This is a genomic window from Okeania sp. SIO2B3 (genome assembly GCF_010672525.1).
Classification (GTDB): Bacteria; Cyanobacteriota; Cyanobacteriia; order Cyanobacteriales; family Microcoleaceae; genus Okeania.
Genome location: NZ_JAAHGH010000002.1, coordinates 595,294 through 646,227 on the forward strand (window position 1 = coordinate 595,294; position 50,934 = coordinate 646,227).

Here is a 50,934-nt window from a genome sequence, read left to right on the forward strand (position 1 = left end):
ACCTAAGACTGAGACTTCTAATATAGTATTTTTCTATAATTCCCATTATATATAAGGGATGTATCTGTGCCCCTAGGAATTTTTTATGAATTCTTCTATTAATCACTCCTACAACACAAATAATTCTACAACACCGAACCAGGCCCACCTTAGTGAGCTAGCTATTCATGAAGTAGAAGGTAAGGAAAGCCTCTCTATACCAATTCATGGTCAAGTTGATGAGGGCTTTGTAAAATCAACTAATAAATCTTCAGGTAAAGAGATGGCCAAAGAAAATGATAGAAATATTGATACTTTAACTGTGACAGATAATCAGCCGTTAAATTCTTCAGAATCTAAAGATTTAGATCGAAATGAAATTGATACTCCTAATCAAGATAATACCATTGTGCGACAACATCCAATTGCTCCCCCAAGCGAACCAAAACAGTATCGAGCTATAGGTTTAGTTCGAGGTCGTTATCAACCTTCTACAGAACAATTTACACGGGGCAATTTACAAACTCCAGATGGTTCAGAAATAGATGCTGTATTGTTAGGTCGGGTAATGAGTCTATTAAAAAATCATCTAGACCTAGAGGAAGAACATCTGTGGGTTGTTTATCCTCGTACTAGACAAGAAAATGATGACCTACATATTCAAATTATGGGGGTATGGGAACCAGAAACCCTCAGAAAAATCAAAAATACTGAATCAAAAGATGAAAAACAAGATAATGTTATTTCTTCTTTGACTATTTCTCCCACTGCTGAAGATAATCAAAGTGAAGAAATACCACAAACATCAGAAGATATAGATAATTATCAACAAACTACTATTGTTACTGATGATGGAACTCAAACAGATAGTTTATTAAGCTTAAATGATGGTTATTTTTCCATACGAGGAGAAGTAATTTATCAATCTCAAGAAGAAGAATATATAATAGTTAGAGTTAAACAATCTCCTCGCAAAGATGAAGATACTCCCAGATTTTTCAAACTGAAACTAAAGGGGAATTTAGGCGATCGCCCATTGAATCGTTTCTGGGATTTACATATTAAAAGGCAGGATACATTTCTTGTCATTCAATATGCTAATGATATAGGTAGTCTATTTGTTAATAATCGTCGTAAGCCTCCATTTAAAGGTCGTAAAACATTTAATGATAATAGAAGAAGTAATTATTCTCGCAGACCTACTTCCCAGAGTTATAATTCGGCAAATTCAGCTCCAACTAGAAAAGAACCTATTCCTAAACCTACTAAAAAAAATAAAAATGCAGATGAGTAGGATAATTTATTTTTGTTTTGTTTAGAGTTTTGAACGACAAAGTTGTGAGATTTTTATCATCATTAGCATACTTGAAAAACAAGAAAGAAAGGAGCATCTAATAAATTATCAATATCTTTAATATTAAGTATAGCGCTGTGGGCAGGCAACAGGCAAAAGAGGGAATAAAAAACCGATAATATAAGACTTTTAGCTATTGGACAGTTCCTGTGATTTGTAAATATGCCAGCGCACATTGCTATACCTATGCCAAATTAATTTAATATTTGTAATTAATTTAATATTTGTAATTAGGGGGTAGGGAGTAGGGAGTAATATCATGTCCGGATAATTAGTGATGAAAAAACTTTCTCCTTTTTTTCCTTCTTCTTCCCTATTTTTTTCTCCTGAGTCCTGAGTCCTGAGTCCTGAGTTCTCCGTAGTTTATTTATAACTGTTCAACCAGACATGATATAAGTAGTAGGGAGTAGGGCACAAAAAATATACCTCAGTCATAAGAAGTATAAAATTAATGTGGCTTCACTACTTATTGCCTATAGCAAACCTATGACAAATTAATTTAATATTTGTAAGTACAGAGTAGGGAAAACAAAATATACCTTAGTAATCAGAAGTATAAAATTAATGTTGGTTGAGTGCTTATAGCCTATAGCAAACTTAATCAATAAGTAGACAAAATTCAACACGAAATAACAGTAGTAAGTAAATTTCTCCAAACTATTCTGACTCGTACCATTCTGACTCCTAACTTCTGTACTACACTAATCAAAAAACTCTCTTAACTCTATATCCTTACACATAAAGGGTCTAATAACTCACCTTCTACAAGGTGTTGACAATTGATTGGGTTGATAAGACACAAAATTGCAGGTCGTTGACTATCCCCATCCAATTTTTCCAACAAACTCAGTCCTAAATCGCTTTTTCCTTCTTCCTTCTTTCCTTCTCTCCTAGATAACTAAAGTCTTCTTCCTTCTTCCTTCTTGAATCAAAATTAACTTTCTAGAAATGGTAAAAAAGTTCTATTCATAGGAATTGGAGCAACTGATTCAGTTAGAGTAAATTCTCCCGCTTTAATCCATTGTTTTAACTCTAAAGCAATTTGATGAGAAAGAAAAAAACTAGCAAGAGGAGCACATCTAACAAATTTGCCCTCTATTTTTATACGACCAGACTTGAGTTGAGCATAACTAACTAAACCAAAAGTTGGACGCACCCGTCGGGGAATAGAAAAATCTACTACTGGTGCAACAATATCTTGGTCCTGAATAGTGCAGTTCGCCACTACTTTCTCATTCAAAACAGGTAAAGGAATGCCCACACCCAACATAATTGAGGGACCATGATTTTTGAAATAGCAGCCACGCACCCATTTAGATTGCATTTGTTTAGCGTCTCCAATTAAGGCCAAAGTAGCAGCAGGTCCAATGGGAGTACGATTAGGTAAACGTTTTTGCAAAGGAAAGTGTTGAGTACCTTCCCAAGTTATATATCCAATACCGCCGCCCAAAAATATGCGGGTACCAAGACCAATTACTTGTAAGTCTGGGTCATTGAATAGCGGAGAGATAGCACCAGTATTAGAATAAACTGCATTGCCTAAATTTGGCATTAGAGGGCCAAGATAGGTGAATAGAGGGCGATCGCCACCGTTCACACCAACTATAAAATTTTGATATAGATTTCGTGGATTGAATAAATAAAACTGGTTAATTGTTTCACGGGTAATTGTAGTTTCAAAGGTAGCTCTAGGATAACAATCTGTTACTTGACCAATTGCTCTAAGATGGACAGGTTTACCTGCAATTAGGTCTTCAATTACATGACCACCACCTCTTTCTTTAGATTCTTCATTATCTTCAGGTATTTGAGTAGCGCCAATATATAAATCTACAGCCCCAAAGCCCGAATAAGCAGAAATACCATCTAGCCAGCAGGAGCGAATTTTAATTGGTGGGTCGGTATGTCCTAGATTAATGATGGCTCCAGAGGACTCCATTTGCTCAAAAGTCCCGGTGGTAATTACATCAACTTCTTTTGCTACTTGGGTAATACTGGTTTGAGCAACTCTAGTTTTTATTTCTGTTATTGTGGATACAACGGCTTTTTTGTTGATAATTTTGTCGTTAATTTCAGCAATTGTTCTCATCAGGAAATAATATTTTTTGTGACAGTTAATATTGTGACAGTTAATGTGGTTTCAAAATTAACTTTCTTTGTTCAAGGGAAGAAGGAAAAATCTAATTCAATAAAGTTTAGTTTTATCTAAATACGACTATTATTGCGCTTCGCCTCTCTTTGAAATTATCCCCTCACTTCTAGTAATTTCAGCATAAAACTACAAATTTAATCAGGGGTTACAGTATTTCGGTAAGGTTCAAATAAAGCAGTTGTTGTGGCGAAACGACATAATAATTCTAATGCTTCTGGGTTTCCTTGAAGTTCTGGTTGGTAAGCATTCAGCCGTCAGCCAGCCTCCTATCGGAGGAACTGCGTTATCAGCTATCAGCTATTGCCTTTAGTTTACGATCAAAGCTTTATTAATTGTCTTACTACAAAAATTGGTTCCCTTGAGCTTAAAGTCAGTTGTTAATTTAAACACTGTTCTTAAAGAGAAAGTCTTTTTGCTGTTAACGCAGTTCCTCCGCAGGAGGCTAGCTGACAGCTAATAGCTGTTTGCGCAGCATTCCGTAGGAAATGCTTACTCTGGTTGTGGTGAAAAAAACATCTATTTGCCTAGCTTCTCCCCGCACTTCACGGAGTGCTTTTACTTCACCAATAGTTGATAGTAATTCTTCTAAATATTGTTTAGCAAATTGGTCATAAGGGAATCTGGTCATCAAATTTTCTTGCTTTTCTAAAATTTCTCTGAAATTGCCTAAAAACTAGCTTTCTGTCCCCTCTATTCCACATTCTGAATTTGTCCCCAAAGTCGCCACCCCAATAATATCCCTACAACTATTGGAGGTGTGAGTACAGCAATAATGGCGTTGGTTGCTGTGGAGGGAATGGAAAGATAGGGGCCAGCATATTTGATCGAGAGGGAAAGTCCAGCAGAGAGAATTAGAACTTTGAGAATGAAAGTTATTTGATTATTCATATTACGATGTTACGATCAATTCTTATATCAATCAAAATTTAATCTATTCATAAATTATACAGAATAAGTATATTTATAAATCAGCATTACCAATCAAAAAATTATGAACTATCAAGAATCAGAACTACAAGCAAAAATTCGTCAACAATTTGATGTAGTAACTTATCCTAGAATACCTGTAGAAAAATCTCCTAAAGATGGCTATGAATTACTTTATATTCATAATCTAGTTACACCATATTATCTGAGAAATCAAAAAGTAATAGAAACTGAAGGTAAAGTAATTTTAGATGCCGGATGTGGCAGTGGTTACAAAGCATTAGTATTAGCAGAAGCAAATCCAGGAGCGAAAATAGTTGGCATTGATATTTCTGAAAAATCTGTAGAATTAGCTCGTCAACGTCTGCAATATCATGGTTTTGAAAATGCCGAATTTCATGTATTGCTCATAGAAGAATTGCCAAATTTAGGTTTAGAATTTGACTATATTAATTGTGATGAAGTGCTTTATTTATTGCCAGATATAGTGATTGGTTTACAGGCAATGAAATCTGTTTTAAAACCTGATGGAATTATTAGAACAAATCTCCATAGTTCTCTACAGCGACATAACTATTTTAAAGTTCAAGAAGTTTTTCAAATGATGGGATTAATGAATGAAAATCCTGGAGAAATGGAGATGGAAATTGCGCGAGAAACTCTTGCAGCTTTAAAAGATTCAATCATACTTAAACGACAAGTTTGGAAGCCAGAAAGGGCACAATATGAAGAATGGATGCTGAGTAATTATTTATTACTGGGAGATAAAGGTTTTACTATCCCTGAAGTTTTTACTGCTCTGAAAAATGCTGATTTAGAGTTTATTAGTATGGTTAATTGGCGGCATTGGGAAGTAATAGATTTATTCAAAAATGAAGATGATTTGCCAGCTTTTTTAGGAATGAGTTTGCCAGAAATTTCTGTGGAGGAGCGACTACATTTATTTGAGTTATTACAACCTGTACACCGTTTACTGGACTTTTGGTGTGGCCATCCTCAACAAAGCCAGTCTTTTTTGCCTGTTTCAGAATGGACTGACTCTGACTGGCAAAAGGCCAAAGTGCAGCTACATCCTCAGCTGCGAAACTCTCAAGCTAGAGAGGATTTGATTAACTGTATCAATAACCATAAACCTTTTGAAATTAGCAGTTATATTAAATTGCCCGCCTGGATACCTATTCATATAGATAGTAGTATTGCTATTTGTCTGCTTCCTTTATTTGATGGTGTTTCTACTATTGAGTCTTTGGTGGAAAGGTGGATGAAGATTAGGCCATTAGACCCTATTACTCTGGAAACTGTAAGTCAGGAGAGAGGTTGGGAAGAAGTTAAGGAATTGTTGGATACTCTAGACCCATTTCTGTATGTGCTTTTGGAACGTTATATGGCCTGAAGTAGTTAGTAGGTTGGGTAGAACGATAGTGAAACCCAACAAACTTCAATGGTGTTGGGTTAATTGGTGTTGGGTTACTCCTACGGAAAAGCAAGCTACGTCCCTCAACCCAAGCTACTGCTGAAAAAAAATTTCTAGGGAATGATATGAAATTTGGGAAAGGTGGGTAAGTTAGATTCAGGAGATAAATTTTATTTGTCCAATTTTTATAGGAGAAAAAATGAAAACTGAATTTAAGGCCAAATTCCTACAGCACGTTGCTAGGAAGAAAAAAGAAGAGGGTTTTACCCTGATTGAATTGTTGGTGGTTATCATCATTATCGGAATTTTGTCTGCTATTGCACTGCCTTCTTTCTTGAGCCAAGCGAACAAAGCCAAACAAGCAGAAGCTAAACAATACATTGCTTCTATCAATAAGGGACACCAAACGTACTATGCAATCAATACTCAGTTCGGTCCCAACATTGAGTCATTAGGGATTGGTATCAAGACTGAAACTGCTAACTACAGTTACACTACAACAAACGCAGTAGGAAATCAGGCCACTTCTGATGCTAACCCAGCGCCGGGCTTGAAAAGATATGGTGGTGCTGTAGTTCTAGTGGCTCAGGCAGGTACGGGAGATAAAACTACAGAAACTTCTCTGTGTGAGAGTCTAGTTGCAAACTTTGGTACTCTTTTCGCCGAGACAGACTGTAGTGGTAACGACTGGAAAGATTCTGGTGCATAATAGCTTGGGAAAAAATTTGGTAGTATATCTTAGCTAAATCAAAAAGGTAGCGTTTTTTGAACGCTACCTAATTTTTATGTTTATTGGCGGAAATTATCCAATGATATCTGATCCTCACAACTTACCCACTTCCTCTGTAGCTCTGCAACACGAAGCTAATGAGTGCCTCCTCAGCGGAGACTATGCTCAAGCAATAAGTATTTATGAAGAAGCAATACAAGCACAACCAGAATGTAAACCCAACTATTGGTATTTGGGGCTGAGTCTGCTGTTGCAGGGGCAAGAAACTGAAGCTCAGACAACCTGGCTATTTGCAATGGCAGATGGTGACTCAGAAGAAATAGAACGTTGGACATCAGAACTAGCAGAGGTATTGCAAGCTGAGGGCGATCGGCAAGAAAATTTAAGCAATTACTCTGTTGCCTGGGCTATCCGTCAGCATTTACGGGAGATAGCTCCAACTAATATTAATAACCTATTACATCTACTTTTGCTCTCCATAAAACTAGAGATGAATATCCGCGAAATATTGACATCTCTAGAACTAATAGAAATGTTGCAAGCAGAGGAGATAAATGCAGAACTAGATTCAGATTTGTTATTAACAGTTTTACGGAAAACTTTCAGTTACGCACCAATAGAGCCATTATCCTTAGAATTGACCGCCGCTTGTGTTTCTCATGTAGATGAACCCCCAAGATTAGTATCAATTCTACTGCCATTAGTATATGAAATAGCCTACTCTTTTAAAGCTCCCGAACTGGCAACTAAATTTTGTAAGTTAGGTTTAAGGGTAGATCCTCAAAACTTAGAACTCCTCAGAGCATTAGCTTCTTTTTACATATACGCTGGCGAACACGCAAAAGCTATAGAAACAGCTAAGTTGTGTTACTCTCTTGTAGAAGAACTGCCAGAGAAAATTTATAATAGTTATTTGCTGCTTAAAGGAATAATGAGCGCTGGTAGTTATGAGGAAGAAGTTTCTTTATCGTTCAAACAACACGAATTACTGATAAAATCCTTAATTGAGCAACAACCAATAGGACTTCACAACTCTACCGTTCTTCGCTTATATAGTGCCGGATATTTTTTTCCTTATTTTCGGGATAAAGCTGAGACTAATCTCAGACTTCGCAATCAAATTGCTCGTGTCTGTCAAGCAAATATAGAAGCAGAAAAAAGAGAGAAAGTAGAGCGCTATCGTCACAAACTATTATCAATCAAAAGCACTGCATCCTTAACTAAGCGACTGAAAATTGGATATGTTTCCCATTGCTTGAGAAGACATTCAGTAGGTTGGTTAACTCGTTGGATTTTTCAATATCACAACCGCGAGAAATTTGAAATTCATGCTTATTTAATCAACTCTCTGCGTCAAACTGACCATTTGCAAGAGTGGTATTTAAAGAAAGCCGATGTTGCATATCAAGGAGGGCTAAAAAGTCAGAATGAAATAGCCGAACAAATTAATCAGGATGAAATTGATATTTTAATAGACTTAGATAGTATTACTCTGACTAATTCCTGTGAGATAATGGCACTGAAAGCAGCAGCAATTCAGGTGAGTTGGCTGGGATGGGATGCTTCGGGAATACCAACTATAGATTATTTTATTGCTGACCCCTATGTTTTACCAGAGTCTGCACAAGATTACTATCAAGAAACTATTTGGAGACTGCCTCAAACCTATATTGCTATTAATGGTTTTGAAGTAGATGTGCCGACTTTGCGACGGGAAGATTTAGAAATTCCTGGGGATGCAGTGGTTTATTTCAGCACTCAGAGGGGTTTCAAACATCATCCTCAAACTACAAGATGGCAAATGAAAATTATCAAGGAAGTGCCAAATAGTTTTTTCTTGATTAAAAGTTTTGGGGATAAGGAATCTCTCAACGATGCCATTATTGAAATTGCAGAACAAGAAGGTGTAAGTATGGACCGCCTACGATTTTTACCAGAAGTACCATCATCAGAAATTCATCGAGCTAATTTGGGTATTGCAGACATTGTTTTAGATACTTATCCATACAATGGAGCGACAACAACATTAGAAACTCTGTGGATGTGCATTCCTATGGTAACGCGGGTTGGTCAACAATTCGCTGCCCGTAATAGTTATACAATGATGATGAATGCTGGCATTACTGAAGGTATTGCTTGGAGTGATGAAGAATATGTAGAGTGGGGAATTAGATTAGGGAAAGATGAAAAGTTGCGTCAGGAGATATCTTGGAAGTTGCGCAAGTCAAGACAAACTGCTCCATTGTGGAATGCTAAACAGTTTACCCGGGAAATGGAGAAAGCTTACGAGCAAATGTGGCAGAGGTATATTGAGGGTGGGAGTTGATGATTTTTGATGTTATTGCTAGGGGATATGGTTTAAAAGTAGTGGTGCGTCTAAAATTAGAATGTGGCTAAATCCAAACTAATACCTTTCCCCTAACTCCTATCCTTTTAATTTGAAGTTTTATGTAAGAAATTTTTTAATTGAATTAGGGGGATTGTATCTGCTTTAACTTTAGCTATTGCTTCTGTATTCTCATTTTCCAATACAATTCTACCCCGAACACAACTCAATAGGCTTTCCCACTGCATTTGACTCAACTTTCCAATCAGTGAAATTTCTGGCCCCTCTTCGACATCTAAATCTTCTTCCATAAGTAGATTCATTACTATGCTAGATAATACCATATCTGCATCTTCCTCTGAAATATTAGTAGTATCAATTACAAGAGTTATTTGAGCTTTATCTGGATTGGAAGCAATCACTTTGAGTACCATCTCTAAATCTTGATAGAGATATTTTTTAGACTGACTCCAGTCTGGAAAAAGAATAAAATTAATGTTTCTCAATCTTAAATTTTCACGGAAAATTATTTCATTAAACTGAGGATATTTTTTTTCAATATTTGCAAATTCTACAATCTTAGATAAAGCATTAATATCGACTAAAATATCTTCTGCTACAGGATGTTTTTGCTGATTAGGAATTTTATCGCCTATTAAGTAGTAGTATTCTAGATCTACTTGATTGGCAATTACCCAAAAACAACCATTAACATAATTAGGGCTAAATATTTCTACTACTTTAGTTCCTGGACAACAGAAAACAAGATTAGTTAATCCAGCACCATGAGGAGCAACTACAACTTCAGCAGCAGCCATAAAAGATATCTGCTCCCTAAAAGAAATTGACTCGAAAATCACAGTTTCAAATCCATATTCTCTTAAAAAGTTTACCACCTCATCTTCATTGATAATTCTACGAGATACTGCTAATTTTCTACTAATATATAACCGTTTTGGTCTTGCTTCTTCTTCAAATTTTGCATAGTTTAAAAACTCCCTTCTCAGGAAATCGCAAACCCATTTAGGTATTCTTGTACTACCTGACAAAGAAGGAACAATTAGATTTTTTGCTTGAATATGAGGAAAATTAGAACTTTCAATAATTTTTTCTTCGGGAATACCTAGAAGTCTAAGAGTTTCTTTTTGAAAAGTATCAATACAACTATTAACAACAAATTTGTCAATATTATGAAAAGGTATTTCAGCAGCACGAATTAACTCAAACCGAGATACTAAATCAAAAATCCAGTGGTAGTAAGACTCCACACCTCGTACAGAAAGAAAAGCAACAGTTCCATCAATATAACTAACAGGTAGTAACTTATCTGAAGATGCAATTAAAGTAAAACTGCCTGTCGATATATCCTTTAAAACTTGACGGTCTGGAGTAATAATTGCACTGGTAAAAAAATCTGCCCAAGCTCGTCCATTAGAAATAATCGCAACAAAAGTCGGTGGACATTTTATTCTTTTCTCTCTTAAGTTTGGGTGAACGTTTTCATCGGGAGTTTTTGCCGAAGATAAATAAGAATCTTTTTGAAGCTTTTGAGATAAATTAATAATTTCTACTAAAGGATGGTCTAATGTAGAATTTATTGACCAATTAGCATTAGTTCGATCAAACTCAACTAAAACATTAGTTGACAGACAAACTGTAAAACAAGTATTTGCCTCATCTAACCTACCTTTTTTTCTTAAAATTTGCCCTAAACTAATATAAGTGTTCTTAGAGTTTGGTTTAATTTTTAGTGCCTGGATATAATAATTTATCGCTTCATCTAACTTTCCTTTTTGTGCTAGAATATTTCCTAAATTTTGATAAATTTTGGGGTCATCTAATTGTAGTTCCAGAGCTTTTTGATAAGAAGCGATCACCTCATCTAACTTTCCCCTTTCTCCCAATACATTACCTAAGTCTCGATGGAATTCAGGTCCGACTAAATTAGGTTTAAGTTCCAAGGCTTTTTGCCAGCATGGCAAAGCTTCCTCCAACTTATTTTCCTCATTCAATGCGTGTCCTAAATTCCAGTAGGCGGTCGCTAATTCTGGGTCGAGAGCGATCGCCTCTTCGCAACTACTCTTAGCATCATCTAACTTTCCTTGCTTGAAGTAAATGCTACCTAAACTAGCATGAACTGCGGCTAGATCAGGTTGAATTTCTAATGCTTGGGAATAGGAAGCGATCGCCTCATCAAAATTTCCCAGTATTTGCAAAGCATTTCCCATCGTTAGGTACGCAGTTGTCAAATTCGGTTTCATTTCGATCGCTTGCTTGCTTGTCGCGATCGCTTCTTTGAACTGACCTTTATTATAAAAGATAGTTGCCTGTTTACAAAGGGCGTGTGCTTCAGAATATCGATCTTCAATATAAGCTATTAAATTTTCTCTATAGTTTTTTAGGCTTGCAGTCATTAGTTCTGTTTGTTCTTTCTTAATATAGGTTTTATTTTTTCTAAATCTTCCTGACTCTTTCACAAACACCATATCGCATTGCCAGAGAGCATTGTCTAAAGGTCGCCACGACAAATTCACAATGTCATAGATAACAAATCCTTGAGCTTTCATACATTCAATAACATTAAAAATCTGAGTGAACAGACCAACTTCCACAATTACATATTCTGTTTCCCACAGCATTCTAGTTGCACCCGCCATAACATCAGTTTCACTGCCATCCACATCAACCTTAATTAAGTATGGCGGTTCTAATTCTTTCTCTTCACATATCCAATCTAGTGTTATTCCATCTATAGTTCTACGATAAAAGTTTTCTTCGCTGCTTGAGACTAGATCGGATACGGAAGAATGTACTAAATTAGGATCAACATTAATAGTAAATAAGCCTAACTCTTTAGTAGCAGCAGCAATAAGATACTCTGCATTATTAAGATTTTTACAAATCTTAGCAAGATAGGGTTCATTTTCCCGAATGGGTTCAATTAAAATATGCCGAGAATTGGGAAAAATCTCATATAAACAGAAAGTACCTAGAGCCGCACCCACATCAATAACCGTTTTAGGTTCAAAGCCCAACTGTTTAATCTGTATTAATCCGCCTTCCATAGAGCCTCTATAAATTTTTTGATCTACCATCATATTTCTCCCATATCTATAAACATTTTTTAACTACTGAAATATATATTTAGTGCACCTGAAAAATTGGAACATCATAAGCGACTAATTTAGCGATCGCTTCCTCATTTTCGCACTCCAAAGCAATTTTACCCTTAACCAAAGTCAAAAGAGCCTCCCACTGAATTTGACTCAACTCGCCAACCAGAGAAATATCTGGTCCTTCCTCCACATCTAACTCCTCTTCCATCATCAGATTCATCACAATGCTAGATAAAGCCATATCTGCATCTTCCTGAGAAATGTTGGTAGTATCCACTAAAAGCTTCATCCTACCTTTATCTGGACGAGAGGCGATCGCTGTTAACACCCTGGCAAAATCCTTGTAAAGCTCTTCCTCCTCGCAACTCCAATCTGGGAAGATAATTAAATTAATATCCCTCAACCGCAAACTTTTCCGGATGGCATCTACCATATAACCTTGAAACAGTTCTTTAAACACTGTTCCTATTTTTGCCGAATAAACTTGACTATCCAAAAATGCAGGATTAGCTTGCATCTTCTGCTTAATTTCGCTTTTCTTTTGTTGACGTAACTCCGCATTAGTTCCTAAGGCAACTGCTAAATCTATGTAAAACTCTTCACTATCGGCAACTAGATCGGAAACATCAAGCGATCGCAATATTGCACCACCCATCGCACCTCGGAAACAACTGCCTTGTCTGGAAATTATTGGCATTCCCACTTCTAAAGGTTCTATCAAAGAGCTAGTACCGGAAAAAGGATAAGAGTCCAAATAGACATCAGCTATTTTCAAATATTGCTTAACATCATGCCGATTTAATAACGGTTCAGGGTCTAGAACGATTAAACGATTAGCGACGATTCCATGTTGGGAAAACCGATTATTTACCTGCTCCAAAAACGCTTTCTTGGGATAAGCATTCGACCAATTTGGCCCAAAGGGCATCAACAGCAACACAGAGTTAGGTACGGCAGCAATAATTTTTGCCCATGTTTCCATCACTTCTGGGATAATTTTAAAGAAATTCGCACCAGAAATAAAAATCACGCTATCTTCGGAAATTCCCAAACTTTCGCGATTGACTTTAACCCTTGCCTCTTCTGTTTCTACTCCGTAACTAAAACAATGAGCAGTTCCCTCTAATTTTACCAATTGCTCTTGATAGTGCTGTTGTGCCTTTTCCATGGGGTCTGTAAGTTCGCCGGAAATGTAATAATCGATATTGTGCATTCCTGTAGTTACCACCGAAGCGACGCTAGTAACTTGTACCCTTGCCAGTCGATGTAATGCTAACAGACAAATTTGATTGGTAACAGCTGTGACATTTGTGCCGATAAACAGGATATCTAGATCGTCAGCGCGAATAGTATTTACTTGCTCTTTTAAATTTTGAGGCAGTTTAGTAAAAAAGTTAGCACAACCACGGCAATATTGCTCTAGGGAACGGTCTGTCTGTTTTAGAGAGTACAATACGACTTCATATTCCCTGCTGATATACTCGTAAACTGGAAGGGATGCAAAAGTTTCTGCTGTTGGCTCAAAGTGTGTGGCTAAAATACCGAGACGAATCTTTTTGCGATTTCCTCTTTCTGGGAATTCATAATCTATTTGATGAACTTGCCGTTTCAGTGTCGATTCTATAATTTCGGCACGCTTGACATAAATATCTTTGAGGTTGCCAGAGTTAAAGTAAAGGGGAATAAAATTAGCATTTTGGCTAAACTCATTAGCTACCTTTTGCCAAATAGTTGAGTTAGGGTTGCTAAATATGAAGGAGTGCAAGCTATCTACTAACTCCTGGAGATAGGAATAGTATTGATCTGCTTGCCCTCTTTCTGAATACAGAATAGGAGACTCTAGCAGAAATTTGAGGTAGTCGTCAAACAGCCATTGGGGGATTTTAGTCAAGTCATATTCTAATGGCAATTGCTCTGGACGACGGTAAAGCATTGCTGTCAAGAAATATTGGATAACTTTCGGTTTGTCAAAAACTTCTTTGAGGTTAATTAAGATTTCTGCAACAAAGCTTTGTTCGCTATTAGTAAGGGGTTCGTTTTTGATACCGCTTTTCAGTAGATGTTGATGAGTTTGACCTAAAGTTCCCAAATAGGCAGTTACCAATTCATCTGTCGGTAAACTCAGCCACAGCTCGGCGATTTGTTTTCTCGCTAGACGCAAATTAGCAAGTGCGAAGCGATCGCTAGGCTCTTTCTGATAGTTGCTAATTAAACGAGGTAATCCCGAAAGCAAATCTTGAATGTCGGGCGCTAAACTCAGTTCTGTCATAATTGTTTTGTTATCGTCGCTTAATAAGTTTAAAGAAATATTGCGTTCTCGTAAGATTTGCTCTGCTTGCTTGACTTCTTCTTCGGCGTACAGTTGAGAATGAAGTTTAATTATCTTGGCAATATGCACTGAAAAAGCATTTTTGTCGTTATAAAGAGTTTGGTTTCTCGCTCCAGAAGCGTGCTGTCGGTAGTAAAGATATGGTTTCGCCAAACGATAGCCCTGCCATCCTTGTTCGTAAGCAGATATCCAAAATTCCCAGTCTTCCAATCCTTGCTCCATGACTTTCTTAAAGCCGCCTACGCGATGGTAAACTTCTTTTCTGACCAGAGAAGTGACTGCTGCCTGATTATTTCTTAAAAAGACTTCTGGAATAAACTCTTGTCTTTCGACAATTTCGTTACTGACTCCAAAATACTGAGCGTCAGTATAAACAAAACCAACATCAGGTTTTTCCTGCAATAGCTTCATTGTTTCTGCGAGAAAATTAGGGTGAATTGTATCGTCTGCATCTAAAAATAAAATGTATTTACCTGATGACTTGATCGCTCCTGCATTTCTGGAATCACCTACCCCACTATTAGCTTTTTCTAATAACCGAATATTGCGATCGGGATATAACTCAATCAAAGACCTCGCTACTTCGCTAGTATTGTCGGAGCTGCCGTCATTAACTATGATGCACTCCCAGTTTTCATAACTCTGATTAATTACACTTTCTACTGCTTCTGGGAGGTATTGAGCGTAGTTGTAACAAGGAATAATTACACTTACCATTTCAATCACTTTTGTGGTGCGATAAGGCAGGGTCTCTAACTCAGACGTAGATACTGAAACTGGTATCGTGTTTGGATGTGGCAAATTGCGCTGAAGAATCCCGTATTCCTCCCATACCTGCAATGTCTCCCTAGCAGATGTTGGCGAATTTTGTTCTAAACCTTGTTGGTTATCGTAGTACAATCCCAGAATTTCGGGCAGACGCACAATATTTTCGTTCTTGCCTATTCGGAGCCATAATTCGTAATCTCCCGCGACAGTAAACTCTGAACGGAAATAACCGTACTTTTCGTGAAGTGACTTTCTCCACATTGGTTGGGAACCGATAATGCACCGTCGTTCGAGTTCTTCGTAGGAAAATTCCGGCCAATTCCAACGTTTATCTGCTTGCGTTGTCACCCAAGTATCGTTAGCAAGATCGGTAATTAAATGGTCGGCATACACTAAAGACGTTTGGGAATGATCATCTAAATAGGCTGCCATTTTTTCTAGAGCATCGGGACGGTGGCGATCGTCTGTATTGGCATTGGTAATGTATTTACCTTTGGCAAGTTTAATCCCCCGATTCCAAGCTGCATAAATAGTTTCTCTTTCGGGAGTTCGATAATAAGCGATCTGGGAATATTGAGTTTGGAATTCTGAGGCGATCGCCCCTTCTTTTTCCGTGGAGGCACTGTCAATAATAACAATTTCCAACTCACCTTTTTTGTACAGAGTTTGATTAACTAAATCTTCCAGACAACCAGGCATAAATTTCTCCGAGTTGTAAGTAGAAACAATCGCCGATACTTTAGGCAAAATTGTTGATTTTGCTTCCCTTGTAACTGTTGCCCAAATCCAAGGTTTATAGCATTCCAGAGAAATTAAATTGAAACCAGCTTCGACGAGCAACTGTTTTAATTGATCGTCAGTATAGGCATTGCCTAAGAAATAGTATTGTCGCTCTGCCATGCCTTCTTCATCAAAATTGCCCCAATTTTCTGTGCTGCGATCGTGTACTTGAATTCTAAAATATCCCCCTGGTTTTAAGACACGAAATATTTCGCGAAAATAGCTTTTGACAATAGACACAGAACGGATGTGCTGAAAAACAATTATCGAAAAAACAAAATTGTAACTTTCGTCAGCTAACTGTTGTAAATCGCAGCCATTATTAACGTATAATTCTCCATTTTGTTTGCCATCAGCTAAATATTGCTTGGCAAACTCAACCATATTTTCCGATATATCTACCCCATCAACCCAGGCGAACGCTTCTCGTAAATGCTTAATTAGACGACCAACACCGCAACCAATTTCTAATACTTTCCACTCCGGTTTTGCCGGAATACCTTTAAGAATTTGTCTGCTTGAAGACAGTATTGATTTTTGCCAAGCTTGCCTTTTTTCCTCTGGGGATAATTTTTCTATACCTTCATAAACAAACACCCTGTTGAACATAGCTTCATCTAGGGAGCCAACATTCCAAAACTGACGCTGGTGGTTGAGTTGTGCTTCGTTAATTCCTAGTTTTTGGGAAGGCGAACGCTCAAGTATTATCGGTGTTTTAACTAGGGAAGTTGACAAAGATGCCGTTGGCTGTTGGTTAAAAAATAATTCCCGGTAATTTACTTTAGGGAAAACTGGACAGTGACCTTCTACCGTAGCATCAATAATTTGACGATTATTAGCTCGAAAGTATTCTTCAGCAATTCTGTAAAACCTTTCTGAATTTGCCAAATCTGGTAGATTCCATTTAATTCCCTTTCCAAAATAATCTGGATGGAAGTGATTGGGGTCTTCTCCCTGAGAAACAACTTCTTTATTTGCATCGCCTTTGGTGACAAAATTATGATCTACACCAATCAAAATTACAGTTTCAAACCCCATGTAGTAAGCTAACTGCATAGCCACATAAGTGACTGTGTAACCTTCATGGACTCCCGTTTGAGGATTTGTAGCAAAAGCAGTTTGAGGGTGAGTTGTATTTATAAATATCATATCTGACTGCGGTTGCAAATAAGGAATTCCCTTATTACTAATAAACTTAGGGCAGGGAATTTTGCTTATTTCTTCAGCACTTTGCTCTATTACTAAGGGATTAACTGACACATAATAAGTCGGAGTAAAGCCCCACTTTTCAAACCCTAGATAAATGCGATTCATTCCAAAGCAAATCTCATGCTTGAGGAATGATAAATCCATCTTATTTAAACTCGGTCCGTTGCCTATAATAACGCATCTTTGACCCTTGTGTCTATTTTGAAAAGCAAGTAGTTTTTGATTGGACTCTTGTAGTATGGCTAGCTCTCTGTTTGTTGTCAGATATGATGATTGATTTTTCAAAGCACTAATATAACTAGATAAAGCTCGCTCAAACTCTGTAAGTTTATCCTGACGGACAAAAATTAAGTTTCCCCAAGCTGGATGATGATTTAAGGGGTAGGTACTAAATTCTAAAAATTGATGGGTGGTAGTTGCTTTACCTTTCCTGCCATACTCTTTTATTGGATCCCATTCTGAAACAAATACATGATAACCCCGCTCTTCCATGTAACGAGCCATATCGTGATGCGAATAGCCGAAATTAGGTTGCGAGCGATCGTCCATAAATTCGCAGATCACGATTTCTGGTTGCATTTTGCTAAAGTCAAAGCTCTGCAATGCCAAAAAATCTGCACCTTCAACATCTATTTTCAATAGCGAGACCCGATCTACTCCCAGTGCTTTTAAAGTAGTATCTAATCGGACTGTCTCTACTTTCAGCTTAGGTTGATGGGTGTCATGAAACGGTTTTAGGGAATGAATGCCCCAATGTTCCGAACTTACATAAAATGGTATTTCTTGACCTGCTTTATCGGATACTGCTTTAGGTATGATGGTTACGTTTGGATAATTCTGCAAATAGCTTTCTAACTGCCGTCTATTTTCCGGTTCTGGTTCAAAAGCGATAACTTGCCAGCCTTTTTTCGCAAATGGTTCAGCAGAAGACCCAACGTGAGCGCCTACATCTATTAATGTAGGCTTTGGTTCTGCGTGAAAGGGAAATTTAAGTAGTAAATCTAATTCTGAAAAATTCATTTGTCTTCGTTTTTTATATACACACAAAATAACGCCTTCAGTATGACCTTTATGTAAAGCTTTTGCTTCTATCATTGAGATTCTTCGCCAGGTGAAAAGTCCTCCCCGATCTAGCTTAAATCTTTCACTGCCTACACAAGGTTGATATTCGTAATACTCTTGCTTAACTAAATCTAGTAGTTCTTCAAATTTTCTAATTGAATTGATGGTGTAGTTACGAGCTTGTTCACCTAGTATTAGTTCATCCTTAACTCCAAATGGCAGTGTCATTATTAATTCTCCACCAGGCTTTAATAGCCTGGTCAATTCCTGAACAGCTTTATAATCACCATTATTTTCAACATCAGGAAGTTTATCTGAGCGAACTTGTGGCGAATACAAGCCTATATGCTCTATTACTGATACAGCTATGATTTTGTCAAAAGTATTATTGGGAATCGGAATATTTCTGACATCCGCTTGATGAAAAGTAATTTTTTTAAACTGTTTTAAAGGTGGATCGTAGTCAGTGGCGTGTACATCTATTGACAGGCTTTCCAACCATGAAATCCAAGCTGGATCGGATTTGACTGTTCCCACATCAAGGATACATTGGGCATTACCTAGTTGAGAAGCTGCAAATGGATACTCAATACAACGACTGTGAAGAAAATCCCAAGGTCTGTGAAATAGAGGATTAGGTTTAACTTCACCTATCTCATTTAATTCAAAAATTGGAACAGTGACACTACCAAAATCATTTTCACTTTTTTTTATTAGATTCATAAAAATTTCCAGATTTATTTTAGCTTCTACAATTAATTATTCCGTACTCAGCCTGGCAGTCGCTCCCCCATCAACAACCAAACTCTGACCCGTCATAAACGAAGATCGATCGCCATCTGCCAAAAAATAAATCGCCTCAGCAATTTCCACTGGCAGACCGATACGACCGATAACGTGCTTGCTTCCTAGCTGCTCGACTAACTCGCTGAGATTTTCTCCAGCCAAATGACCGCGAGTCAAACCAGTCTGCAACATCGGAGTATCCACCGCCCCCGGAAGAACAGCATTAACCCGAATCCTAGAGGGACCGAGTTCGATAGCTAAAGCCCGAGTCAAAGCCAATAACCCTCCTTTACTGGCGGCATAAGCAGCAATATTAGCAGAAGTGGCGATCGCGTGTACTGAACTAACATTAACAATTGCCCCACCCGCTTTTTCCATCAGTGGATAGACGTTGCGGACTGCCAGATAAACCGAAGTCAAATTAACTCCCATCACCCTATTCCACTCTTGGGGAGTAGTCTCCACAAAAGGCTTGCATACTTGAACCCCAGCATTATTCACCAAAGCATCAACCCGTCCTTGTTTCTCCCTAATTCCAGCAACAATTTTCTCCCACGCCTCGCTATCCGAGACATCAGCCAGAAAAAAATCGCCCCGTTCGGTCAAAGACTCCGCAGGTTCAGATACATCAATGCCAATAACCTGCCAACCCTGTTTGCCAAAAAGTTCTGCCGTCGCCTTGCCAATACCACTGGCAACACCAGTAATTACTGCTACCTTGCTCACCTGATGCTACCCTCCAACCCTTCCAAGAGATTTTGAATAGCCATTTCGTTCACTCGCATCACCGCTTCCAGAGTATTAGAAGCATTATGAGTACCAAAAATACAATTATCGAACTGACGCAAGGGACTATCCATTGGCAACGGCTCTTCTTCAAACACATCTAAAGCGGCACCCGCCACTTTACCTTCTGCCAAAGCTTTTACTAAAGCTGCTTCATCTACCAAAGGTCCGCGAGCGGTATTAATCAGATAAACTCCCTCTTTCATCAAATCGAATTGCTTTTGCCCCAATAGATGACGATTATCCGAAGTAAGATTGCAATTGAGAGAGATAAAATCAGACACTTGCAACAGCGATTCCAAAGATTGCTGGCTCATGCCAGTATCTTGTATAAACGATTCTGGAACCGAAGCAACATCGTAGCCAACTACCGACATTCCTAGAGCGACTCCCCGTCGCACTACTGCTCGTCCGATACTGCCAACTCCAATTACTCCTAAAGTTTTGCCCCGCAAAGACCGACCCTGAACCTTCAACCAACCGCCATTTCTCACAGAATGGTCTAATTTATGGAGTCTTCTTGCTAATAAAACAATATAACCTAAGACCACATCTGCCACTTCATCGGCGAAAACATCAGGAGTATTGTGCACTAAAATTCCTAATTTTTTTGCTGCTTCTAGGTCAATAGCATCTAAACCTATTCCCCATTTAGCAACTATTTTGAGACGTTTTCCCTTCTCTAAAACTTTAGCGGTAAAAAAATCATCTCCGGCAATTACCCCATCAAAGCGATCGATAATTTCTAAAAGTTCGGCTTCGCTCAACTGTTGCACCAATGTCGGTACTTCAATTTCCACATTGCGTTCGGCAAACAAAGGACGATAGGGGTCAATCGTCTTTTGCAAATGGGGACAGGTAATTAAAATTCTCCACTTCATCAGACTTTCTCCCGCTCTTTATAAAGAAATTCGGCAATTCGGAAATCTAATTCTTCGTCAATATCTGTTGCTTCGAGACGATCTATTTCAAGCATAAAGGGGCGATCGCCTATTCTATTGTGTTTTGATTCTAATATTTGCTTAGTAAAAATGTACAAACATGAGTTTTCTTCATAGACTGGAGGCAAATCTTGAGTCCGCAATAAAATGGCAGGATTATGATTAACTGCTCTTGTTAAACTATCCCATAAACGAGTTTGAAGTCTGTTGACAGAAAACATAGAATCATAAATCGGATAGTTGTTGAGAAACTGCTCTACAGCATTAGTAATAGTCTCAGTGCGCAGTAAAGGATTTGTGCTATGAGTTTGTAAATAATAATCGGCTTCTACCTGAGCCACATCATTGAGCAAAACATCGTTCATGGGAACCGTGCCCGCCCTTAAATGTTCTGGTCTTTCTAATAAGACAACCTGGGGAAAATTATTTTTAACATCTTCCTGAATAGTCGGGCTATCTGTATCGATTACTACTTCACTAATTAAAGGGCAAGCAACTAAACTGCCAACGATGTAATGATAAAGCGGTTTGCCAACAAAAGAGCGATAGTTTTTTCCCGGCACTCTCTGGCTGTGGTGGCGCATGGGAACTAGAGCAACAATATTAGGCATTTAATTTACTCCTCTTCCTCGATTAAAACCGCTCTTGCTGGCGCTCCATCAGCATCGACTAGCTTCAACGGCAAGCAGATTAGTTGATAGACTCCAGCTTGTATGTTAGTTAAGTTCAAACCTTCGAGAATCACCACACCTGCTTTGAGTAAAATTTCATGGATCAGCGGACTATCGCGGTAGCGCTGCACTGAAAGATAATCTACACCGATTAAGCGAATTCCACGATCTACTACCCACTGGGCGGCATCCGCTGTCAGCGCTACGAAGTCTTCTTGGAACTCAGTTACGCCGTCAGCCCACAATTTAGAGTTGCGAGTATGAAGCAGCAGTCGTTTGATATTTTTTGGTAAGTCTAAGGCTGCCAAATCCTTTGCCGTTACTGAACTTATATCAGGCAGATAAGCTACCGCCGCCGGTCCGATTAAGTCATCCAGGGCAAGGTGTTCTACAGTATTTCCCTCTGTCAGAAAGTGCCAAGGAGCATCTACATGAGTGCCGACGTGAATATCTGTAATGAGTTGGGAGACATTAGCGATGTCTCCAGCATCCAGACGCATTGTTGGCAATAATTGAAAGCCAACGCTTCCAGGCCAAACTGGCATCTGAGATTGCAAAGGTACTGAAATATCGATGATTCTTGTCAATTTATTTCTCTCCTGTAGCGTTAGCGTATTTGATGCGGCGCGAGTTCTGAGTAGGGCTTGCTACTGCCTGAGAACGTTTCCAGCCGTTAGGATAGTAAAAGGTTTGTTTAAGTTTGCTGGTAACTGGACCTTGCTGCAAAAATCCTTGATATGTACCCCAAAACTGCATTAGTCTAAACACAAATATTTCTAACATATTTTTCCTTAATAGGCGATCGTACCAAGCATGATACCAGTCGCTAACGACATTGCCAAGGAATAAGCGAACGAAGTCGAAAAAATTAAAGTGTTCTTGAGGAAAAATATGCTTTAAAGCAATTGCTTCTCTTCGGTATCGGTTGTAAATATTTGTAGGCGTTTCTTGATGAACGTGAATAATTTCTGCCTGGGCTGAATAAGCAATTTTACAACCTTTTTGTATGGCACGCCTAGCCCAGTCAATATCTTCTAAACCTGTTAGCTCTTCATCGTAGGGCAATTGTTCCCATAACGATTTCCTGATGGTTGCATTGGCGTTATTGCAAAAAGGATGTTTTTGAGACAAATTAGACTGCTCTGGGAACCACTTAGCAAATACTTGATGTTCTGAATATTTAGTAATTTCATTGCCCCTTTGCTTGCCATAAACTAAAGCAACATCTGGATTGACAAAAGGAGCTAGTAATTGTTCTAACCAATCTTTGTAAACTGGATAGACATGGGCGCTGGCAATAACTATGGTCTCACCAGTTGCAGCTTGACAACCAATATTTAAAGCTTTTCCAAAAGAAAATTCTTCTGGGCGAATTGAAATAATTTTTACTGGGTACTTAGAAACAATAGAAACTGTGGCATCGGTAGATCCTGAATCTACTACAATAATTTCCACATCTTTAATAGTTTGCTCCATTATGCCACCGAGCAGTCTGCCTATGTGTTTTTCTTCGTTATAACAACGAATTACTATAGATGCTGTAAACATTTTATTTAATCTTCTAAGATTCATTCTTTTGCCAAAGCTTTCCTCGTCTACACCAAAATAACTTTATAATCCTCCCTCTGAGCATACAACTCTACCAACTTTTCCAGATAAGGGAGCCTTCCTCTAATAAACTTTGTTCTAAAGGGATAATTTTAATAATATCTGGAACTTGTTTAATTCCATTAATATGCGCATAAGTTTGTTGACGTAGATGAGTTTTGCATCAAGCATCAGCTACTTCTAACAAAACAAACTCTGTTGTTACTAAAATAACTTGCTGTTGGTTTAGTCTAACCAGAATTTGTTTAGCTTTAGCTGTTAAGTTATCACTACTATTTGGTCTACTAAATCGGATATTCCTGTTTCCATCTGACAACTTTCTACCACAGAGAATAACTTATCCTACTGGCCTTGATTTTTTGCTTCTTGTTCTTTTACAGTTTTAGAACTCGTCGCTACATCTAAGAAAGTAATAATAATTGGGTGAGATTCGGGATAAGAAACAGGTTCACTTAGATGAACCACGCCATCTTTAAAAATACCTTTTATTGACTGCATCATAAAACCAATAGTAAATAGTAATCATTGAATAATCTATGGCTTTTTCTCAACTCATAATATCAAATAAAAGAATAATATTGGTTATTTTCAGAAAAGAGGGAACAGGGAACAGGGAGGAATAATTAATAATTTATGGATAAGAATTGGTTTTATTTTTGATTTTTGGACATTTCTATTGGTCATTTTCAGAAATTATTCCCTCGAACCTCTAACCTCACCCCCTCTAACACAACTTTATAATCCTCCCTATCCGGATACAACGCCACCAATTTCTCCAAAGGCTCGATCGCCCCTTCTTTATCCCCCATCTCCAACCGCACTTTAACCAAACCCTCTAAAGCATTCACATTCTCTGGCTCTCTCTCCAATACTTTCTCATATCCTTGCGCCAGTTTCTGCAACCTCTCCTCTACCGACACAACTTCCACCGTTTCTACTTGTTGAGACTCTTGTAAACCGCTTTTAAACATATTCGCTATCCCAAACAAGGCCGTACCACTAAAAGATACAATCCCAATTAGGGAGATTATCTTTTTTAATATCTTACTTCGTTGCTGCCGAGCTTCCATATTCCGTTTCTGTGTACCTTGCATTGGCTATTTTACTCCCAATTTCTACTTTCTCCAGTTTTCCCAATTTTAGCCAAAAAGCGATCGCTTAAGCGGTGCGGAGTATTATCGCTCCCTATCATTTCGTCCCTTGTCCCACAAAAGTCCGTTTAATTAGTGACTTAAGCCAATATCAAATACCAACAATTCAATGCTCTGGAGTATCACAGTATGTAGGGTGGGCAAATACTGATAGATTAGTTTAGCTAGAGCGTCGAGAAGCCTCACAGCATAATTGAAAATTTGGTGTGAGATGAATCGACGGTAAATTAATGGGACTCGATGTCCCATTAATTTACAAATTTTATGTTATGATAGATTTAAGCTGGTTTGAGTTAACAACCGCCAGTGATCAACCATGAAAATCAAATCAGATATGGGGTGAAATCCCAGAAATCCTAGTAATCCGTTGGGAATGTCAAATCTGATGGTGGCCCTAGGTGAGCAGCTTTTTGATTGGCCAAAAGGGCGACGGGGCATCCCGTCCTTAAAGCTCGTGGAGTCCGACGGAATACCGGGACTGTGAAACGAGAAGCCCACACTATACCGTCAGGTTAGTGTGGGAGTATGTCACTATAGATGGTTAAATGTTTGGGCGTTGCTGAATTGAAGTATGAATGTGCGATTGTTTGGTTCTGGTCAAGCCCCCTAAATCCCCCAATTTTGGGGGACTTTTAGAGTTTTATTCCCCCCAATTTTGGCTTGCTCGGGGGGCAAAATCATACCCAGAATCAGCAACGCCAATATTTGCTTGCCTCATTACTCTCAAAGGATAAAATAACTAAGCTATCGCCCCTCTTTTTTCTAGAGCAACAGCTTTTCAAATCGCAATATTTTAAAAGTTAAGTTCTTTGATTTTCTGTAGTTACAAAGAAATATATACGTCCGGGAAAATATATCCCTTCCTAAACTACACTGTCAAATAAGGTTAAATAGATTGCCCTAATTATACCTAACCTTATTTGATAAGTTTTCTTTCAGTTAAGAGGGATATATTCCTAATTTTTATTTAAGCAGTTTATTTAATGTTTGTCAATAGTTTATTCTGAATTTTCTCAAATTTTTAGTCCCTAGTAATGGCAAAATATTCCTAAATTCCACCTATACAAGCTTTCTCAACCCAGAAGTCATAATTTCTGCTAAGTTATCAGCTAGTGTCCTAAAGCTTGATTTAAGTTTCCATTGGCCAACTTTTGTAGGTTGTAGAAAGCCATGAGCTGTAACATTTCTGAGAGCTTTTGCTAATTTCACTGCCTCCTCCCAATTACAAACAGCTTGAGAGTTGACTAACCACTGGTTAATAATTCTGGCATCACCTGCTGTTACTCCAAGGAAATCAGCGATCGCCTCATCTTCTTTATTCAACCATTTTTCAAGATTGGATTTTTCTTTAGGAGTCGGTGGTTCTAATTTCTGGTAACATGGTAGTTTACACTTGTTGATAAAATCCCGAATTATTTCTGGTTTAGTATTTCTTTCAAAATAATTCATCAACCCTTTAGCAGTAATTTCAAAACCTGCATAAGCAATCACAAGTTGCCATTGAATTCCCCGTAATTTTTCATGTTTTTTGCGAGGGGAACTATCATCGCCAATATGAGGATTTTGCCAATCAACTGCTGCTTGCGTTAGACTTACTCCACGACAGAGAGCTTTGATAACTTTGTCTATATGCTCTGGAGTATCATAGTGGTCTTGAGAAAAATAAACAAGCTTTTCTTTTATTCTTGTGCATTTACTCTGGTCATCTTTCCAAGAGTTATCAGGTTCAAAAATCTGCCAGACTTCACTCCAAACATTTCTCAAATTTTCTGGTATTTCTTTGGAATATTCCTCCATCGTCCATGATTTTTTGTGCTTTGCATCAATCAAAAAAGAGGCGATCGCTATTTATCGCCTTTACAATTATTCGCAAATTTTTCTGTTGTCTGCTAATTGTAGTGCAACGTGCGTTGCAACTAACCCTACGGCTAGAGTTTATACTACGGTTCCCGAGAAATCTGAGTAATATAATTCCTTCGATCATTATACAATGTGTAGGGGCGTTAGCGCAGCTTTGCGTTCGCAAATGGCCATTCGCCCCTAAAATATTTTTCCTAAACCTTCACAGCAACCTTCTCTTCAGCATCAACACTTGCTTGTGGTGTACCCGCTTCTGAAGGAGGCACAACTTGATAAAACTTCGGCAAATACTCAGACCAACTTGCCAAAATAATCTTCGCCTTCTCACTTCCAGTCCGATCAACGTGCAATGAAATCAAATCCTGCAACTGCGCCTCACCTTCTGGAGTACAAACACGCTGAATAGAAACGATTTCATTATTCACCCTGGTTGGAAAATCACCATCCTCATCCAAGAAATAAGCAATTCCACCAGTCATACCAGCGCCGACATTCCGACCTGTCTTACCCAAACAAACAATCACACCACCAGTCATATATTCACAAGCATGGTCGCCAGCCCCCTCAATAACTGCCTTACCCATAGAATTCCGGACAGCAAAACGTTCCCCTGCTTGACCATTTGCAAACAAAATTCCACCAGTAGCACCATACAAACAAGTATTGCCAATAATTACATTTGTTGCCGGGTCGTAACCAGTTTTGGCAGGTGGCTTAATAATAATCTCTCCACCGTGCATTCCCTTACCAACATAATCATTCGCATCACCTCGTAATGTTAAAGTCATTCCTGGCAAGTTGAAAGCGCCAAAGCTCTGGCCAGCACTACCATTAAACATCAGATTAATCTGCCCTTCAAAACCAGTATTACCATAACGAGCAGCGATCGCTCCTGCCAACCTGGCTCCCACTGTACGGTCGGTATTGACTAATTTTATTGTCTTGGTAACAGTTCCCTGGTTGCGAATTGTAGCCTGAATTTCTCGGTCATCCAGTAGCACATCATCTAAAACACAGCCATTGCTGTGAACAGTTTCATGGTTTAACCAACCCCGGTCACTGCGAGTATCTGGCAACTTGAGCAAACAATCTAAGTTTAAAGCTGCTGTTTTTGTTAACTGTACATTTTCCCGTACTTTCAGCAAGTCAGCACGACCCATCACTTCACTCAGAGAGCGATAACCTAACTTTGCCAAAATACTCCGTACTTCCTCAGCAATAAACCAGAAGAAATTAACCACATTTTCTGGCACCCCAGTAAATTTCTTACGCAACTTTTCCTGCTGAGTTGCCACACCCACCGGGCAACTATTGGTATGACAAATTCGTGCCATGATACAACCTTCAGCAATCATAGCAATAGACCCAAAACCATATTCTTCTGCTCCCATTAAGGCCGCCATGAGTACATCCCAACCAGTCTTCAGACCGCCATCAACCCGGAGAGTTACCCGATCGCGTAACTGATTGTCCATCAACACCCGATGCACCTCACTCAAACCCAACTCCCAAGGACTACCTGCGTGTTTGATTGAACTTAAGGGGGAAGCACCTGTACCACCATCGTGACCAGAAATTTGAATCACGTCAGCATTTGCTTTAGCTACACCAGCAGCGATCGTACCAATACCAATTTCTGCTACCAACTTCACCGACACACCAGCATTAGGATTAATTTGGTGGAGGTCAAAAATCAATTGTGCCAAATCCTCAATGGAGTAAATATCATGGTGAGGAGGGGGTGAAATCAACGTAACTCCTGCTTTAGAACGACGGAGTGTGGCAATGTAGTTACTTACCTTTTTACCAGGCAACTGACCGCCTTCACCTGGTTTTGCACCCTGAGCAACTTTAATTTCTATCTGTTTGGCATTCATCAGATATTCTGGAGTCACACCAAACCGACCAGAAGCAACCTGTTTAATTGCAGAAGAAGCAGTGTCACCATTTTGTAATCCCTTGAGATGAGGGAACAAAACAGACAAACCTTGACCGTTAATATCATCTAATACCTTAAATCTTGTGGGGTCTTCGCCACCTTCCCCAGAATTAGACTTACCTCCTATCCGGTTCATAGCGATCGCTAAAGTTTCATGTGCTTCCCGTGACAATGACCCCAGAGACATTCCACCAGTACAGAAACGTTTCATTATTTCTGCTACGGGTTCCACTTCTTCTACAGGGATGGGAGAGTGATCGCTATTAAAATCCAACAAATCCCGTAAAGCAGTTATAGGTCGCCCTTGCAAATATTTTCGGTAAACTTCATAGTGGTCGTACCCGGATGTTTCTGGTTGTTTACCATTGCCATTACCATCATTAAAAGTAGCAACTGCTTTATGGAGTGTTTTCGCCATCTCCGGACTATTCATGTGATATTCCCCGGTGGGGCGATATTGCACAAACCCATAATTCTCCAACTTCTTAATATTCAATTCTGGGAATGCCCGACTGTGGAAAGCGATCATCTCTTGTGCTAACTCTGCTACTGTTAAACCACCTACGCGAGAAGTAGTTCCTCGGAAAGCAAGTTCCAACAAATCTCCACCAATACCGATCGCCTCAAAAATCTGTGCGCCTTGATAAGAAGACAACAAAGAAATTCCCATTTTAGAGAGAATTTTTAATAACCCCGCTTCTACTGCTTTGCGATAATTTTTCTGAGCTTCTTCGATAGTAATTTTTGCAATCTTACCCCGTTCCATTTGTTTTTGAACTGTTGAGTTCGACCACCAAGAACGTACAGATTCTAATGCTAAATAAGGATGAACTGCACTAGCTCCATAACCAATCAAACAAGCAAAATGATGAGTACTCCAACATTGAGCTGTTTCTACCACCAAAGACGCCTTCATTCGTAATTGTTCTTTTATCAAATGATGGTGAACTGCGCCCACAGCTACTAAAGGAGGAATATAAGCCAACTCAGCATTAATTCCTCCCTCAATTTTGTCAGATAAAATAATAATTTCCTGACCATTTTTAACTGCTGTTGCTGCTTGTTCGCACAAATTATTTACTGCTATTTGTAATCCTTCTGGTCCATTAGCTATAGGAAAGACAGTAGATAAAGTTTCTGTAGCAAATTCTGACTCGTAAACTTCCCTTAATTCTGCTTCATTTAACAGTGGTGATTCTATCTTTAATAACCGTGCATTTTCTGGGTTAATTTCTAATAAGTTACCCCGCTTACCTAGCAGCATATTTAGTGACATTACCATACCTTCCCGGAGAGGGTCTATAGGAGGATTTGTCACTTGAGCAAACCTCTGCTTGAAATAGTCATACAGTAAATGAGGCTTTTGAGAAAGCACTGCCAGAGGAATGTCATCTCCCATACAAAATGTTGGCTCTTTTCCTAGATTTGCCATGTCAGAAATCACCATATCTAGGTCTTCTAAACTATAGCCAAAAGCTGTTTGTGACTTCAGCAAAGTTTGTGAATCCAACTTAGTATTAGTAACAAAAGGTTGCTTTGTTATCTGCTTTCTTTGTTGTAACCATTCTCCCAAAGGAAACTGCTTACTAATACGTTTTTTAATCTCCCAATTTTTCAGAATTTCATTAGTCGCTAAATCTACAGCAATCATTTGTCCGGGCCCGAGGCGACCTTTTTCGACTATTTCTGCCTCCGGTATTTCTACAACTCCTGCTTCAGATGCCACAATTATTAGATCGTTATTTGTAATGCAATAACGCGCTGGTCGCAAACCATTCCGGTCTAGAGCTGCTCCTACCTGTTTGCCATCACTAAACACCAATAATGCCGGACCATCCCAAGCTTCCTGCAAACCACTGTAATATTCATAAAAATCAACAATTTCTGGATGCTCTGACAAGTCCGGTTGATTTCTGTATGCTTCCGGCACCATGATCATCAATGTTTCCAGTGGTGAACGCCCGGAACGTACAATTAATTCCATCACGTTGTCTAGATTTGCCGAATCACTACTGTCAGCATTTACAAAGGGTTTTAATTCATTTAACCGCGCTCCCCAAGTCGATGAACTTAGACTAGACTCCCGAGCTTTCATCCAGTTAATATTTCCCAACAGAGTGTTAATTTCTCCATTGTGACCAAGCAAACGCATCGGTTGAGCCAGAGGCCATCGAGGCATTGTATTTGTGCTGAAGCGTCGGTGGTAAACTGCAAAGGCGCTCTCGTAGGTTGGGTTTTGCAGGTCTGTGTAAAATTCTCCCAAAACAGCAGATCGCACCATTCCTTTGTATACAATAGTGCGACTGGAGAAAGAACAAATATAAGCATCTACTCCCCAAACAAAACCTTCTGCTTCTAAAGCACAACCAATATTACGACGTATTAAGTAGAGCGATCGTTCTAAATTATCTCCTTGCAATGTTTCTGAAGCTACAATTAGCTGTTCAATCTGTGGTTGATTTGCCCGTGCTTGTGGTCCTAATACTTCTGGTCTGACTGGTACAACTCTCCAACCAACCACTTTTAAACCTTCTTTAGTAATTACTTTTTCAATTATTTGGCGTGCCTGTGCTGCCTTATCTTCTGTTTGGGGTAAAAATATCATTGCCACCCCACAGCGTTCAGTATCTAACTCCAAATTTTCAGATAATAATTTCCACGGAATTTGACTCATTAAACCTGCTCCATCTCCTGAGTCTTGGTCTGCACTACAGCCACCACGATGTTCTAAGCAAGTTAGAGCAGGTAAAGCTTTCATCATAATTTCATGACTCTTTTTTCCTGATGGATGAGCAATGAAACCTACCCCACAAGCATCTCGTTCTTCTACTAGCCATCTTTGGCCGTTATAAGTTTCTTTGTTGACTTTTAGATTTATGGGCGCGGAGATTTGTTTGTGTTGAGAATCGTTACTAATTTGATCCATGTTTAATTTACTCATAATATTGTAAACTTTAAGTGAGGGTTTCACCCTTTATATAAGTGTTCATCTCATCCTATTGCTACTTGCTTGGGATAAATACACTACAAAACAAACCACATAATTGAGTGAAATTTTAATATTGTTTGAAGGTTGATATAATACTTTGGTATTGGTATAGTATTTCGCGTTTTCCTCATTTTCTTTACAAAGATATAAGATTTTACAAAAATAGCTCGCTAATATATCAACCACGAAAACCTACAACACCACTGTTTTTGCTATTTTATCAACTATCTTAACGATTGCTTGAAAATAATTATGATACAAAAAATACTCTAAGTTATACTCAACTGATGTATTATGAAACACGCAGCTCACGCTAATTTCTTATTTGTCGATTGATTTAAATTTATAGTGCGATCTTTCCCAATTATGTTTCAACCTAATATGAGTATGAGCTTGAATCTTGCTTTCATGCTTATCGCTTATAGCTCATCATTTAGTTAGAATTATTTTACTTATTATAGTCGAGTGTTTATTAGATCGAGTAGGCTTATATATTTTTTAATTTTTCACTCTTAATAGATTTATCTAAAATCTAAAAAAAAAATTAGATTGATTTATGTATGGACATATATCTAAAATTAGGCCTTACTTCTACCATTGTGGCCTTCTGCATACACACAGCATAGTATAATTTTTCAGCAGCTAGTTAATTATGATACCAGATTCAATAGCATCAATCAATGTGTGAAGCTCGAAGTTGCTATAGATAGAAAGAATAATATTTTGATCGGGATTGAGTGTAGTGGCGTGACGCACCTAAAATGTGGCAATAGTAGGGGCGGGTTCCACGTTAAATTAATGGCGTTACAAATTATTATTAGATGAACCTGTCCCCGCCCCATTAACAAAGTCAGAAGTTATTTTTGAAGGATTTGAGCAAGGAACCAAAAATATTTCGCCTTAAAAGGCGGGGTCGCGCGACCCAATTATTTTGATATTAGGTGTGTCATTCCAGTAGATTTACTCCCGACAGTCACGCAACTGGCGTGGTGTTGTAGTGCCTCCTTTCCTAGGTCATTCTGCGCAAACGGAGGAGCTACCCTAACACGAGCGTCTAAGGTAACACCTGCGCTCCGAAGGATATGTCTTATGTGACTATATTTTTATGAACTATAGATATATGAAGATTTGATATAGATATTCAAAAAGCTTGAATAGGGGGTGACAGTAATAGGGGTAATTTTGCTATGGTTTATATGGTATCTAATTTGACTTGACCCCTAGACTATTTTTCTTGAGCCTGAACCTCTAGAAATACTAGGTGGGAGAATTATTTGTGTACCAGGTTATAGAGATATAGTCTCTAATAATCTCTGAGTTCAGGAGATTAAACATAACCATAAGTATTTAGTATTTTATTTTTTTGGAGACCGCAAAAAAATGGTACAAGTTAAAGAAGTAGCCCAAACTCCTAAATTGTCTATACCTTCTGCATTAAAAGGACTGCCTACCACCGAACGTCCTTGGGGCTCGTTCACAGTTTTAGAAGATGGACTTGGATACAAAATCAAACGGATAGAAGTCAAACCAGGACATAGACTTAGTCTACAAATGCACTACCATCGTAGCGAGCATTGGATTGTTGTTTCAGGAACTGCTAAGGTTGTCTGTGGAGACAAAGAAGAAATTCTGCAAAACAATCAATCTACCTATGTACCTCAATGTACTTCTCATCGCTTAGAGAATCCAGGAGTTATTCCTTTAGTATTAATTGAAGTACAAAATGGAGAGTATCTTGGAGAGGATGATATTGTTCGTTTTCAAGATGATTATGCCCGCACAAAGTCCTAATTTAACTGGTAAGCAAAAAAAATTTGTGAAATTTGTGAATGATTAACTTGAGCGAAGCAGCAGTCCAAGAAATTATTCGTCTTAGGTCTAAGTACCAAAACCCAAATGCCTTATTTCGTTTGAAGTTTAAATCTGGTGGCTGCTGTAGTTTCTATTACATAATGGAGTTTGACGAACAGTTAGCTAGTAACGACCGAGTTTATGACTGTGGGAAAGTTAAAGTCGTAGTTGACTCTCAACAACTAAACTACCTGAATGGATTAACCTTGGACTATTCTGAGGACCTGATGGGTGGAGGCTTCCGATTTAATAACCCTAATGCTAAAGCTACCTGTGGTTGTGGAAATTCCTTTTCGATTTGATGTTGACAAAAGTGTATAACTAACCTATAATTAAAGATTGTTTGTAAAGTTTTTTAGAATAATTAGGGATAAAGCCCAAAATTAATTAATGTTTTGATAATTTCCCTAAACTTCCTGAAAAATAGGCCGTTGCACCAAAGATTCCTATGGCGCAGCGGTAATTTATTCCTATCCTATATCCTAATAGTTAAGGAATAGCTTCGTTAAAAGAGGCTAATTTTTCAACGTGGATATTTTTTAAAGATACAAAGTAACAGGACTTAAGCAAATTCACCTTGAAAACACCATATGTAGGGGCGAATGGCATTGGCGTTCCGCCAAGCTCCGAATTGCGCCCTCACTTGATAAGCGTGTCCCTGCGTAAGTCCTGAATAATTGACTAAAATATACTTCTTCTTTAAATAATAGGGAACAAATTTCCTAAGTAAGCTCGCCCAAAAATATTATGATCGAGAGGCCAAGCAGACAATAGTCTGTGGTCTTCTGTCTTTAGCTCTGCGACATTAAACGTGCAGCGTTGCGTCAGTAAAACAGGAACTGAGCTGCCAGAGCTGCATGCAATCATGTATGGGTAAGTTTAGTAAGACCAATGAAGAAGAATCACAATAACAACTGTTAGTTATAACTCATGCCAACAATTCAACAACTAATTCGTTCAGCTCGTCAAGAAACTCAAAAGAAAACTAAATCTCCGGCTCTTAAAAGTTGCCCTCAACGTCGTGGAGTATGCACCAGAGTATACACCACTACACCAAAAAAACCTAACTCAGCTCTCCGTAAGGTGGCTAGGGTACGTCTAACTTCAGGCTTTGAAGTAACTGCCTATATTCCTGGTATTGGTCATAACCTACAAGAACACTCTGTAGTTATGATTAGAGGTGGTAGGGTTAAAGACCTGCCTGGTGTGAGATATCACATTATTCGGGGCACATTAGATACCGCAGGAGTTAAAGATCGTAAACAAAGTCGTTCTAAGTATGGGGCAAAAAAGCCTAAAGCTTAAGTTAATAGAATGCAAAATTCAAGAAAACATTAGCTAAAGTTATTATGTAATAATATATATTGAATTTTGTATCTATCTTGTTTGATTTGTTATCTTGCCCGAGAATCTGTAAAACAAGAATCTCCCGTTATAATCGCTCTTATTTTACGGTAAGAGTGTCAATTAAAGTTTAGTTTATTGGTTGTGATAATATGTCTCGTCGTAGAGTTGTTCAAAGACGTCCTGTTCCTCCAGATGCACAGTATAATAGTCGATTAGTCAGTATGATGGTACGACGCATAATGCGTCACGGTAAAAAATCTTTAGCCTTTAATATCGTCTACGATGCGTTTAAAACTATTGAAGAAAGGACAGATTCAGACCCTTTAGAACTATTTGAAAAAGCAGTCCGGAATGTGACTCCTTTAGTAGAAGTTAAGGCCCGTCGTGTGGGTGGTGCAACATACCAAGTGCCAATGGAAGTCCGCTCAGATCGTGGAACTAGCCTAGCTCTGCGTTGGTTGGTGCAATATTCTAGGTCTAGAGGAGGAAAAACAATGGCCATGAAATTAGCCAATGAGTTAATGGATGCAGCTAACGAAACAGGTAGTGCAGTTCGTAAGCGAGAAGAAACTCATAGAATGGCAGAAGCAAATAAGGCTTTTGCTCACTATCGTTATTAAAACGAATCAAAGAAGACCGCCACTTGTACCCAAAATATAGAATTTTAATCAAGCGTAAAAATCTGAAGCACAGATAGAGGAGGTAACTGTGGGACGTACTATGCCACTGGAGCGCGTGCGAAATATCGGTATCGCAGCTCATATAGATGCGGGTAAGACAACAACAACAGAAAGAATCCTATTTTATTCCGGTATAGTACATAAAATGGGGGAAGTTCACGATGGGACCGCAGTTACCGACTGGATGGCTCAAGAGCGAGAACGTGGAATTACTATTACTGCGGCTGCTATTAGCACTAAGTGGTTAGACCATCAAATTAATATTATTGATACTCCAGGACACGTAGACTTCACAATAGAAGTAGAACGTTCTATGAGGGTTCTGGATGGAATAATAGCTGTATTCTGCTCGGTAGGAGGAGTACAGCCTCAATCAGAAACTGTCTGGCGTCAGGCTGACCGTTACCATGTCCCTCGTATGGCCTTTGTGAATAAGATGGACCGGACAGGGGCTAACTTCTTCAAGGTATACGAGCAAGTTCGCGATCGCCTCCGAGCTAATGCAGTTCCTATTCAAATTCCTATCGGTAGTGAAAATGATTTTAGGGGAATTGTAGATTTGGTGGGGATGAAGGCTTTTATCTACACCAATGACTTGGGAACAGATATTCAAGAAATGGAAATTCCAGCAGAAGTGGAAGAGTTAGCTCAAGAATATCGTCTTAAGTTAGTTGAGTCAGTAGCGGAAACTGATGATGCTTTGACAGAAAAGTATCTCGAAGGTGAGGAACTAACAGAAGAGGAAATTCGTAAAGCTCTACGTCAAGGGACTATTGCAGGTACAATTGTACCTATGCTCTGTGGTTCTGCTTTCAAAAACAAAGGCGTTCAGCTTTTATTGGATGCAGTAGTAAATTATTTACCAGCTCCTACAGAAGTTCCAGCAATTCAAGGAACCCTAGCAAATGGAGAATTGGATACTAGACTATCAGATGATCAGGCACCTCTATCAGCTCTGGCATTCAAAATTATGTCAGATACTTATGGCCGTCTCACCTTTCTCCGGGTATATTCAGGGGTCCTTGCTAAAGGTAGTTATATTCTAAATTCTACTAAAGATAAGAAAGAAAGAATTTCTCGTCTAATTGTTCTGAAAGCTGATGACAGAATAGATGTTGATGAACTTCGGGCAGGAGATTTGGGAGCGGTTGTGGGGTTGAAATATACCTTGACAGGAGATACGGTTTGTGATACAGCCAATCCAATTGTTCTAGAGTCTCTTTATGTTCCTGAGCCAGTTATATCTGTGGCTGTGGAACCGAAAACCAAGCAAGATATGGAGCAACTGTCCAAAGCACTTCAGGCTCTTTCTGATGAAGACCCTACATTCCGAGTGAGTGTCGATCCAGAAACCAATCAAACGGTAATTGCTGGTATGGGCGAGCTGCACCTGGAAATCTTGGTAGATAGGATGCTTCGGGAATATAAGGTGGAAGCTAATGTGGGTCAACCACAGGTGGCTTACCGAGAGACTATTCGCCAAGATGTCCAGGCAGAGGGTAAATTTATCCGTCAAAGTGGCGGTAAAGGTCAGTATGGTCATGTAGTCATAGAGCTGGAACCAGGAGACCGAGGCAGTGGCTTTGAGTTTGTCTCTAAAATTGTGGGAGGGACAGTACCTAAAGAATTTATTAGTCCAGCAGAGCAAGGAATGAAAGAGGCCTGTGAAGCAGGTGTTTTAGCTGGTTATCCATTAATAGATGTTAAGGCTACTCTGGTAGATGGATCTTACCATGATGTGGATTCTTCAGAAATGGCTTTTAAAATTGCTGGCTCTATGGCAATTAAGGAAGGTGTTACTAAGGCTTCACCTGTGTTATTGGAGCCTATGATGAAAGTAGAGGTAGAAGTACCTGAAGATTTTATTGGTAATATTATTGGAGACCTGAACTCTAGAAGAGGACAAATAGAGAATCAAGAGTTAGAATCAAGTGTGGCTAAAGTAACGGCAAAGGTTCCTTTGGCAGAAATGTTTGGTTATGCTACTGATATGAGGTCAAAGACTCAAGGTCGTGGTATGTTTTCGATGGAATTTAGTAGCTACGAGGAAGTGCCTCGTAATGTGGCTGAGACTATCATTGCTAAAAGCAGAGGATATGTTTAATAATCTGGAAAATTGTCTGTTTTTTAGGTTAAAATATTGGCTTTGGGTTGGATAATGTGAAAATCAAGTCACTGATAACTAGATAAAAACTTGCAATTTAGTGAAAAAGTAAGCAATTGTCTAAAACAAAAGCTAACAAAGATTGGTTCATTAATTGATAATGGATAATGAATAATGGATAATTACCTCTGGTTAAAACCGTTCTTGATTAAATATAAAGAAATCTGATTTCTTTTTTTTCCTCAAAAGGAGAGGCTTTAAACTGAATGGGGGTTAATTATCAATTATCAATTATCAATTATCCATTGGTGAAGGGATAAGCAGAGTTTTCAAAATTTATCTATTATTAGTTAGCACCAACCGCCAGAAGCCCCGTGCTATATCCTTCCGGATTAGCGACGGGATGAATGGTGGACAAAATGCTGGTAAAATAAATGATGTAGGTAAAGTTATTTCAAGAGCTAACCGCCGCCTACAAAACGAACCCAGAGAACTGAAGGTACGGGGTTTTACAAGGAATTGTGCATTCAAAGTACAGCTTGATTGTATGTAAAACTTTCAAGGAACCTAGGTAGAGCGAGAAATTAATCTCTACTCCTTCTCCGGTGGGGCAGCACGGGGAAGTAAAACCAAAGTTACTCCTGCGGAGCCGCTTCGCGAACGTGAAATGTCCGACGGGTTGCCGGGAGTCAACGAGAAGCCCGCGTTATAGCTCGCAAGAGTTTAGCGACGGGAGCTGTCACTCAGTGCATCCGTTTCCTGATTTGACTAGCTGTTAGCTTTTAGTATTCAGCTAGCCTCCCAGTTTGTAATAGAATTCAGAATTGGTAAATTTACCTTTAATTCTAAATTCAAAATCCTGCTGAAAGCTGACTGCTGACTGCTGACTGCTTCTTTAAGGTAAACGGAATTAACAACGGAAAAAAGGAACAAGTAATTAATGGCACGCGCAAAATTTGAAAGAAATAAGCCTCACGTCAATATTGGAACTATTGGCCACGTTGACCACGGTAAGACAACTTTGACTGCTGCAATTACCATGAGTCTAGCAGCGCAAGGAAAAGCTAAGGCAAGGAATTATGCGGATATTGATGCAGCTCCAGAAGAGAAAGCACGGGGTATCACAATTAATACTGCTCATGTAGAGTATGAAACAGAAGGGCGTCACTATGCTCACGTTGATTGTCCTGGACACGCTGACTATGTAAAAAATATGATTACAGGTGCAGCTCAAATGGACGGTGCAATTCTAGTAGTTTCTGCTGCTGATGGTCCAATGCCCCAAACTCGCGAACATATTCTATTGGCCAAGCAGGTAGGGGTTCCTAATATAGTTGTTTTCCTCAACAAGCAAGATATGGTTGATGATGAGGAACTTTTGGAACTGGTGGAACTGGAAGTTCGGGAACTTTTAAGTGACTATGATTTTGATGGAGATAATATTCCTATCGCTGCTGGTTCTGCTTTACAGGCAGTAGAAGCACTAACAGCTAACCCAAGCATAGGAAAGGGTGAAAATGAGTGGGTAGATAAAATTCTCGCTCTGATGGATGAAGTTGATGGGTATATTCCTACACCAGAACGTGATGTTGATAAGCCATTCCTCATGGCGGTAGAGGATGTCTTCTCTATTACTGGTCGTGGTACTGTAGCTACAGGACGGATTGAGCGTGGTAAGGTCAAAGTCGGTGAAACTGTGGAATTGGTAGGTATCAAAGATACTCGTAGTACCACAGTTACAGGTGTGGAAATGTTCCAGAAAATTCTGGATGAAGGAATGGCGGGTGATAATGTGGGATTACTACTGCGTGGTATGCAGAAAGATGATATTCAACGTGGCATGGTTTTAGCTAAACCAGGTTCTATTACTCCCCACAAAAAATTTGAATCGGAAGTATATGTTCTGAAAAAAGAAGAAGGAGGTCGTCATACACCTTTCTTCCCTAACTATCGTCCTCAATTCTACATCCGGACAACAGATGTGACTGGTGCTATTGAGTCTTTTACTGCTGATGATGGCAGTGCCGCAGAAATGGTAATGCCTGGTGACCGGATTAAAATGACAGTTCTACTAATCAACCCTGTGGCAATTGAGCAAGGTATGCGTTTTGCTATTCGTGAAGGTGGTAGAACTATTGGCGCTGGAGTTGTTTCTAAGATTATAGAGTAGGACAATTTCCTCAAACATTAAGTGGCAGAAAAGTATATATAAATTATTGATATTTGCTTTTCTGCTGCTTATTAATGAAGGAAGAAGGAATAGGGAAGAAGGAAGAAGGGTATAGATTGAAAAAAAAGGAGAAAACGATAGAGATGACTATCTAAAATGAATTAGAGCAGCTATTTTTAACTATATTGAGTTTGTATCTACTTTTTTGTGCATTTTGGATAAGCTATCTTTAAACATTTCCGTGATCAAAATAACTTCTGGCTTCTGACTTCATTAAAGTCTATTGCTGGCTCGCGAAAACTAGCAATTTATAATTGAAAACTAAAAAATCTGAACCTAGAAAATTAAAGATAAATGGCCACAATTCAACAGCAAAAAATTCGTATTCGTCTGAAGGCATTTGACCGCCGTTTACTAGATACATCTTGTGAAAAAATTGTAGATACGGCAAATAGAACGGGAGCCACGGCAATTGGGCCAATACCTTTGCCCACAAAACGACGCATTTATTGTCTATTGCGATCACCTCACGTTGATAAAGATTCACGAGAACACTTTGAAACTAGGACACATCGTAGAATTATAGATATTTATCAACCTTCATCAAAAACAATTGATGCTCTAATGAAGCTTGACTTACCCGCAGGGGTAGATATTGAAGTGAAGTTATAGCCAAGTTAGTCCATGGGTAGTTTCTAGTCTAAAATTATTTAACGAACCCATGGCCTCAAGTTATGGTTCGGACTTATATTAATATATTGTTGACTATTTCCCAGACTCAAGTCACGGGGATTCTAAGTAGATACTACGCAACAGGATAAATCCGTGTTGCTTAGTCTATTCTTGGCTGACCAAAGATATTCCTTTGGGGACAAGTAAAAGTTACCCTACAGAGTAGGCTAAGACCAATGCCTAGCGTTATCCTTACTTTTTGTCGATAATAATAGCACAGGATAACTAAAGTTGTCTAGTTTAAGCCACTCCCTTGTTTTCATCCCCCGGTTAAAACACGAGGGTCTTCAACGTCGCTTTTCGGTAACTTAAAGTTTTTTTGATTTATATGAATAGGAATTCTAAGACACTATAATGTTTGGCGTTTGATGTTCAGCAATACAATTTTTTTACCAAAATTCCAAATTATCTTGATATTTATACCAAGGAACGAGTTGGTATTTGACATAGACTGCTGATGAACGATAAGACAGAGAAATGCTTTTCCTACTGTTCCCTGTTCCCTGCTATATGTAAAAATTCCCAAAAATCAAAAATTAGTAAGCCCATAGATATCTAAAGAATAGAAAAATCAGCTAAAGTATAAGAAGTATTAAGAAGCAAAACTTTATTTTAATGATGAAAGATGGCATCCTCTTCTGTAGCTGTTCGAGAACTTCCCCTATTTCCACTACCAGAAGTAGTATTATTTCCAGGTAGACCTCTACCACTACACATCTTTGAATTTCGCTATAGAATTATGATGAATACAGTTCTAGAAAGCGATAGTAGATTTGGAATTTTGATGTGGGATTCTACTCAAGACCGAGTTGTGGCCACTGGGTGTTGCGCTAAAATTGAGAACTACCAACGCTTACCTGATGATCGGATGAAGATTTTGACAGTAGGTGAGCAAAGATTTAGAGTTTTAGACACAATTAGAGAAAAACCTTATCTAGTTGGTTTAGTTGAGTGGATAGAAGATGATTCTTCAGAAAATACTCTTGGAGAGTTAGCAAATCAAGTTGAAGCTTTGCTAAAAGATGTAGTTCATCTTTCAGGTAAACTTATGGATCAGAGTATAGAGTTACCAACTGATATTCCTAGTTTACCAAAAGAATTGTCATATTGGGTGGCTAGCAATCTCTATGGAGTAGCAACTGAACAGCAAGCTCTTTTGGAGATGCAAGATACTGCTACTAGGTTAGAAAGAGAAGTAGAAATTCTCACATCTACTAGGAATCATCTTGCAGCAAGAACTGTTCTGAAAGATACTTTAAAATAAACTCTAGCAATGATGTTGTAGATTCAAGGTGTTTGTTTAGAGAAAGTTATTAATAGAATATATAGCTCAATAATTGGTAGTGGGAATTAGGAAGCTACTTATAGCAGTTTTCATGTTTCATAGAATACAGAGATTTTCGCTATGAGTGAAAACAGCTATAATTGTAGTTTCTGACTCACTTCCGAAGTCTAATTTTTCCATAAGCTTTGTGACAATGTCATAAAGTACTTTTGGCGTTGGTTATTTGAGGTATGATATCATGTCCGGATAAGAGCACGATAGAGTTCAGTTCAGCGCTCCGTGTTTTTGGTACGGAATGCTGCGTTTGAACTGTCGCGTAGTGTAAACGTGCGTTGTGCGCCAGCTAAACAAAAAACTTTCTTCTTCAATTCCTCTTTCTTCTTGTTTCCTCCTGACTCCTGACTCCTGACTCCTGACTCCTGACTCCTGACTCCTAAGCAATTAAGATTAATATTATACACGCTATTCAGCAACGCCGTACTTTTTTATTTAACTAAGCAGCTAGTAAATTCCTCTCTTCTGAATTTGCCCAGTTGCTATAGTCTAATAATAATTTATTCATCAATCCTTTCTTCATTTTGAGCAAAATACTACCTAATAAATTATTACCTGTAGATAGCAAAATTGATTTGGGAATTTTATTGAAGGGAGCAGGCAAAAATATTTGTAAGGCTAACTCTACTTTTCCCTCTAGAATAGTTTTCTTATGAATTTTGGTGGGCTGCATTGTACCATTGAGATTTAATTGAAAATGTTCATTAATCATTTCAATTCCTTTAAGTTTACAACCAACAGACTTTAATTTGACTACTCCTTCAGAAGTTGTCAAGATTTTCATGTCGATAATTGGTTCAATTTTCAACATAAAGAATTTGAGAGGGTTCATTTTCAAACGATATGTATCGTTAGTTAATTTTTCTATGCAATTAGGGTCTGCTAGAACTTCTACAATACGTTGTGGTTGACTTAAATAACTGTGAATATCTATAGACTCCTCTGGAACGGGTATATTGACAGATTGAGATGCAAAAAAATTATTATACATAGCAGCTAGTAGAAGTAAGTAATTTTTATTAAAACTATTAATTACCTTATACGAGAAGATATTAAATTTTGTAATAATTTCCGTCAAGCTTGAGTGGAAAGAACTAAATACTACTAGATTAAACTGCCTGACTACCAGGAGATAAAACGGAACCTTGTTCACTATTTGTTAATATTTCAGCTTCATCACAAGCCCATTTATGATAATCAGTTAATAGTTGATGGGTCAATCTTTGCTTAATTGTCATTAATACACTTTTAAGTAAACCATTACCAGTTGTTTCTAAAACTGGTAGAGGTGTTAACCATAATGGAGGAGGTAATTCTACCTTAACTTCTAAATCTGCTTTGCCTTTGAGATGAGTAACTCCTTTAATTTGGTAGGTTTGGAGAATGCCAACTAGATTTAGGGCAAAACGCTGATTAATATATTCTACGCCACGAATTTCACAACCGTTTGACTTTAAGTAAATTTTGTCATTAGCACTGGCCCAAATCTGTAGGTCTACAGTTGGTTGAATAGTTAACATCATAAAGTGTAGTGGACGCATTTTGAGGCGGAAGCTATCTTTGTCTAACTGCTCTAATCTTGTTGGATCTACCAAAGCATTGACTAGGCGTTTCGGTTGGCGAAGATAATGGTGAATAGGAATTTGTTGCTCAACTACGGGAATATTTACAGATTGAGATGCGGTAAATCTAGTAATCATTATTTGTATAAATTTGTATAAAAAATAAATATTTTAATATCTAAATTTTATGAAATCTTCATATTGATTCATGTGACTTGGATCATACTAAAGTATTTACTCAAGTTTAGTCATTCACCAGCAGGGGATTTAGGTAAAATTGAGTAATTCTAGTAATCATAATGGTTGATAGATGAGAAATGATTAAAGAAATGTAACTTAATTTTACGAAGTGTAACTTATTCAATTTTATAGAAATTGGGTTTAATCTAAAATCTAAAATAAAATGGAGATTCTATGACCATATCAATTGCACATCTTGGCCCTGCTGGTACTAATGCCGAGACAGCAGCAGTGGCATTTACTAATAAACTGAGTCAGTTTGGTCAAAAATCTTTTCTGTGTCCATATCCTAGTATTGCTCAAACTTTATGGGCAGTTTCTCAAGGGGAAGTTAATTTGGCAGTTGTACCTGTAGAAAATTCTATTGAAGGGAGTGTTACTGTTACTCTGGATAAACTTTGGCAATTGGACTCTTTAGAGATTCAAACAGCATTAGTTTTGCCTATTTCTCATGGATTAATATCATTAGCTGATAGTTTTGAGGAGATTAAAACAGTTTATTCTCATCCACAAGCTTTAGCTCAATGTCAAGGTTGGTTAGAAAGATTTTTGCCACAAGTCCAGCAAATTCCGGATAATTCTACTGCAGAAGCATTGCGACATTTAGGTAAGGATAGGAGTGCTGCAGCGATCGCTTCTCAAAGAGCGGCTCTACTTTATAAATTACCTATATTAGCTTATCCAATTAATGATTATCCTGACAATTGTACTCGTTTTTGGGTATTGAAAGAAGGATGTGCAGAAATAGAGAATTCTGATTTAAAATTAATAATTAATAGGATAAATCAACCGGGAAGTTCTGTGTTTATTTCTCTAGGTTTCAGTGTGCCTGCAAATGTACCAGGTGCTTTAGTGAAGCCATTACAAGTATTTGCTAAAAGGGGAATTAATATGAGTAGAATAGAGTCTCGTCCTACGAAGCGATCACTAGGGGATTATTTATTTTTTATTGATATAGAAGCTAAGAATAATGATGATTTTATCAAGATAGCAATAGAGGAGTTGAAAACCTATACAGAAACCCTAAAAATATTTGGCAGTTATACGATTATGGCGCTCAATTAAAAGATATACTAATTCGTATATTACCGATTAAATATCAGTTTTTTTTACTGAAAATATCTGGTTTTCAAAGATGGTTATAGCAAAAGGAATAAGAGCTGATTTATAAAGTAAATATTAAGAGGATAAATGCTTTACAGTGTAAGGGTTCGACACTATCTAAGCCCCTAGGTCATAATTTTCCGCCAACCCATGCTAGAAAGGAGTTTTAACTCAGTTTATAAATCAGCTCTAAGAAAGAAGAAGGAAGAAGGAAGAAGGAATAAGGAATAAGGAAGAAGCAAAAGTATTACGTTGTCTGAGTTTTCAACTTTTGAACTGTCAAACACCTTTCCTCCAACTGCTATAATACCAAGGGTGAAAAAAGAATTTTTAGAATAATAATGAGACTTAAAAGATTATCCTTCGGATGTCTCTTTGATTGTAAGAATTTCCTGCGGAATGCTTACCTTTGATTAAAAAGAGATACTCACACTAATAAATGATATTTGGGTTATTTATTCTGACAAAAAAATCAGGTTTCTAGGCTCCCCTTTTAAGGGGATAAAACATAAAATTATGCATCCCATGATTTGAGGAAATACTGATTGCTGAATTGCTGTTTGCGGAGCATTCCGTCAGGAAAGGCTTCTGAATGATTTTTGTGATTTTGATAGTAATTTCTACTACTTGCCAAGTATAGCATTGCTTTTCATATGACAAATGGTATTATACCAAGCATGAAAAAAGAATATTTAGAATCATAACGGCACTTAAAGGATTATCCTTCAAATATCTCTTTGATTAAAAAGAGATACTCACAGGAATAAATGATATTTAAGTTAGGCTTGCTGATTAATTCTCAAAGCATTTACAGATAAAAGCCTCAGCCTTTTTATACTGAAAAAAAGTGCAACTTTTTAAGCTTGGGCTACCAAAAAGTTAGGATTTTGGGCAGATAAGGGTAGAAAAATAAAGGTAAAATTATTCCGACTACCTCCTCTATAATACCATTTCTCAAAAACTTTTCTACATTTTGTTGAGAAGCGGAGTGGGGGAGTGGGGGGAGAAGTAAAAAGTAAGAATAATTAACATTAACTAGGCTATTTTTTTTTAGCAAAAAGGTGATTATAGATGTTTTGATTAATTAATAACTGAAGTCTTACCCAAGTATAGTGTTACTTTTAAGAATTGGTATAATTCCCATTTATTCTGACTCCTGAGGACTGACTCCTACCCTTAACAAAAGACTTTTTCAGCAAACCCTAAGTTATTTATTCTAACTCCTGAGGACTGAGGACTGACTCCTATATAGAATCTCACTATTTGTAGCAAACATTTATCAAATTGGTATAACTTATTAAATTAAATTTTGCAGAACAACAAGCAGACGTTGAATTTGTTTTTCCCAAGTCAAATCTTGCATAAAACTAACAGCAGTTTTGCTCCGAAGTTGAGCATCTTCTCGGTCAAAATAAACTTTTTCTAACATTTCTACTACTTCTTCAACATCAGATTCTCCCCAACCTTCTACACCTGGAAACTGTGGAGTAGGTTTCACAGATTTTTGATTATGTAAGGGATAACAATGAGAGTTATTAATAATATCTAAATGCCCAGTATTAGCAGAAATAATTGTTGGGATACCACAGGCAAGACTTTCCATTGCAACCAGATTTGTACCGCCTTCACAGCGATTTGTAAATACAGCCACATCAGCTTCTCGTAATATTTGTCCTACCATATAATTAGGAATCGGACCAACATCAATCACTGCATTGCTAGGAATGTCATTTTCTAGTAACCATTGAGTAATTTGTAAACGTTTATTTTGACTAATTTTCGGTAATCCTAGAACATTTCCAGTTTGTTCAATTCCTGCCATAAATTGAGGCCAGAAGTTATGCCAAGCTGTAATTAATAGTGCTTCTGGATAACGTTTTTGGAATATTTTAAAAGCTGCGATGACAATATCTTGACCTTTACGATATTCTAGCTTTCCACCAGAAAAAACAACAAAGCGATCGCTAAAAATATTAGATTTAGGTGCGGGATGAAAAATTGTTTGGTCAATGCCTTGTAAAACTTTTTGTACGGGTTTGATACTATTGCTTTCTAGAATTTTGGTATTCCAGGTAGATCCGGTAATAATCAAATCATAAGCTTTGGAGCGATTAATTTTTTCTGAGGTAAATTGAGTATTTTCTGAGAAAATAATTCCAATATTTTTGGTTCCTACAATATGATTACTTGCGGAAAAGTTACTACCTAAAGCTTGTAAGATTGGTAAGTTGAGTTTAATCTTTTTGCCTTGGTGATTTTTGAGTTGATTTTGCAAATTTTTCTGATCATCAAAAGCTGGATTTAGTAAAGCTTGATGTAGAGGATTTAAAATTCCAGGTTGAATAGAAGGAGGTGTTAATAATAGGGGTTTATCTGCTTGATTTTTAAGTAGTTGGAGAGTAAGATTAATGCCATAAATACCCCAACCAGTCATCGGATTTAAAGGCCAGCCAATAGCAATTGTTTTCATTATTTCAGAAGTATAAGTTTGAGTTTGTAGATTTTTTTGAGAAGTTATGAAAGTAGACAAAGTTGTGTTTTTTTGATGTTTGCCAGATTTATATTGTGCTAAAGCTTTTTTAATGGCTTCTTCTGGCAATTTAATACCCTTTTTTTCAGAAGTTTTATTGGTTGGAGAATTATTATCTAGCAAATTTTCTAAGTTTTCTTTAACTTGCTTAAATACACTATCCCAATCATTAATTTTTGGCTGTCTAAATAATCTCATTGTTGGATACCAAGGACTATCTTCCCGGTCTATTAACCAACGCCAGTCAGAATCAAAATTTAATATTACCCAAACAGGTTTTCCTAATGCTCCTGCTAAGTGAGCAATAACTGTATCTATTGTAATTACTAAATCTAATTGTTTTATTGCTGCTGCTGTATCAGCTAGGTCATTAAAAGATGAACTTAAATTATGTATTTTAGTTTGAGAGTTCAGCCATTCTAAATCTGTGGAAGAGACTTCTTTTTGTAAAATGTAAAAATTGACTGTATCTATATTGATAATTGGTTGTAAATATTCAACTGGGCAAGAGCGTACTTGACTGGTTTCAGTAGTACTATTTGTTTGCCAACATATTCCGACTTTGAGATTTTCTTCTGGAGCAAGTGGAATGGGAAAATCGATTGATTTTGGTACAGATAAATAAGGAATTTCAGGAGGTATAGTTTTTAGGGTAGTTCCCAAAATGCTAGGTAAGCTCATTAAAGGTATTTGTAAATCAAAGTCTGGTAGTTTTTCACCTCTAATAAGTAATTCATCAATTCCTGAGACAGTAGTAAATAATAATTTCAATCCTGGTTTGTTACATTCAACAATGACAAGACCTCCTAATTTTTTTACCAGAGGAACATAGCGGATAAATTGAATAGAGTCTCCTAAACCTTGTTCTGTATAAACTAATAAAGTTTTACCATAAAAATTTGAGCCATCCCATAAAGGTTGAGAGAAATTACGCTTAATAGAATGTTCATGTTGCCACCGCCATTCATATTCAGAAAATCCGGCAATAAAATCTCCCTGTTTAAGTAAAATATTTGCTAAACCAAAATGAGAATTTACATGATTTTTGTCTAATTTAAGAGCTTGTTCATAATATTTTTGAGATTTCGCAAGTTTTTCTAATTTTAAAAATATAAAGCCTAGGGAATGATATGCTTCAGCATAATCTGGATTTAGTTGAAGAGATTTTTGACAATACTCAATTGCTAACTCAACTTGACCTTGTTTTTGTAAAGTATTCCCTAATCTGCACCATGCTTCAGCATAATTAGGGTTAATTTCAATTGCCTGTTGATAATAGGTACTCGCCTTTGATAAGTCTCCCTTTTTTTCCCAAGCAAAACCTAAATTAATATTTGTCCATGAGCTGTCAGGATTAATTTCTCTAGACTTTTCATAGTTAATAATTGCCGCATCAATTTCACCTTTTTCTAAAAAAATTAGTCCTAAATTTGAGTAGTTACTACTATTTTTTTGTCCCAGAGAAATAGCTGTTTGATAATTAGTAATTGCCTCTTCTAAACGACCTTCATTTTTGAGGATATTTCCTAAATTTGAGTAGTTACTACTATCATTAGGTTTCAGAGAAATAGCTTTCTGATAATGAGTAATCGCCTCTTCTAAACGACCTTCTTTTTTCATAAGTTTGGCTAAGTTTGAATAAGCTTGACTAAAGTTAGGCTGTAGATTAATAACCCGATCCAAAAGCTGAATTGCTACTTCATTTCGACCTGCTAAATTTTCTAGTACAGCTAATAAATGAAGTACATCAAAATCTTGAGGTTTTTCTGCAAGTATTATACGACATATTTTTTCTGCTTCTACGAAATTCTTTTGTTGATAATACTGATATGCCAGATGAAATTTTTTTCTTAACTTTTTCTGAGATTCCATAAATTCAATTAATGCTTCTTTTACCTGAATAAATACACTATGCCAATCTCCTATTTTTGGCTGCCTAAATAATCTCATTGTGGGATACCAAGGACTATCTTCCCGGTCTATTAACCAACGCCAGTCAGAATCAAAATTTAACATTACCCAAACTGGTTTTCCTAATGCTCCTGCTAAGTGAGCAATAACTGTATCTATTGTAATTACTAAATCTAATTGTTTTATTGCTGCTGCTGTATCAGCTAAGTTATTAAAAGATGTACCATTATTATGAATTTTAGTTTGAGAGTTAAGCCATTCTAAATCTGCGGAAGAGACTTCTTTTTGTAAAATGTAAAAATTGACTGTATCTATATTGATAATTGGTTGTAAATATTCAACTGGACAAGAGCGTTCGTGACTATTTTTGTTGGTACTATTTGTTTGCCAACATATTCCGACTTTGAGATTTTTTTCTGGAGCAAGTGGAATAGGAAAATTGATTGATTTTGGTACAGATAAATAAGGAATTTCAGCAGGTATAGTTTCTGGGGTAGTTCCAAATATTCGAGGTAAGCTCATTAATGGAATATGTATATCGAAATCTGGCAAACTTTCACCTTTAAAAAATAATTCATCAATTCCTGAAATAGTGGTAAATAATAATTTCAATCCTGGTTGATTATATTCAACAATTACTCGCCCTCCTAACTTTTTCACCAAAGGAATATAGCGGATAAATTGAATAGAATCTCCTAAACCTTGTTCGGTGTAAACTAACAAAATTTTGCCCTGAAAATTTGAGCCATCCCATAAAGGTTGAGAAAAACTACGGATTAAATCTTTTCTTTGTAAGCGCCATTCATATTCTGAAAATCCTTGAATAAAATCTCCCTGCTTAAGTAAAATAAATGCTAAACCAAAGTGAGCATGAATATGTTCCGAATTTAATTCAAGAGCTTTTTGATAGAGATTTTTGGCTAGGAGTAAATTACCTTGTGCTTCCTCAATATTTGCCCAATTATTGTAAGCATCAGCATAATTCGGTTTGATGCTCAGAGCTTTTTGATAGAGATTTTTGGCTGCGAGTAAATTACCTTGTGCTTTCTCAATATTTCCCCAATTTTGGTAGACATCAGCATAATTCGGTTTGATATTTACAGCTTTTTGATAGCAAAGAATTGATTCTGTAATTTCACCTTTATCTTTAAATATATCACCTAAATTATGCCAAGCTTCAGCATAATTTGGTTTTCTAGAAAGCACTATTTGATTATGAATAATTGCTTCGTTAAATTTCTGTTGTTTTTTCAGAGCAACAGCTAGATTAAGATGGGTTTGCTCATTATTAGGATTTAAGCTAATTGCTTTTCTAAAATAAGTAATTACTAGGTTAGTATTACCTGTTTTTCGGGCGCATAAACCAAGTATTTCAAAAGCACCAGCAACATCTGGTTTATCTTGAATAATGAGATGGCATATTTGCTCTGCTTCTTCAAAGTTTTCAGCTTTATATTTTTCTACAGCAGTCTGGAGTAATTCCTGATAATTATTTCCCTTTTTTTTCAGCTTCTTAGATTTGTATTTTTCTAGAACTTCCTTAATTCCAGAATCAAACAAATTTATGCTCCTAATTCTGGATTTTTTTTCCGCAGAGTAAGTATTTTCTAGTAAATTGATTAAACTGTCTTTAACTTGTTTAAATACACTATGCCAATCTCCTATTTTTGGCTGTCTAAATAACCTAGCTGTGGGATACCAAGGACTATCATTTCTATCCAACATCCATCGCCAGTCTGGCACAAAAGGTAATAATATCCACACAGGTTTACCTAATGTTCCTGCTAAATGTGCTACTGCCGTATCCACAGTAATTACTAAGTCAAGTTGAGCAATAATTCCAGCCGTATCAGCAAAGTCATTTAACTGACTACTTAAATCTAATATAGGTAATGTTTCTAATAATTGAATGCCTTCTCCTGGCTCTTTTTGCAAACTATAAAAAGTTATTCCTGCTATGTCTAAAATTGATTGAAAATCTGTTAACTTACAAGAACGTTTAGTTGCAGTTAGATTATGCTGATTTCCCTTCCAAACAATACCAATATTCAAGGAATTTACCTCTGGGGATTCTAATTTTATCAAGGGAATTTCAGGTATGTTTAAATTCTGAATTGGCGGAGGAATATTATCTAAAGTAGTTCCGAATATTCGAGGTAATTCTAACAATGGAGCATGAACATCAAAAGTTAAATTTACTTTTTCCTCTAGATATAGCTCAATTCCAGGAATTTTTTCTAGCAATCTAATTAAAGGTTCCTGACAAGCTAAAATTATCTGCCCACCCTGTTGTTTAACTAATGGAAGATAACGAACAAACTGAATCGTATCACCATACCCTTGTTCGGCATGAAGTAAGATTATTTTACCTGCTAAATTAGAACCATCCCAAAGTTTTTCTGGTTGTATTAAAGATAGAGATTTTTTAGCTTCCCAACGAGCCCAACGCCAATGATATTCTTGAAAACCTGACTTTAGGTTTCCACT

General features: G+C 37.6%; 31 protein-coding genes. 13 read left to right on the top strand and 18 right to left on the bottom strand.

What is annotated here, in order from left to right:
• The first annotated feature begins 85 nt into the window (after positions 1–85).
• Positions 86–1,273 (top strand): hypothetical protein, encoded by a 1,188-nt coding sequence (locus F6K15_RS03465; protein ID WP_293057017.1) that lies wholly within the window; start codon positions 86–88, stop codon positions 1,271–1,273.
• Positions 1,274–2,267: 994 nt separating this feature from the next.
• Here F6K15_RS03465 and F6K15_RS03470 read toward each other — a convergent pair.
• The 3 genes from F6K15_RS03470 to F6K15_RS03480 all read right to left on the bottom strand — a co-directional run bounded on the left by F6K15_RS03470 (position 2,268) and on the right by F6K15_RS03480 (position 4,373).
• Positions 2,268–3,422, bottom strand: coding sequence for a homocysteine biosynthesis protein (locus F6K15_RS03470; RefSeq protein WP_293057020.1), 1,155 nt, complete (start codon positions 3,420–3,422; stop codon positions 2,268–2,270).
• A gap of 505 nt (positions 3,423–3,927) precedes the next feature.
• Positions 3,928–4,113 (bottom strand): hypothetical protein, encoded by a 186-nt coding sequence (locus tag F6K15_RS03475; RefSeq protein WP_293057022.1) that lies wholly within the window; start codon positions 4,111–4,113, stop codon positions 3,928–3,930.
• A 62-nt stretch (positions 4,114–4,175) separates the two neighbouring features.
• Positions 4,176–4,373, bottom strand: a complete 198-nt coding sequence (locus tag F6K15_RS03480; protein ID WP_293057024.1) for a hypothetical protein — start codon at positions 4,371–4,373, stop codon at positions 4,176–4,178.
• Positions 4,374–4,476: 103 nt separating this feature from the next.
• Between F6K15_RS03480 and F6K15_RS03485 the strand changes: the two genes are divergently transcribed.
• The 3 genes from F6K15_RS03485 (at position 4,477) to F6K15_RS03495 (ending at position 8,882) form a co-directional block, all read left to right on the top strand.
• Complete coding sequence (locus F6K15_RS03485; RefSeq protein WP_293057026.1) at positions 4,477–5,805, top strand: class I SAM-dependent methyltransferase; 1,329 nt, start codon at positions 4,477–4,479, stop codon at positions 5,803–5,805.
• Positions 5,806–6,025: 220 nt separating this feature from the next.
• Complete coding sequence (locus F6K15_RS03490; protein ID WP_293057028.1) at positions 6,026–6,535, top strand: type IV pilin-like G/H family protein; 510 nt, start codon at positions 6,026–6,028, stop codon at positions 6,533–6,535.
• Between the two features lie 100 nt (positions 6,536–6,635).
• Positions 6,636–8,882, top strand: coding sequence for an O-linked N-acetylglucosamine transferase, SPINDLY family protein (locus tag F6K15_RS03495; RefSeq protein ID WP_293057030.1), 2,247 nt, complete (start codon positions 6,636–6,638; stop codon positions 8,880–8,882).
• 107 nt (positions 8,883–8,989) lie between these two features.
• Here F6K15_RS03495 and F6K15_RS03500 read toward each other — a convergent pair whose 3' ends face one another.
• The 12 genes from F6K15_RS03500 to gltB form a co-directional block, all read right to left on the bottom strand.
• Positions 8,990–11,980, bottom strand: a complete 2,991-nt coding sequence (locus F6K15_RS03500; RefSeq protein ID WP_293057032.1) for an FkbM family methyltransferase — start codon at positions 11,978–11,980, stop codon at positions 8,990–8,992.
• 46 nt (positions 11,981–12,026) lie between these two features.
• Entirely contained in the window at positions 12,027–18,869 is a 6,843-nt protein-coding gene (locus F6K15_RS03505) for an FkbM family methyltransferase (protein ID WP_293057034.1), read from the bottom strand.
• A gap of 36 nt (positions 18,870–18,905) precedes the next feature.
• Positions 18,906–19,658, bottom strand: coding sequence for an SDR family NAD(P)-dependent oxidoreductase (locus F6K15_RS03510; protein WP_293057036.1), 753 nt, complete (start codon positions 19,656–19,658; stop codon positions 18,906–18,908).
• Positions 19,655–20,599 (bottom strand): phosphoglycerate dehydrogenase, encoded by a 945-nt coding sequence (locus tag F6K15_RS03515; RefSeq protein WP_293057038.1) that lies wholly within the window; start codon positions 20,597–20,599, stop codon positions 19,655–19,657. The genes F6K15_RS03510 and F6K15_RS03515 overlap by 4 nt, the downstream gene beginning before the upstream one ends.
• On the bottom strand, positions 20,599–21,270 hold the full coding sequence (locus F6K15_RS03520; protein WP_293057040.1) for a cytidylyltransferase domain-containing protein: 672 nt from the start codon (positions 21,268–21,270) through the stop codon (positions 20,599–20,601). Before F6K15_RS03520 ends, F6K15_RS03515 begins: the two co-directional genes overlap by 1 nt.
• Before the next feature lie 5 nt (positions 21,271–21,275).
• A complete protein-coding gene (locus tag F6K15_RS03525; RefSeq protein WP_293057043.1) occupies positions 21,276–21,917 on the bottom strand; it encodes a cyclase family protein in 642 nt (213 codons plus the stop codon).
• A gap of 1 nt (position 21,918) precedes the next feature.
• On the bottom strand, positions 21,919–22,878 hold the full coding sequence (locus F6K15_RS03530; protein WP_293057045.1) for a glycosyltransferase: 960 nt from the start codon (positions 22,876–22,878) through the stop codon (positions 21,919–21,921).
• A gap of 223 nt (positions 22,879–23,101) precedes the next feature.
• Positions 23,102–23,254 (bottom strand): hypothetical protein, encoded by a 153-nt coding sequence (locus tag F6K15_RS03535; protein WP_293057047.1) that lies wholly within the window; start codon positions 23,252–23,254, stop codon positions 23,102–23,104.
• A gap of 26 nt (positions 23,255–23,280) precedes the next feature.
• The gene (locus F6K15_RS03540; protein ID WP_293057049.1) at positions 23,281–23,439 is read right to left on the bottom strand and encodes a hypothetical protein; all 159 of its coding nucleotides are present in this window, start codon (positions 23,437–23,439) and stop codon (positions 23,281–23,283) included.
• A 185-nt stretch (positions 23,440–23,624) separates the two neighbouring features.
• Positions 23,625–24,032: a M48 family metallopeptidase gene (locus F6K15_RS03545; protein ID WP_293057051.1), complete on the bottom strand. Its 408-nt coding sequence runs from the start codon at positions 24,030–24,032 to the stop codon at positions 23,625–23,627.
• Positions 24,033–25,148: 1,116 nt separating this feature from the next.
• A complete protein-coding gene (locus tag F6K15_RS03550; protein WP_293057054.1) occupies positions 25,149–25,919 on the bottom strand; it encodes a hypothetical protein in 771 nt (256 codons plus the stop codon).
• A 224-nt stretch (positions 25,920–26,143) separates the two neighbouring features.
• Complete coding sequence (gene gltB, locus F6K15_RS03555) at positions 26,144–30,829, bottom strand: glutamate synthase large subunit (RefSeq protein WP_293057056.1); 4,686 nt, start codon at positions 30,827–30,829, stop codon at positions 26,144–26,146.
• Positions 30,830–32,257: 1,428 nt separating this feature from the next.
• On the opposite strand from gltB, the gene F6K15_RS03560 reads away from it, so the two are divergent.
• The 8 genes from F6K15_RS03560 to F6K15_RS03595 all read left to right on the top strand — a co-directional run bounded on the left by F6K15_RS03560 (position 32,258) and on the right by F6K15_RS03595 (position 41,025).
• Entirely contained in the window at positions 32,258–32,668 is a 411-nt protein-coding gene (locus F6K15_RS03560) for a phosphomannose isomerase type II C-terminal cupin domain (RefSeq protein WP_293123642.1), read from the top strand.
• Between the two features lie 38 nt (positions 32,669–32,706).
• Entirely contained in the window at positions 32,707–33,030 is a 324-nt protein-coding gene (locus F6K15_RS03565; RefSeq protein WP_293057058.1) for an iron-sulfur cluster assembly accessory protein, read from the top strand.
• Between the two features lie 628 nt (positions 33,031–33,658).
• Complete coding sequence (rpsL, locus tag F6K15_RS03570; RefSeq protein WP_124146104.1) at positions 33,659–34,033, top strand: 30S ribosomal protein S12; 375 nt, start codon at positions 33,659–33,661, stop codon at positions 34,031–34,033.
• Positions 34,034–34,224: 191 nt separating this feature from the next.
• Entirely contained in the window at positions 34,225–34,695 is a 471-nt protein-coding gene (gene rpsG / locus F6K15_RS03575) for a 30S ribosomal protein S7 (RefSeq protein ID WP_293057066.1), read from the top strand.
• Between the two features lie 88 nt (positions 34,696–34,783).
• Complete coding sequence (gene fusA, locus F6K15_RS03580; protein WP_293057068.1) at positions 34,784–36,859, top strand: elongation factor G; 2,076 nt, start codon at positions 34,784–34,786, stop codon at positions 36,857–36,859.
• 940 nt (positions 36,860–37,799) lie between these two features.
• A complete protein-coding gene (tuf, locus tag F6K15_RS03585; RefSeq protein ID WP_293057071.1) occupies positions 37,800–39,029 on the top strand; it encodes an elongation factor Tu in 1,230 nt (409 codons plus the stop codon).
• Between the two features lie 363 nt (positions 39,030–39,392).
• Positions 39,393–39,701 (top strand): 30S ribosomal protein S10, encoded by a 309-nt coding sequence (rpsJ, locus tag F6K15_RS03590; RefSeq protein ID WP_202219847.1) that lies wholly within the window; start codon positions 39,393–39,395, stop codon positions 39,699–39,701.
• Positions 39,702–40,386: 685 nt separating this feature from the next.
• Entirely contained in the window at positions 40,387–41,025 is a 639-nt protein-coding gene (locus F6K15_RS03595) for an LON peptidase substrate-binding domain-containing protein (RefSeq protein WP_293057074.1), read from the top strand.
• A gap of 514 nt (positions 41,026–41,539) precedes the next feature.
• On the opposite strand, the gene F6K15_RS03600 is transcribed toward F6K15_RS03595, so the two are convergent.
• Together F6K15_RS03600 and F6K15_RS03605 are read right to left on the bottom strand one after the other, a co-directional pair.
• A complete protein-coding gene (locus F6K15_RS03600) occupies positions 41,540–42,091 on the bottom strand; it encodes a DUF1997 domain-containing protein (RefSeq protein WP_293057077.1) in 552 nt (183 codons plus the stop codon).
• A 118-nt stretch (positions 42,092–42,209) separates the two neighbouring features.
• Entirely contained in the window at positions 42,210–42,800 is a 591-nt protein-coding gene (locus F6K15_RS03605; protein ID WP_293057080.1) for a DUF1997 domain-containing protein, read from the bottom strand.
• 276 nt (positions 42,801–43,076) lie between these two features.
• Between F6K15_RS03605 and pheA the strand changes: the two genes are divergently transcribed.
• Positions 43,077–43,967 (top strand): prephenate dehydratase, encoded by an 891-nt coding sequence (pheA, locus tag F6K15_RS03610; protein ID WP_293057082.1) that lies wholly within the window; start codon positions 43,077–43,079, stop codon positions 43,965–43,967.
• A 1,336-nt stretch (positions 43,968–45,303) separates the two neighbouring features.
• On the opposite strand, the gene F6K15_RS03615 is transcribed toward pheA, so the two are convergent.
• On the bottom strand, positions 45,304–50,934 hold a 5,631-nt coding region (locus F6K15_RS03615), incomplete at its 5' end, for a tetratricopeptide repeat protein (protein WP_293057085.1).

Bases quoted from the DNA above. Each gene is read 5' to 3' on its own strand.
- F6K15_RS03600 (WP_293057077.1), bottom strand. From the start codon at position 42,091: ATGTATAATAATTTTTTTGCATCTCAATCTGTCAATATACCCGTTCCA.
- F6K15_RS03565 (WP_293057058.1), top strand. From the start codon at position 32,707: ATGATTAACTTGAGCGAAGCAGCAGTCCAAGAAATTATTCGTCTTAGG.
- rpsL (WP_124146104.1), top strand. From the start codon at position 33,659: ATGCCAACAATTCAACAACTAATTCGTTCAGCTCGTCAAGAAACTCAA.
- F6K15_RS03490 (WP_293057028.1), top strand. From the start codon at position 6,026: ATGAAAACTGAATTTAAGGCCAAATTCCTACAGCACGTTGCTAGGAAG.
- F6K15_RS03520 (WP_293057040.1), bottom strand. From the start codon at position 21,270: ATGCCTAATATTGTTGCTCTAGTTCCCATGCGCCACCACAGCCAGAGA.
- F6K15_RS03500 (WP_293057032.1), bottom strand. From the start codon at position 11,980: ATGATGGTAGATCAAAAAATTTATAGAGGCTCTATGGAAGGCGGATTA.
- F6K15_RS03475 (WP_293057022.1), bottom strand. From the start codon at position 4,113: ATGACCAGATTCCCTTATGACCAATTTGCTAAACAATATTTAGAAGAA.
- F6K15_RS03480 (WP_293057024.1), bottom strand. From the start codon at position 4,373: ATGAATAATCAAATAACTTTCATTCTCAAAGTTCTAATTCTCTCTGCT.
- F6K15_RS03495 (WP_293057030.1), top strand. From the start codon at position 6,636: ATGATATCTGATCCTCACAACTTACCCACTTCCTCTGTAGCTCTGCAA.
- pheA (WP_293057082.1), top strand. From the start codon at position 43,077: ATGACCATATCAATTGCACATCTTGGCCCTGCTGGTACTAATGCCGAG.
- F6K15_RS03465 (WP_293057017.1), top strand. From the start codon at position 86: ATGAATTCTTCTATTAATCACTCCTACAACACAAATAATTCTACAACA.
- rpsG (WP_293057066.1), top strand. From the start codon at position 34,225: ATGTCTCGTCGTAGAGTTGTTCAAAGACGTCCTGTTCCTCCAGATGCA.
- F6K15_RS03595 (WP_293057074.1), top strand. From the start codon at position 40,387: ATGGCATCCTCTTCTGTAGCTGTTCGAGAACTTCCCCTATTTCCACTA.
- tuf (WP_293057071.1), top strand. From the start codon at position 37,800: ATGGCACGCGCAAAATTTGAAAGAAATAAGCCTCACGTCAATATTGGA.
- F6K15_RS03530 (WP_293057045.1), bottom strand. From the start codon at position 22,878: ATGTTTACAGCATCTATAGTAATTCGTTGTTATAACGAAGAAAAACAC.
- F6K15_RS03485 (WP_293057026.1), top strand. From the start codon at position 4,477: ATGAACTATCAAGAATCAGAACTACAAGCAAAAATTCGTCAACAATTT.
- F6K15_RS03560 (WP_293123642.1), top strand. From the start codon at position 32,258: ATGGTACAAGTTAAAGAAGTAGCCCAAACTCCTAAATTGTCTATACCT.
- F6K15_RS03515 (WP_293057038.1), bottom strand. From the start codon at position 20,599: ATGAAGTGGAGAATTTTAATTACCTGTCCCCATTTGCAAAAGACGATT.
- F6K15_RS03605 (WP_293057080.1), bottom strand. From the start codon at position 42,800: ATGATTACTAGATTTACCGCATCTCAATCTGTAAATATTCCCGTAGTT.
- F6K15_RS03545 (WP_293057051.1), bottom strand. From the start codon at position 24,032: ATGCAAGGTACACAGAAACGGAATATGGAAGCTCGGCAGCAACGAAGT.
- F6K15_RS03540 (WP_293057049.1), bottom strand. From the start codon at position 23,439: ATGATGCAGTCAATAAAAGGTATTTTTAAAGATGGCGTGGTTCATCTA.
- F6K15_RS03505 (WP_293057034.1), bottom strand. From the start codon at position 18,869: ATGAATCTAATAAAAAAAAGTGAAAATGATTTTGGTAGTGTCACTGTT.
- gltB (WP_293057056.1), bottom strand. From the start codon at position 30,829: ATGAGTAAATTAAACATGGATCAAATTAGTAACGATTCTCAACACAAA.
- F6K15_RS03470 (WP_293057020.1), bottom strand. From the start codon at position 3,422: ATGAGAACAATTGCTGAAATTAACGACAAAATTATCAACAAAAAAGCC.